This is a genomic window from Antrihabitans spumae (genome assembly GCF_043944905.1).
Classification (GTDB): domain Bacteria; phylum Actinomycetota; class Actinomycetes; order Mycobacteriales; family Mycobacteriaceae; genus Antrihabitans; species Antrihabitans spumae.
In genome coordinates this window covers 1-52,611 of the sequence record NZ_JBIMSN010000126.1, presented here as the reverse complement: position 1 = coordinate 52,611, position 52,611 = coordinate 1, and the positions used below count along the sequence as shown (strand labels likewise).

General features: G+C 63.4%; 76 protein-coding genes, 3 tRNA genes and 1 pseudogene (1 of these 80 only partly in view). 71 read left to right on the top strand and 9 right to left on the bottom strand.

Annotated features, from left to right (window positions below):
• The 5 genes from ACHIRB_RS25725 to ACHIRB_RS25705 all read left to right on the top strand — a co-directional run.
• A protein-coding gene (locus tag ACHIRB_RS25725) for an acetolactate synthase large subunit (RefSeq protein ID WP_199702886.1) crosses the window boundary here: on the top strand, positions 1-761 show its 3' end. It extends 1,168 nt beyond the left edge of the window; only the last 761 of its 1,929 coding nucleotides appear in the window; its start codon lies beyond the left edge, outside the window; the stop codon is at positions 759-761.
• Positions 758-1,261, top strand: coding sequence for an acetolactate synthase small subunit (gene ilvN, locus ACHIRB_RS25720; RefSeq protein WP_199702885.1), 504 nt, complete (start codon positions 758-760; stop codon positions 1,259-1,261). The genes ACHIRB_RS25725 and ilvN overlap by 4 nt, the downstream gene beginning before the upstream one ends.
• An 81-nt stretch (positions 1,262-1,342) precedes the next feature.
• The gene (ilvC, locus tag ACHIRB_RS25715) at positions 1,343-2,344 is read left to right on the top strand and encodes a ketol-acid reductoisomerase (protein WP_395115434.1); all 1,002 of its coding nucleotides are present in this window, start codon (positions 1,343-1,345) and stop codon (positions 2,342-2,344) included.
• 110 nt (positions 2,345-2,454) lie between these two features.
• Positions 2,455-4,050 (top strand): phosphoglycerate dehydrogenase, encoded by a 1,596-nt coding sequence (serA, locus tag ACHIRB_RS25710; protein ID WP_395124234.1) that lies wholly within the window; start codon positions 2,455-2,457, stop codon positions 4,048-4,050.
• A gap of 28 nt (positions 4,051-4,078) precedes the next feature.
• Positions 4,079-5,092 carry a 3-isopropylmalate dehydrogenase gene (locus tag ACHIRB_RS25705; protein ID WP_395124235.1) on the top strand — a complete coding sequence of 338 codons (1,014 nt, stop codon included), beginning with the start codon at positions 4,079-4,081 and terminating at the stop codon, positions 5,090-5,092.
• Here the strand turns inward: ACHIRB_RS25705 and ACHIRB_RS25700 are convergent.
• The gene (locus tag ACHIRB_RS25700) at positions 5,089-6,282 is read right to left on the bottom strand and encodes an MFS transporter (RefSeq protein WP_395124236.1); all 1,194 of its coding nucleotides are present in this window, start codon (positions 6,280-6,282) and stop codon (positions 5,089-5,091) included. The genes ACHIRB_RS25705 and ACHIRB_RS25700 overlap by 4 nt on opposite strands.
• A 144-nt stretch (positions 6,283-6,426) precedes the next feature.
• Here ACHIRB_RS25700 and ACHIRB_RS25695 point away from each other — a divergent pair, with 144 nt between their 5' ends.
• From ACHIRB_RS25695 to ACHIRB_RS25680, 4 genes are all read left to right on the top strand, one after another.
• Positions 6,427-7,206 (top strand): fumarylacetoacetate hydrolase family protein, encoded by a 780-nt coding sequence (locus ACHIRB_RS25695; RefSeq protein ID WP_395124237.1) that lies wholly within the window; start codon positions 6,427-6,429, stop codon positions 7,204-7,206.
• A complete protein-coding gene (gltX, locus tag ACHIRB_RS25690) occupies positions 7,206-8,687 on the top strand; it encodes a glutamate--tRNA ligase (protein WP_395115364.1) in 1,482 nt (493 codons plus the stop codon). Before ACHIRB_RS25695 ends, gltX begins: the two co-directional genes overlap by 1 nt.
• A gap of 117 nt (positions 8,688-8,804) precedes the next feature.
• Positions 8,805-8,876: transfer RNA gene (locus ACHIRB_RS25685), tRNA-Gln, on the top strand.
• A 98-nt stretch (positions 8,877-8,974) separates the two neighbouring features.
• Positions 8,975-9,047 (top strand) — tRNA-Glu (locus ACHIRB_RS25680).
• A gap of 38 nt (positions 9,048-9,085) precedes the next feature.
• Here ACHIRB_RS25680 and ACHIRB_RS25675 read toward each other — a convergent pair.
• Genes ACHIRB_RS25675 through ACHIRB_RS25650 form a run of 6 tightly spaced genes read right to left on the bottom strand, consistent with a single transcriptional unit; the run spans position 9,086 to position 11,904 of the window.
• On the bottom strand, positions 9,086-10,210 hold the full coding sequence (locus tag ACHIRB_RS25675; RefSeq protein WP_395124239.1) for a tyrosine-type recombinase/integrase: 1,125 nt from the start codon (positions 10,208-10,210) through the stop codon (positions 9,086-9,088).
• A complete protein-coding gene (locus ACHIRB_RS25670) occupies positions 10,210-10,437 on the bottom strand; it encodes a DUF3263 domain-containing protein (protein WP_395124240.1) in 228 nt (75 codons plus the stop codon). Before ACHIRB_RS25670 ends, ACHIRB_RS25675 begins: the two co-directional genes overlap by 1 nt.
• The gene (locus ACHIRB_RS25665; protein ID WP_395124241.1) at positions 10,434-10,607 is read right to left on the bottom strand and encodes a hypothetical protein; all 174 of its coding nucleotides are present in this window, start codon (positions 10,605-10,607) and stop codon (positions 10,434-10,436) included. Before ACHIRB_RS25665 ends, ACHIRB_RS25670 begins: the two co-directional genes overlap by 4 nt.
• A complete protein-coding gene (locus tag ACHIRB_RS25660) occupies positions 10,604-11,035 on the bottom strand; it encodes a hypothetical protein (protein WP_395124242.1) in 432 nt (143 codons plus the stop codon). The genes ACHIRB_RS25665 and ACHIRB_RS25660 overlap by 4 nt, the downstream gene beginning before the upstream one ends.
• A 45-nt stretch (positions 11,036-11,080) precedes the next feature.
• A complete protein-coding gene (locus tag ACHIRB_RS25655; protein ID WP_395124243.1) occupies positions 11,081-11,287 on the bottom strand; it encodes a hypothetical protein in 207 nt (68 codons plus the stop codon).
• A gap of 14 nt (positions 11,288-11,301) precedes the next feature.
• Positions 11,302-11,904 carry a hypothetical protein gene (locus ACHIRB_RS25650; protein WP_395124244.1) on the bottom strand — a complete coding sequence of 201 codons (603 nt, stop codon included), beginning with the start codon at positions 11,902-11,904 and terminating at the stop codon, positions 11,302-11,304.
• A 278-nt stretch (positions 11,905-12,182) separates the two neighbouring features.
• Between ACHIRB_RS25650 and ACHIRB_RS25645 the strand changes: the two genes are divergently transcribed.
• The 61 genes and pseudogenes from ACHIRB_RS25645 to ACHIRB_RS25350 all read left to right on the top strand — a co-directional run bounded on the left by ACHIRB_RS25645 (position 12,183) and on the right by ACHIRB_RS25350 (position 50,458).
• Positions 12,183-12,449 carry an XRE family transcriptional regulator gene (locus ACHIRB_RS25645; RefSeq protein WP_395124245.1) on the top strand — a complete coding sequence of 89 codons (267 nt, stop codon included), beginning with the start codon at positions 12,183-12,185 and terminating at the stop codon, positions 12,447-12,449.
• Positions 12,446-12,688 (top strand): helix-turn-helix domain-containing protein, encoded by a 243-nt coding sequence (locus ACHIRB_RS25640; RefSeq protein WP_395124246.1) that lies wholly within the window; start codon positions 12,446-12,448, stop codon positions 12,686-12,688. Before ACHIRB_RS25645 ends, ACHIRB_RS25640 begins: the two co-directional genes overlap by 4 nt.
• Before the next feature lie 157 nt (positions 12,689-12,845).
• Positions 12,846-13,001 (top strand): hypothetical protein, encoded by a 156-nt coding sequence (locus ACHIRB_RS25635; RefSeq protein ID WP_395114930.1) that lies wholly within the window; start codon positions 12,846-12,848, stop codon positions 12,999-13,001.
• A pseudogene (locus ACHIRB_RS31250) lies at positions 12,998-13,243 on the top strand (DUF6197 family protein); the annotation flags it as partial. The gene ACHIRB_RS25635 and the pseudogene ACHIRB_RS31250, both read left to right, overlap by 4 nt.
• Positions 13,244-13,382: 139 nt before the next feature.
• Positions 13,383-13,703, top strand: coding sequence for a hypothetical protein (locus ACHIRB_RS25630; protein ID WP_395124247.1), 321 nt, complete (start codon positions 13,383-13,385; stop codon positions 13,701-13,703).
• Between the two features lie 67 nt (positions 13,704-13,770).
• Positions 13,771-14,244: a hypothetical protein gene (locus ACHIRB_RS25625; RefSeq protein WP_395124248.1), complete on the top strand. Its 474-nt coding sequence runs from the start codon at positions 13,771-13,773 to the stop codon at positions 14,242-14,244.
• Between the two features lie 82 nt (positions 14,245-14,326).
• Positions 14,327-14,794, top strand: a complete 468-nt coding sequence (locus ACHIRB_RS25620; RefSeq protein ID WP_395124249.1) for a hypothetical protein — start codon at positions 14,327-14,329, stop codon at positions 14,792-14,794.
• On the top strand, positions 14,791-15,021 hold the full coding sequence (locus ACHIRB_RS25615) for a WhiB family transcriptional regulator (RefSeq protein WP_395124250.1): 231 nt from the start codon (positions 14,791-14,793) through the stop codon (positions 15,019-15,021). Before ACHIRB_RS25620 ends, ACHIRB_RS25615 begins: the two co-directional genes overlap by 4 nt.
• Positions 15,018-15,437: a sigma factor-like helix-turn-helix DNA-binding protein gene (locus tag ACHIRB_RS25610; protein WP_395124251.1), complete on the top strand. Its 420-nt coding sequence runs from the start codon at positions 15,018-15,020 to the stop codon at positions 15,435-15,437. Before ACHIRB_RS25615 ends, ACHIRB_RS25610 begins: the two co-directional genes overlap by 4 nt.
• On the top strand, positions 15,434-16,318 hold the full coding sequence (locus ACHIRB_RS25605) for a YqaJ viral recombinase family protein (RefSeq protein WP_395124252.1): 885 nt from the start codon (positions 15,434-15,436) through the stop codon (positions 16,316-16,318). Before ACHIRB_RS25610 ends, ACHIRB_RS25605 begins: the two co-directional genes overlap by 4 nt.
• The gene (locus ACHIRB_RS25600) at positions 16,315-17,211 is read left to right on the top strand and encodes a hypothetical protein (protein ID WP_395124253.1); all 897 of its coding nucleotides are present in this window, start codon (positions 16,315-16,317) and stop codon (positions 17,209-17,211) included. Before ACHIRB_RS25605 ends, ACHIRB_RS25600 begins: the two co-directional genes overlap by 4 nt.
• Complete coding sequence (locus ACHIRB_RS25595) at positions 17,208-17,711, top strand: NUMOD4 motif-containing HNH endonuclease (protein ID WP_395124254.1); 504 nt, start codon at positions 17,208-17,210, stop codon at positions 17,709-17,711. The genes ACHIRB_RS25600 and ACHIRB_RS25595 overlap by 4 nt, the downstream gene beginning before the upstream one ends.
• Before the next feature lie 26 nt (positions 17,712-17,737).
• Positions 17,738-18,070, top strand: a complete 333-nt coding sequence (locus ACHIRB_RS25590; RefSeq protein WP_395124255.1) for a hypothetical protein — start codon at positions 17,738-17,740, stop codon at positions 18,068-18,070.
• Positions 18,067-18,267: a hypothetical protein gene (locus tag ACHIRB_RS25585; protein ID WP_395124256.1), complete on the top strand. Its 201-nt coding sequence runs from the start codon at positions 18,067-18,069 to the stop codon at positions 18,265-18,267. Before ACHIRB_RS25590 ends, ACHIRB_RS25585 begins: the two co-directional genes overlap by 4 nt.
• Complete coding sequence (locus ACHIRB_RS25580; protein WP_395124257.1) at positions 18,260-18,409, top strand: hypothetical protein; 150 nt, start codon at positions 18,260-18,262, stop codon at positions 18,407-18,409. Before ACHIRB_RS25585 ends, ACHIRB_RS25580 begins: the two co-directional genes overlap by 8 nt.
• The gene (locus ACHIRB_RS25575) at positions 18,402-18,656 is read left to right on the top strand and encodes a hypothetical protein (RefSeq protein ID WP_395124258.1); all 255 of its coding nucleotides are present in this window, start codon (positions 18,402-18,404) and stop codon (positions 18,654-18,656) included. Before ACHIRB_RS25580 ends, ACHIRB_RS25575 begins: the two co-directional genes overlap by 8 nt.
• Positions 18,649-18,849: a hypothetical protein gene (locus ACHIRB_RS25570; protein WP_395114947.1), complete on the top strand. Its 201-nt coding sequence runs from the start codon at positions 18,649-18,651 to the stop codon at positions 18,847-18,849. Before ACHIRB_RS25575 ends, ACHIRB_RS25570 begins: the two co-directional genes overlap by 8 nt.
• Positions 18,842-19,012 carry a hypothetical protein gene (locus ACHIRB_RS25565; protein WP_395124260.1) on the top strand — a complete coding sequence of 57 codons (171 nt, stop codon included), beginning with the start codon at positions 18,842-18,844 and terminating at the stop codon, positions 19,010-19,012. Before ACHIRB_RS25570 ends, ACHIRB_RS25565 begins: the two co-directional genes overlap by 8 nt.
• Positions 19,005-19,589 (top strand): hypothetical protein, encoded by a 585-nt coding sequence (locus tag ACHIRB_RS25560; RefSeq protein WP_395124261.1) that lies wholly within the window; start codon positions 19,005-19,007, stop codon positions 19,587-19,589. Before ACHIRB_RS25565 ends, ACHIRB_RS25560 begins: the two co-directional genes overlap by 8 nt.
• Before the next feature lie 87 nt (positions 19,590-19,676).
• Positions 19,677-19,943 carry a glutaredoxin domain-containing protein gene (locus ACHIRB_RS25555; protein ID WP_395124262.1) on the top strand — a complete coding sequence of 89 codons (267 nt, stop codon included), beginning with the start codon at positions 19,677-19,679 and terminating at the stop codon, positions 19,941-19,943.
• Positions 19,940-20,410 (top strand): ASCH domain-containing protein, encoded by a 471-nt coding sequence (locus tag ACHIRB_RS25550; protein WP_395124263.1) that lies wholly within the window; start codon positions 19,940-19,942, stop codon positions 20,408-20,410. Before ACHIRB_RS25555 ends, ACHIRB_RS25550 begins: the two co-directional genes overlap by 4 nt.
• Positions 20,407-20,607 carry a hypothetical protein gene (locus tag ACHIRB_RS25545; protein WP_395124264.1) on the top strand — a complete coding sequence of 67 codons (201 nt, stop codon included), beginning with the start codon at positions 20,407-20,409 and terminating at the stop codon, positions 20,605-20,607. Before ACHIRB_RS25550 ends, ACHIRB_RS25545 begins: the two co-directional genes overlap by 4 nt.
• A gap of 52 nt (positions 20,608-20,659) precedes the next feature.
• Positions 20,660-21,370: a PE-PPE domain-containing protein gene (locus ACHIRB_RS25540; protein WP_395124265.1), complete on the top strand. Its 711-nt coding sequence runs from the start codon at positions 20,660-20,662 to the stop codon at positions 21,368-21,370.
• Positions 21,370-22,425 (top strand): DUF5131 family protein, encoded by a 1,056-nt coding sequence (locus tag ACHIRB_RS25535; protein WP_395124266.1) that lies wholly within the window; start codon positions 21,370-21,372, stop codon positions 22,423-22,425. Before ACHIRB_RS25540 ends, ACHIRB_RS25535 begins: the two co-directional genes overlap by 1 nt.
• Positions 22,425-23,015: an HNH endonuclease gene (locus ACHIRB_RS25530; protein WP_395124267.1), complete on the top strand. Its 591-nt coding sequence runs from the start codon at positions 22,425-22,427 to the stop codon at positions 23,013-23,015. The genes ACHIRB_RS25535 and ACHIRB_RS25530 overlap by 1 nt, the downstream gene beginning before the upstream one ends.
• Positions 22,951-23,949: a hypothetical protein gene (locus ACHIRB_RS25525; protein WP_395124268.1), complete on the top strand. Its 999-nt coding sequence runs from the start codon at positions 22,951-22,953 to the stop codon at positions 23,947-23,949. The genes ACHIRB_RS25530 and ACHIRB_RS25525 overlap by 65 nt, the downstream gene beginning before the upstream one ends.
• Complete coding sequence (locus ACHIRB_RS25520) at positions 23,942-24,148, top strand: zinc finger domain-containing protein (RefSeq protein ID WP_395124269.1); 207 nt, start codon at positions 23,942-23,944, stop codon at positions 24,146-24,148. The genes ACHIRB_RS25525 and ACHIRB_RS25520 overlap by 8 nt, the downstream gene beginning before the upstream one ends.
• The gene (locus tag ACHIRB_RS25515) at positions 24,145-24,708 is read left to right on the top strand and encodes a hypothetical protein (RefSeq protein ID WP_395124270.1); all 564 of its coding nucleotides are present in this window, start codon (positions 24,145-24,147) and stop codon (positions 24,706-24,708) included. Before ACHIRB_RS25520 ends, ACHIRB_RS25515 begins: the two co-directional genes overlap by 4 nt.
• An 82-nt stretch (positions 24,709-24,790) precedes the next feature.
• The gene (locus ACHIRB_RS25510) at positions 24,791-25,648 is read left to right on the top strand and encodes a hypothetical protein (RefSeq protein ID WP_395124271.1); all 858 of its coding nucleotides are present in this window, start codon (positions 24,791-24,793) and stop codon (positions 25,646-25,648) included.
• A gap of 106 nt (positions 25,649-25,754) precedes the next feature.
• On the top strand, positions 25,755-26,042 hold the full coding sequence (locus ACHIRB_RS25505; protein ID WP_395124272.1) for a DUF7427 family protein: 288 nt from the start codon (positions 25,755-25,757) through the stop codon (positions 26,040-26,042).
• Positions 26,043-26,131: 89 nt separating this feature from the next.
• Positions 26,132-26,446, top strand: coding sequence for a hypothetical protein (locus ACHIRB_RS25500; protein ID WP_395124273.1), 315 nt, complete (start codon positions 26,132-26,134; stop codon positions 26,444-26,446).
• Positions 26,443-26,754 (top strand): hypothetical protein, encoded by a 312-nt coding sequence (locus ACHIRB_RS25495; protein WP_395124274.1) that lies wholly within the window; start codon positions 26,443-26,445, stop codon positions 26,752-26,754. Before ACHIRB_RS25500 ends, ACHIRB_RS25495 begins: the two co-directional genes overlap by 4 nt.
• 123 nt (positions 26,755-26,877) lie before the next feature.
• A complete protein-coding gene (locus ACHIRB_RS25490) occupies positions 26,878-27,093 on the top strand; it encodes a hypothetical protein (protein WP_395124275.1) in 216 nt (71 codons plus the stop codon).
• Positions 27,094-27,232: 139 nt separating this feature from the next.
• Complete coding sequence (locus tag ACHIRB_RS25485; RefSeq protein WP_395124276.1) at positions 27,233-27,658, top strand: hypothetical protein; 426 nt, start codon at positions 27,233-27,235, stop codon at positions 27,656-27,658.
• A 13-nt stretch (positions 27,659-27,671) separates the two neighbouring features.
• A complete protein-coding gene (locus tag ACHIRB_RS25480) occupies positions 27,672-29,108 on the top strand; it encodes a hypothetical protein (RefSeq protein ID WP_395124277.1) in 1,437 nt (478 codons plus the stop codon).
• 10 nt (positions 29,109-29,118) lie between these two features.
• Positions 29,119-30,516: a phage portal protein family protein gene (locus tag ACHIRB_RS25475; RefSeq protein WP_395124278.1), complete on the top strand. Its 1,398-nt coding sequence runs from the start codon at positions 29,119-29,121 to the stop codon at positions 30,514-30,516.
• Positions 30,513-31,943, top strand: a complete 1,431-nt coding sequence (locus ACHIRB_RS25470) for a hypothetical protein (protein ID WP_395124279.1) — start codon at positions 30,513-30,515, stop codon at positions 31,941-31,943. The genes ACHIRB_RS25475 and ACHIRB_RS25470 overlap by 4 nt, the downstream gene beginning before the upstream one ends.
• Entirely contained in the window at positions 31,940-32,374 is a 435-nt protein-coding gene (locus ACHIRB_RS25465) for a hypothetical protein (protein ID WP_395124280.1), read from the top strand. The genes ACHIRB_RS25470 and ACHIRB_RS25465 overlap by 4 nt, the downstream gene beginning before the upstream one ends.
• A gap of 28 nt (positions 32,375-32,402) precedes the next feature.
• A complete protein-coding gene (locus tag ACHIRB_RS25460) occupies positions 32,403-33,332 on the top strand; it encodes a phage major capsid protein (protein ID WP_395124281.1) in 930 nt (309 codons plus the stop codon).
• A gap of 3 nt (positions 33,333-33,335) precedes the next feature.
• On the top strand, positions 33,336-33,713 hold the full coding sequence (locus ACHIRB_RS25455; protein ID WP_395124282.1) for a hypothetical protein: 378 nt from the start codon (positions 33,336-33,338) through the stop codon (positions 33,711-33,713).
• A gap of 15 nt (positions 33,714-33,728) precedes the next feature.
• Entirely contained in the window at positions 33,729-34,100 is a 372-nt protein-coding gene (locus ACHIRB_RS25450) for a hypothetical protein (RefSeq protein ID WP_395124283.1), read from the top strand.
• Positions 34,097-34,420, top strand: coding sequence for a hypothetical protein (locus ACHIRB_RS25445; RefSeq protein ID WP_395124284.1), 324 nt, complete (start codon positions 34,097-34,099; stop codon positions 34,418-34,420). The genes ACHIRB_RS25450 and ACHIRB_RS25445 overlap by 4 nt, the downstream gene beginning before the upstream one ends.
• On the top strand, positions 34,417-34,740 hold the full coding sequence (locus ACHIRB_RS25440) for a hypothetical protein (RefSeq protein ID WP_395124285.1): 324 nt from the start codon (positions 34,417-34,419) through the stop codon (positions 34,738-34,740). The genes ACHIRB_RS25445 and ACHIRB_RS25440 overlap by 4 nt, the downstream gene beginning before the upstream one ends.
• Positions 34,741-34,744: 4 nt before the next feature.
• Positions 34,745-35,200 carry a hypothetical protein gene (locus tag ACHIRB_RS25435; RefSeq protein ID WP_395124286.1) on the top strand — a complete coding sequence of 152 codons (456 nt, stop codon included), beginning with the start codon at positions 34,745-34,747 and terminating at the stop codon, positions 35,198-35,200.
• 1 nt (position 35,201) lies between these two features.
• Positions 35,202-35,933, top strand: coding sequence for a phage tail tube protein (locus tag ACHIRB_RS25430; protein WP_395124287.1), 732 nt, complete (start codon positions 35,202-35,204; stop codon positions 35,931-35,933).
• A complete protein-coding gene (locus ACHIRB_RS25425) occupies positions 35,934-36,299 on the top strand; it encodes a DUF7426 family protein (RefSeq protein ID WP_395124288.1) in 366 nt (121 codons plus the stop codon).
• Between the two features lie 321 nt (positions 36,300-36,620).
• Positions 36,621-37,058 (top strand): DUF7426 family protein, encoded by a 438-nt coding sequence (locus ACHIRB_RS25420; protein WP_395124289.1) that lies wholly within the window; start codon positions 36,621-36,623, stop codon positions 37,056-37,058.
• 4 nt (positions 37,059-37,062) lie between these two features.
• Positions 37,063-41,280, top strand: coding sequence for a phage tail tape measure protein (locus tag ACHIRB_RS25415; protein WP_395124290.1), 4,218 nt, complete (start codon positions 37,063-37,065; stop codon positions 41,278-41,280).
• The gene (locus ACHIRB_RS25410) at positions 41,281-42,129 is read left to right on the top strand and encodes a hypothetical protein (protein ID WP_395124291.1); all 849 of its coding nucleotides are present in this window, start codon (positions 41,281-41,283) and stop codon (positions 42,127-42,129) included. It abuts the gene before it with no gap.
• Complete coding sequence (locus tag ACHIRB_RS25405) at positions 42,129-43,703, top strand: Gp37-like protein (RefSeq protein WP_395124292.1); 1,575 nt, start codon at positions 42,129-42,131, stop codon at positions 43,701-43,703. The genes ACHIRB_RS25410 and ACHIRB_RS25405 overlap by 1 nt, the downstream gene beginning before the upstream one ends.
• A 14-nt stretch (positions 43,704-43,717) precedes the next feature.
• Positions 43,718-44,716, top strand: coding sequence for a hypothetical protein (locus tag ACHIRB_RS25400; RefSeq protein WP_395124293.1), 999 nt, complete (start codon positions 43,718-43,720; stop codon positions 44,714-44,716).
• Positions 44,716-45,009 carry a hypothetical protein gene (locus ACHIRB_RS25395; protein ID WP_395124294.1) on the top strand — a complete coding sequence of 98 codons (294 nt, stop codon included), beginning with the start codon at positions 44,716-44,718 and terminating at the stop codon, positions 45,007-45,009. Before ACHIRB_RS25400 ends, ACHIRB_RS25395 begins: the two co-directional genes overlap by 1 nt.
• A gap of 18 nt (positions 45,010-45,027) precedes the next feature.
• Positions 45,028-46,395, top strand: coding sequence for a peptidoglycan DD-metalloendopeptidase family protein (locus tag ACHIRB_RS25390; RefSeq protein WP_395124295.1), 1,368 nt, complete (start codon positions 45,028-45,030; stop codon positions 46,393-46,395).
• Positions 46,392-46,808, top strand: a complete 417-nt coding sequence (locus tag ACHIRB_RS25385; RefSeq protein ID WP_395124296.1) for a hypothetical protein — start codon at positions 46,392-46,394, stop codon at positions 46,806-46,808. Before ACHIRB_RS25390 ends, ACHIRB_RS25385 begins: the two co-directional genes overlap by 4 nt.
• A 37-nt stretch (positions 46,809-46,845) precedes the next feature.
• Positions 46,846-47,088, top strand: a complete 243-nt coding sequence (locus tag ACHIRB_RS25380; RefSeq protein ID WP_395124297.1) for a hypothetical protein — start codon at positions 46,846-46,848, stop codon at positions 47,086-47,088.
• Positions 47,078-47,578, top strand: a complete 501-nt coding sequence (locus tag ACHIRB_RS25375; RefSeq protein ID WP_395124298.1) for a hypothetical protein — start codon at positions 47,078-47,080, stop codon at positions 47,576-47,578. The genes ACHIRB_RS25380 and ACHIRB_RS25375 overlap by 11 nt, the downstream gene beginning before the upstream one ends.
• A 1-nt stretch (position 47,579) precedes the next feature.
• A complete protein-coding gene (locus ACHIRB_RS25370; protein ID WP_395124299.1) occupies positions 47,580-47,948 on the top strand; it encodes an LtfC-like domain-containing protein in 369 nt (122 codons plus the stop codon).
• Positions 47,945-48,256, top strand: a complete 312-nt coding sequence (locus tag ACHIRB_RS25365; RefSeq protein WP_395124300.1) for a hypothetical protein — start codon at positions 47,945-47,947, stop codon at positions 48,254-48,256. The genes ACHIRB_RS25370 and ACHIRB_RS25365 overlap by 4 nt, the downstream gene beginning before the upstream one ends.
• Before the next feature lie 2 nt (positions 48,257-48,258).
• A complete protein-coding gene (locus ACHIRB_RS25360; protein ID WP_395124301.1) occupies positions 48,259-48,843 on the top strand; it encodes a collagen-like domain-containing protein in 585 nt (194 codons plus the stop codon).
• A gap of 2 nt (positions 48,844-48,845) precedes the next feature.
• Positions 48,846-50,075 (top strand): SGNH/GDSL hydrolase family protein, encoded by a 1,230-nt coding sequence (locus ACHIRB_RS25355; RefSeq protein WP_395124302.1) that lies wholly within the window; start codon positions 48,846-48,848, stop codon positions 50,073-50,075.
• A gap of 95 nt (positions 50,076-50,170) precedes the next feature.
• Positions 50,171-50,458 carry a hypothetical protein gene (locus tag ACHIRB_RS25350; protein ID WP_395124303.1) on the top strand — a complete coding sequence of 96 codons (288 nt, stop codon included), beginning with the start codon at positions 50,171-50,173 and terminating at the stop codon, positions 50,456-50,458.
• 56 nt (positions 50,459-50,514) lie between these two features.
• On the opposite strand, the gene ACHIRB_RS25345 is transcribed toward ACHIRB_RS25350, so the two are convergent.
• Both ACHIRB_RS25345 and ACHIRB_RS25340 read right to left on the bottom strand, forming a co-directional pair.
• Complete coding sequence (locus tag ACHIRB_RS25345) at positions 50,515-51,303, bottom strand: hypothetical protein (protein WP_395124304.1); 789 nt, start codon at positions 51,301-51,303, stop codon at positions 50,515-50,517.
• A complete protein-coding gene (locus tag ACHIRB_RS25340) occupies positions 51,300-51,902 on the bottom strand; it encodes a hypothetical protein (protein ID WP_395124305.1) in 603 nt (200 codons plus the stop codon). The genes ACHIRB_RS25345 and ACHIRB_RS25340 overlap by 4 nt, the downstream gene beginning before the upstream one ends.
• Before the next feature lie 97 nt (positions 51,903-51,999).
• Between ACHIRB_RS25340 and ACHIRB_RS25335 the strand changes: the two genes are divergently transcribed.
• Positions 52,000-52,095, top strand: a tRNA-OTHER gene (locus ACHIRB_RS25335).
• Positions 52,096-52,611: the final 516 nt, after the last annotated feature.

The following is a 52,611-nucleotide window of genomic DNA, read 5'->3' as shown; positions in this document are numbered from 1 at the left end:
TCGACGGTGTTCGCAAGAGCTACCCGCTCGGCTGGGATCGCCCGGCCGACGGTTCGCTTTCACCCGAATTCGTGATCTCCGAGATCGGACGCCTCGCCGGACCGGACGCGGTCTACTGCGCGGGCGTCGGCCAGCACCAGATGTGGGCCGCACAGTTCATCCGCTACGAGAAGCCGCGTACCTGGCTCAACTCGGGTGGTCTCGGCACGATGGGCTACGCCGTTCCCGCTGCCATGGGCGCCAAGATGGGCACACCCGAAAAAGAGGTGTGGGCGATCGACGGCGACGGCTGCTTCCAGATGACCAATCAGGAACTGGCCACCTGCACCGTCGAAGGCATCCCGATCAAGGTCGCCGTTATCAACAACGGCAACCTCGGCATGGTCCGGCAGTGGCAGACCCTCTTCTACGAGGAGCGCTACTCCCAGACCGACCTCGGCACCCACTCGCTGCGGATCCCCGACTTCGTGAAGCTCGCGGATGCCTACGGCTGCCACGGCATTCGCGTCGAGCGTGAAGAAGACGTCGAAGCCGCAATCCGCGAGGCACAGTCGATCAACGACAAGCCTGTCGTCATCGACTTCATCGTCGGCGCCGACGCCCAGGTGTGGCCGATGGTCGCCGCAGGCACGAGCAACGACGAGATCATGGCGGCCAGGGGCATCCGGCCGTTGTTCGACGACGACGAACTTGTTGCGGAGCCGTCGGTCATCCACGCCGCGATGGACCGACCCCAAGCAGTGCAGGAGGATACGAAGTGAGGACGAGCCACACGCTCAGCGTGCTCGTCGAGGACAAGCCCGGAGTGTTGGCCAGGGTGGCCGCTCTGTTCTCGCGCCGCGGATTCAATATCGAATCACTTGCGGTGGGGGGCACGGAGATTCCGGATATCTCGCGCATGACGATCGTCGTGACCGTCGAGGATTCGCCGCTCGAACAGGTGACGAAGCAGCTCAACAAGCTGATCAACGTGATCAAGATCGTCGAGCAGGACACCGACACCTCGGTTGCTCGCGAACTGATTCTCGTCAAGGTCCGCGCCGATGCCAGCGTGCGGACCGCCGTCATCGAGGCAGTTACGCTCTTTCGCGCGAAGGTCATCGACGTGTCACCCGACGCGTTGACCATCGAGGCGACCGGCACCCGGTCGAAGCTCGATGCGTTGCTGCGAATGCTCGAACCGTTCGGAATTCGAGAGATCGTGCAGTCCGGAGTTGTCGCAGTCGGGCGTGGACACAAGTCCATCACCGCAGCGCGCTAAAAGCTTTTTCTGAAAACGTCAGCACAGCACACGTTCACAGTTGTAAATGGAGAAGGGAAACCAACCAAAGTGGCAGTCGAGATGTTCTACGACGACGATGCCGATCTGTCGATCATCCAGGGCCGCAAGGTCGCGGTGATCGGCTACGGAAGCCAAGGGCACGCGCATTCGCTGAGCCTGCGTGATTCCGGTGTCGAGGTCCGCGTCGGCCTGAAGGAAGGCTCGAACTCGCGGGCGAAGGCCGAAGAGCAGGGCCTCACCGTCGGCACGCCTGCCGAGGTTTCCGAGTGGGCAGACGTCATCATGGTGCTCGCACCGGACACCGCTCAGGCTGCCATCTTCAAGGAAGACATCGAGCCGAACCTGAAGGACGGCGACGCCCTCTTCTTCGGACACGGTCTGAACATCCACTTCAAGCTGATCGAGGCTCCGGCCAACGTCACCGTCGGCATGGTCGCGCCGAAGGGCCCCGGCCATCTCGTGCGTCGTCAGTTCGTCGACGGCAAGGGCGTTCCGGCACTCATCGCCATCGACCAGGACCCCAAGGGCGAGGGCCAGGCGCTTGCTCTTTCGTGGGCCAAGGGCATCGGCGGCACCCGCGCGGGCGTCATCAAGACCACGTTCAAGGAAGAGACCGAGACCGACCTCTTCGGTGAGCAGGCCGTGCTCTGCGGTGGCACCGAAGAACTGGTCAAGACGGGCTTCGAGGTGATGGTCGAGGCCGGCTACGCGCCCGAGATGGCGTACTTCGAGGTGCTGCACGAGCTCAAGCTCATCGTCGACCTCATGTACGAGGGTGGCATCGCCCGCATGAACTACTCGGTGTCCGACACCGCGGAGTTCGGCGGCTACCTCTCGGGTCCGCGCGTCATCGACGCAGGCACCAAGGAGCGGATGAAGGCGATTCTGGCCGACATCCAGTCCGGCGAGTTCACCCGTCGCCTCGTCGCGAACGTCGAGAACGGCAACACCGAACTCGAAGGTCTGCGCAAGGCGAATGCCGAGCACCCCATCGAGGTCACCGGCAAGCAGCTGCGTGGACTCATGAGCTGGGTCGATCGTCCGATCACCGAGACCGCATAGGGCGCACACGCCCTGTGCGCGGTTGACGGGTCCATGGACCCGTCAACCGCGCACAACCTCGAAGCTAAGCTGTTCAACGAATTCGCCACGCCTACTCGGGAGTCCATCACGTGAGCCAGCCAGGCCGCCCCATTGTCCTGATCGCCGACAAGCTTGCCCAGTCGACCGTGGAGGCGCTTGGAGACGGCGTCGAGGTTCGCTGGGTCGACGGTCCTGATCGCCCCGCCCTCATCGCGGCCGTTCCTGAGGCCGACGCGTTGCTGGTTCGTTCGGCGACGACCGTCGATGCCGAAGTTCTCGCCGCCGGAACCAATTTGAAGATCGTCGCTCGCGCCGGTGTCGGACTCGACAACGTCGACGTGCCCGCGGCGACCGAGCGTGGTGTGCTCGTCGTCAACGCACCGACCTCCAACATCCACACCGCCGCTGAGCATGCGGTGACCCTGCTGCTCGCCGCAGCGCGCCAGATCCCCGCCGCCGACGCCACGCTGCGTGAACACACCTGGCAGCGCAGCAAGTTCAACGGTGTCGAGATCTTCGGTAAGACCGTCGGCGTCGTCGGCCTCGGCCGGATCGGGCAGCTCTTCGCTGCGCGACTCGCCGCGTTCGAAACCCACGTCATCGCGTACGACCCCTACGTTTCGCCTGCCCGCGCGGCTCAGATCGGCATCGAGCTGGTCAGCCTCGACGAGCTGCTTTCCCGCGCCGACCTCATTTCCGTCCACCTGCCGAAGACCCCCGAGACGAAGGGGATCATCGGCAAGGAGAACCTCGCCAAGACGAAGCCCGGCGTCGTGATCGTCAATGCCGCTCGCGGCGGACTCGTCGACGAGGCCGCACTCGCGGAGGCCATCAAGTCCGGTCACGTGCGCGCCGCTGGTCTCGACGTGTTCGAAACCGAGCCCTGCACGGACAGCCCGCTTTTCGAGTTGCCGCAGGTCGTCGTGACGCCGCACCTCGGTGCGTCGACGAGCGAGGCGCAGGACCGTGCGGGTACCGACGTTGCGAAGTCCGTATTGCTTGCTCTTGCAGGCGAATTCGTTCCCGACGCCGTCAACGTCTCCGGTGGCGCGGTCGGCGAGGAAGTCGCGCCGTGGCTCGAGATCGTCCGCAAGCAGGGCGTTCTGCTCGGTGCGCTGTCGAAGGAACTTCCGGTCAGTATCTCCGTAGATGTGCTGGGGGAGTTGGCGTCCGAGGACGTCGAGATCCTGAAGCTGTCGGCACTCCGCGGACTGTTCTCTGCTGTCATCGAAGATGCCGTCACGTTCGTCAACGCGCCGTCGCTCGCCGCCGAGCGTGGTGTCACTGCCGAGCTCACCAAGGCATCGGAGAGCCCCAACCATCGCAGCGTCGCCGACCTGCGCGCTGTCTACGGCGACGGTTCGGTCATCAACGTGTCGGGCACGCTCACCGGACCCAAGCAGGTCCAGAAGATCGTGAACATCAACGGCCGCAACTTCGATCTGCGCGCCGAAGGCCTCAACCTCGTTGTCCACTACAACGACGAGCCCGGCGCGCTCGGCAAGATCGGCACCCTGCTCGGCGAAGCCGGCATCGACATCCAGGCCGCACAGCTGAGTCAGGACGCCGAAGGTCCGGGCGCGATCATTCTGCTCCGCATCGACCGCACGGTGCCCGGTGAGGTCGAAGCTGCGATCACAGCAGCCGTCGGCGCTTCGATGATCGAGCTCGTCGACCTGTCCTGAGCTGGAACAATCAAGTGAGGCAACAGCTATGAAGCTTGCCGTTATTTCCGGCGACGGCATCGGTCCCGAGGTCGTCACCGAGGCACTGAAGTCGCTGCGCGTTGTGGTGCCCGACGTCGATACGACGGAGTACGACCTCGGCGCTCGGCGTTACAACGCGACGGGCGAACTGCTACCCGATTCGGTGTTGGCCGAACTGCGTCAGCACGAGGCGATTCTGCTCGGCGCCATCGGCGATCCGTCGGTGCAGAGCGGTGTACTCGAACGAGGTCTGTTGCTGCGGGCCAGGTTTGCTCTCGATCATCATGTGAACCTGCGCCCGTCGAAGTTGTTCCCCGGTGTCGTCGGACCGTTGAACGGCAATCCGGCGATCGACTTCCTCGTGGTCCGCGAGGGCACCGAAGGTCCGTACACCGGTACCGGTGGCGCAATTCGGGTCGGCACGCCGCACGAGGTTGCCACCGAGGTCAGCACCAACACCCGCTTCGGCGTGGAACGTGTTGTGCGGTATGCGTTTGCGAAGGCTCAGGCTCGCCGCAAGCACGTCACACTCGTGCACAAGACGAACGTCCTCACGTTCGCAGGCTCGCTGTGGCAGCGGACGGTCGACGAAGTTGCAGCCGAGTTCGCTGACGTCGAGGTTGCCTACCAGCACATCGATGCAGCGACGATCCACATGGTGACCGATCCCGGCCGCTTCGACGTGATCGTCACCGACAACCTTTTCGGCGACATCATCACCGACCTCGCCGCCGCGGTTACGGGCGGAATCGGTTTGGCCGCAAGCGGAAACATCGACGCGACCGGTACGAACCCGAGCATGTTCGAACCGGTACACGGCAGCGCGCCCGACATTGCCGGGCAGTCCAAGGCCGATCCGACGGCAGCCATTCTGTCCGTGTCGTTGTTGCTCGATCACCTCGGTCGCACAGCGGAGGCCGCCAGGGTCGCCGATGCGGTCGCCGCGGACCTCGCCTCGCGGGAACCCGGTGCGGCGATCAACACGGTCGAGGTCGGCGACCGCATCGCAGCGTCGCTCTAGGTTGTCGCGGCCGCTGGATCTTTCGGAACCAGCGGCACCGCGATTGCGGCGATCAGTGCCGTGACGAGCCACATCGTCGGATAGTTCGTGGCGACGATCAGCGTGCCGAACAACGGTGGTACGGCTGACGAGGCCAAATTCTGCCCGGTGTTCTGGATACCGAGACCTCTTCCGCTCCAATAGGGTCCGGCTATTTCGGCGACAGCTGTGAACGCGAGACCGTTGTCGGCGACAGTGACGACCGACGCGATCACCAGAATCGGGATCGCGACCGTCCAGTCGATCCAGTCGGTCAAGGCAAGCGCGGCCATCGTCGTGGCTGCCGCGATTGCGACGTAGCGCAGTGGTCGCATCCTGCTGCCCAACAGATCCGACCATGCGCCTGCGCCGATTCGACCCGCCGCTCCGAGCAACTGGGTACCCGTGACCAAGGCGCCCGCGGCGGTCAGCGACCAACCGCGGTCCTGTGTGAGCCAGACGAGAGCGAACGTCCACACCGCGGCCTGGGGAACGACGAGCAACACCGAGACGGAGTGGATTCGCAGGAGCGTCGAATCGCCGCGGTAGGGGTTGTTCAGCAGGCCCGACTTTGCGGCGTCGACCTTGGACGGTCGGGGTGGGTCGATGATTCCGATGCCGCAGCCGATTGCGGCGATCGCGGCCATCACGGCAGGAACGGCGAGTGCGGCGGGCACACCGTGTGCCGCGGCGACCGTGGGAATCGCGAGCGCGCCGATCGCGACGCCGAGTGGTTGGGACATCTGTCTGATGCCCATGGCGAACCCGCGTCGATTGACGGGGAACCAGCCGACGACGACGCGTCCACTTGCGGAATTGGTACTTGCGGCGGCGATTCCACCCAGCAACAGGAAGGCGCCGAGCGCAATGTAGGAGGACGTGAAGACGGCTGCTGTCGCGGCAAGGCACATCGATCCCAACCCGATGACGAGGACGCGTCGCTCGCCGATTCTGTCGACGACGACGCCCCACGCGATCAGGGCGAGCACGATTCCGACGGTCGGCATGGCCACGAGCAGACCTGCCATCGGAAGGCTGAGTCCGTCGGCGTGCAACGCAGGTATCAGAAAGGCGGAGCCGTGCACGAACAGCGAACTCGTGGATTGGCCGAAGACGCCGAGCGCGAGCATGGACCATTTGCGAGTGCTACCGACTTCTCCGGTGTGGTCCATGCTGCCTCGTTTCGGTGCTGCTTCTGCGTCTCACTATATGGGACACAAGTCCTACAATATGGATATGGTGTCGACACTACACCCGAAGTCGACGGACCTCGACGCCGATAACGGGTGCGCTACCTCGGTCGATAGACTTCACCCATGCGCCTTGGTCGAATTGCCAGTCCGGACGGTGTCGCCTTCGTGAGTATCGAGGGTGACGGCGACGAACGGATTGCAAAGGAAATCGCCGAACATCCCTTCGGTACTCCCACGTTCACGGGACGGTCCTGGCCGCTCGCCGATGTTCGCCTGCTCGCTCCGATCCTCGCAAGCAAGGTGATCTGCATCGGAAAGAACTATGCGGCCCATGCTGCGGAGATGGGCGGCGAGGCGCCGAAGGATCCGGTGATCTTCCTCAAGCCGAACACTGCGATCGTCGGCCCGAATGCGCCTATTCTGTTGCCTGCCAACTCGAATCAGGTCGACTACGAGGGTGAGCTTGCCGTCGTCATCGGACGGCCGTGCAAAGACGTCGCCGCGGCGAAAGCTCTCGACGTGATACTCGGCTACACGGTTGCAAACGACGTGACCGCGCGCGATCACCAGCGTCACGACGGTCAGTGGACGCGCGGCAAGAGCTACGACACGTTTTGCCCGCTCGGTCCCTGGATCGAAACGAACATCGATGCTTCCGATCTCCAGATCACGACCGAGCTCGACGGCGTCGTGAAGCAGAACAGCCGCACATCCCTTTTCCTGCACGACATTCCGAAGATCATCGAATGGATCAGCAGTGTGATGACACTGCTACCCGGTGACGTGATTCTCACCGGCACGCCCGAGGGTGTCGGTCCTATCGAAGCTGGACAGACCGTGTCGGTCACGATCGAGGGCATCGGAACCCTCAGCAATCCGGCTGCTGCCAAGAAGGGCAAGTAATGACCACACCTGCTGTCCGCGTTCGCTTTTGCCCGTCACCGACGGGGACGCCCCACGTCGGACTTGTGCGCACCGCACTGTTCAACTGGGCCTTCGCGCGTCATCACGGCGGTACGTTCGTCTTCCGCGTCGAGGACACCGACGCAGCACGCAACACCGAAGAGTCCTACCAGGCGATTCTCGACGCGTTGCGCTGGCTCGGACTCGATTGGGACGAGGGCCCCGAAATCGGTGGACCCTTCGAGCCGTACCTGCAATCGCAGCGCCGCGGACTCCATCTCGACGTCGTCGCGAAGTTGCTGGAGGCGGGGGAGGCGTACGAATCCTTCTCCACGCCAGAGGAAGTCGAAGCGCGCCACAAGGCTGCCGGACGCGATCCGAAACTCGGCTACGACAACTTCGACCGCGAGCTCACCGCAGAGCAGCGCCAGCAGTTCCTCGACGAAGGGCGCGGTGCCGTCGTCCGACTGCGGATGCCCGATCACGACCTCTCCTGGACCGACCTCGTGCGCGGCGAAACGACGTTCCGCGCCGGGACGGTTCCGGACTTCGCATTGACCCGTGGCAACGGCGAACCGCTGTACACACTCGTCAACCCTGTCGACGACGCAATGATGAAGATCACACACGTGCTGCGGGGCGAGGACATCTTGTCCTCTACGCCAAGGCAATTGGCGCTGTACGAGGCGCTGCAACGGATCGGTGTCGCCGACTTCACACCCGAGTTCGGGCACCTACCGTTCGTCATGGGTCAGGGCAACAAGAAACTGTCGAAGCGTGATCCCGAGTCCAGCCTTTTCGTTCACCGCGACCGCGGCTACATTCCGGAAGGTCTGCTCAACTACCTCGCGCTGCTCGGCTGGAGCATCGCCGAGGATCGTGACGTGTTCTCACTCGGCGAGATGGTCGTAGCGTTCGACGTGTCGAAGGTCAATTCCAATCCGGCCAGATTCGACATCAAGAAGGCCGACTCCATCAACGCCGAGCACATTCGGTTGGTGGATCCGGCCGATTTCACCGCCAGGTTGCGCGCGTTCCTGGTCGAGCACGGCCACATTTCGGACGACGTCGACGCCGAAGTGTTCGCCACCGCAGCGGAGTTGGTGCAAACCCGCATCGTCGTCCTCTCCGATGCGTGGGATCTGTTGAAGTTTCTTTATGTCGACGACTCGGACTTCGCGATCGATCCAGCGGCGGCAGCCAAGAATCTCGGCGCCGATTCGGCGCCGGTGCTCGACGCGACCATCACAACGTTGGACGGTGTCACCGAGTGGACGACGCCGCTGCTGGAAACCGCCCTCAAAGAGACGCTGATCGACGAAATGGGTCTCAAGCCGCGCAAGGCATTCGCCCCGGTGCGCGTCGCCGTCACGGGCAGCCACATCAGCCCGCCGCTGTACGAGTCGATGGAATTGCTCGGCAGAGCCAAGACGCTGGCGCGGCTGCGCTCGGCACGGGCGGGCGTTACCGTCGAGCAGTAGTCGAAAAACCTTTGCCGACCTGCTGGTTTGTGGATATCGGGGACCCCTTTGGTACCCTCTTGATCGGCCACAAAGCAGCCTCGCGAGAACCACGGCGAAGCAGGCGGCGAAGGCCATTGGGGTATGGTGTAATTGGCAACACAGCGGTTTCTGGTACCGCCATTCTAGGTTCGAGTCCTGGTACCCCAGCGGTAAGTTGCAGGCGAGAGATCGCCGCAATCGGAGCGATTTTGTCGCCGAGCAATAGCCAGTTAAGCTGGCTGAGCTTTCCACAAGCAGAAGTTCCTGGCCCCGTCGTCTAGCGGCCTAGGACGCCGCCCTCTCAAGGCGGTAGCGCGGGTTCGAATCCCGTCGGGGCTACAACGAGTAAAGGCCCCGTGACCAGCAGAAATGCACGGTCACGGGGTCTTTCTCATTTCCACCACATCACCGTCTGCCCACATTTTGCCCACACTCGACCTGATGACGTCGAGTGCAATGCCCACCGATTCGAGATCGTCGTCGAACAGATCGGCGTACACATCGAGCGTCATCGAGGCTTTCGCGTGGCCCAGCATCCGCTGCACCGCCTTCACCGAAGCGCCGGCGGAGACGGCCAACGACGCCGCGGTGTGCCGCAGCTCGTGTGGCGTGAAGGCCTCCGGACACCGAGCGTCGATCACCGCCTGGTCGAACCACGCCTCGCGAGCAACCTTCGTTCGCAACGGCTTTCCCGCACGCTCGCCCGCGAACAGCAACGACGTTGGCGACCTGCCCGCGAGGATCGGCGAAAGGACGTCGGCGAGAAAACGGGGGAGCGGGACCCACCGATGCTGATAGTCCTTCGGCTCACCCCACGAATGTTTGCCCTCGACGAGCGTCACCGACTTCGTGACGTGCACGCGGCGCCGCAGGAGGTCGACGTCTGCGACGGTGAGCGCCGCCATCTCGCCCCATCGCAGGCCTGTGTACGCGAGCAGCAGCACAAGCGGTCCCCACTCGTCGGACTTCTCGGCGAGCGTCTCTACCTGTGCGGCCGTGAGGTATCGCCGCTTCTTGTGCGCCACCCGGGGAAGGCTCGCCTTGTGTGCCGGGTTGTTCGGAATTCGCTTGTCGCGCACCGCGAGATCGAACACCTGTGAGAGCACTCGGTGGATCTTCGTCACCGATGCCGCAGACTGGGTTTCGATGAGTTCGGTCAGCCAGCCTTGAACATCGACGTAGTCCACGCGGCCGACTGGCGTTGCCTCCCAACGTCCAAGGATGTGTTTGTCGACGATCCCTTGGTATCGCGATCGAGTCGACGGCGTCAGATTCGATTTGCTGTCGAGCCACAACTGCGCCCATTCACCGACGGTGACCTTCGACCGGCTCGGTTCGATGTAGCTGCCGTCGTCCTTACTGACCTCGACGCGGTTAGCGAAACCTTCGGCGGCCTTCTTAGTCAGGAAGCCGCGCTTATCGGTCTGCCGGCCATCGGGCATTCGGTAGCGGACGCGGTACCGCTTACCCTTCGCCGTCTCGTACGCGGAGACGGTCGCCATCAGCTCGCCCGTCGTACTCGAGCGCGGCTGTCACGCAGGCGCCGTAAACGATTGACGAGCACGGGATTTGCGGCGAGCGCCTCCGGCTCGTCGAGCAGCTCGTTCAAATGCGAGTAGTAGCGGACGGCGGACATATCGAATGTCTCGCGGATCGCTTCCTCTTTCGCGCTCGCCTGGTTCCAGTACTTCGCCTCGAACGTGAGGATCATGCTTTGCAGCGGGCTCATGGCTGCCGCCTTTCTGCGCGTCGTTCTATCTCCACGAGTAGTGCCGACAGTTGGATCCGGTCGGCGAGGGCTTCGTCCACGCTGTCGCCGATCAGGTGCGCCCGTTCGCTCTCGGTGAGGTTGGCGACAGCTTCGATCAACTCGTCGTCGGTCATGCCCTCGGGCGTCATGGCTGCCGCCTCTCGATCTCAGCGTCGATGTACCTGCGCTCATCATCGGTAAGGTTCTGCACGCGCGTCCGCAGTGTGGGCAGATCCACCCAGAGTTCGACCGCAGTCTCCGCGTCGACGCGGTGACGGTTCCACGCGAGCGCGTCGATTAAGGCGTCGAGTTCAATGAGTCGCCGCGCGGTGATCCGCTCGACTATCCGCTCCTCTTTCGGTCCGAGATACGGATCGTCAGGCACGGGGCCGCGCTCTGCGTGCACGATCTCGTGGGTGAGCGTGCAGCGTCGCTCGGCCTGGTTCGACGTGCAGTCGATGTCGATTCCGTCGACGGTCCAGCCGCCGAGGCATCCGAGGTCAACGCGATCGGGGTACGCCACCGCTACGTGCGGGTAACGATCTCGAAGGTGTCGCCACGGGTGCCACTTGGTCATGCTCGACAGCGTGGATCAAGGGTCCGACAAAGTACATCGTTGTGATTACCCGGAAGACTCAGCCTGCGTCGGCGGTGTGGGCTCGCTAGCTGGCGGTTGTGGGTTCGACTGGGTAACCGTACGGATCATCTCCTTGCCGACCTGCATTGCTGGGATGATGATCGCCGCAAGCGCCAGCCATTGGCCGAGGATCATGCCGGTTATGGCTATACCAAGGGCGACGACACTCAGCGACCAGGAGGAATTTGTCACAAGGGCGGACAGCATCAGGACGGTTCGTCCGAACCGGGATCTTGGCTCTCGTCCTCGGGAGCGGTCGTCAATCGACGTCGCTTGCGCTCCTCCGTCTCACCCTTGCGGGCCGCGCCGGCTAAGTCCGCGAGATCGCCATCCCATCCGTTCTCGACGGCAACCCGGTCGCGATGCGAGGGAAGTGGCCGAAGGTTGGTTAGACCCGCATCTGCCGGGGTCGACGGTTCGTCAATGGGCTCGCCTTGATTCGACCGAGTCAGGGCGTCGGCCTTGTCGTTCGCGATTGCACGGACGACTGCGACTACAGCGTCGCGTTGTTGTGCGGTCAACAAGTCGGAGTTAACCGGGAGCATCGTCGCGAGTTCCGACCGTTGCTGGCGCACGTCTAGCCCAATCGACCTCGCGGCCGCGAGAACTACAGCGGCAATGTCGACCTCGATTGCGTCAGCGATCGCCTGCAGCGTCGCTGGTTCGGGGAACTCCGCGATCCGCACGCCGGACCCGAGCTGCTGCCAGCGTTGGGCGGTCAGGACATCATCGGCACGCGCCGCAAGGTTGCGGTAGGACCACCCGCGGCCGTCCTTCTGTCTGGTTATCAACTCGGCAAGTGTGGGCACAGATGAAGGTTGCGATGGCACGCCCGAATCTGGCAACACAAGCTCCTGATCATCTGCCTACGCGAAAAACGTGGCGCCACGCGTTTTAGCGCCTACCAATTGACACCCCAAAGTGTGCCCTATACCCGCAGGCTGCGGAACTACACCGCTGTCATTTCTTGACACCTGCCTACCAGTAGGCGCTATATTCCTGCTTAGTACTTGACGGATAGGCGCCTACTAAGCAGAATGAGAGGCACGAGATGGCCCCGTATCGCCGATGGCCGAAGGGAACCTGGATGAAGCTCAAGAGCCCCGAACTGCTGAGGGCATTCGTCGGTCCCGAGCACAGCAAGAAGATGTCCGGGCGAAAGCTCGCTCGAATCATCGAGAAGCACCCCAGCTTTATTGACCACCTACTCGCCGGTCGTCGCCGTAGCTGCGAACCGAAGACGGCGAATCGCATTGCGGAGGCGCTCGGTCTCCCGGTCGAGATTCTTTTCGATGTCCAGCTGACAAGTGCTGAGCGTGAAGTTGACCAGCGCAGGGCGGTATCGTTCGCATGATCGCCGAGACGGGTGCGGTGCAGTCGCCGTGGATGACCGTTCCAGAGGCCGCGCAGTACGCGCGGTGCGGTCACGGGCTCGTCTATGAGGCATGCCGCACGGGGGAGTTGAAGGCAAACCAAGCCGGTCAGCATGCAGGCCGTCGCGGCAAGTGGCGCATTCACCGCGACGCCATTGACGAGTGGCTCGGCAGCCCCGCGACAACCAAACGACCGCGCCACTTACAGCGGTCGGCATGACCCCGAACGTCCCTGCGCCGGTCGCGGGGATCGCATCGCCGGACGCGACGGCCTTCCACTCTGCCGCGTCCGGCAGTGCGCCAACCAAGCCCTGAAAAACAAAAACGGGCCGCGGCTTCCCTCCGCGACCCGTCGATCCCACCGAGAGGACATCACAGTGAGACAACGTAAGAATACCGCTCGCCATCGCCCCGCAGAAGGTCGCCGAACGCTCGCGCAGATCGTCGCCGACCAGATGCTCACAGAGGCGCAGGTACAGACCATCGTCGACGAGCGCGCAATCTGGGGCCGTCCGAGCGGGGTGACGGCATGAGCGCCACCTCTCTCGACCCTCTGTACAAACTGCCCAAGAGCGCCGCCCTGTACATCGCCGAGCATGGGTGGACGCAAGGCACTGAGGTCGAAGCAGACGGAAGGGTGTGCCTGACGGGCGCTCTGCGGTTGTGCTCCCCGGTTCCCGGTGACGGCTACCTAGCTCGTGCGGTGCTGCGTCGCCGTGGCCGCGCCGAGGGATGGAACGACAAGGGCGGTCGCACGGCGGGCGAGGTGATCGGCTATCTCGCGGAGACTGAGATATCCGACGATGATTTGGCGCTGACGTTCGGCCCGCAGTGGCGGGAGATTGTCGATCAGGTCCGCGCAATCGCGGGCGCAACACCTGCGCAGATAGAGAGGTTGGGCTCTGCTCGAGACGATGCTGCCTGGGGCTCTGCTCGAGCAGCTGCTCTGGGCGCTGCTTGGGGCTCTGCTCGAGACGATGCTGCCTGGGGCTCTGCTCGAGACGCTGCTCGAGACGCTGCTCGGGGCTCTGCTCGAGACGATGCTGCCTGGGGCTCTGCTCGAGCAGCTGCTCTGGGCGCTGCTTGGGGCACTGACGCTGCTCTGGGCGCTGCTTGGGGCACTGACGCTGCTCTGGGCGCTGCTCGGGACGCTGCTCGGGACGCTGCTCGGGCACTATCTGTCCGCGATCTCATCAGCAAAAACGGTTTCACCCAGGAGCACTACGACATCCTGACCGGGCCGTGGCGGAAAGCGATCGGCCCGCTGCACGCTGACGACGCGCCACTGAGCGGGGTGACGGCATGAGCTTCCTATCGCTGGTGTCGCAGTTCGGTCAAGTCCACGTAGACGTCGATCGTGAGGATTGGCGCGACGACGACGAGCCGATCAACGTCTACCTCAAAGATCCCGTCTCGGGCCGATCGTCAAAGCTCTACCTGTCGATCGAGCACGCGACAGTGTTGCATTCCAAACTCGGCGAGGTTCTCGCCCAACTCGTCCCCGCGCATGACGTGGGGATCGCATCGCCGGACGCGACTGCCTTCCACTCGGCCGCGTCCGGCAGTGCGCCAAGCTCCGGGGGTGACGGGAATCCCCCTAGTGGTGCCATCACCAGCCGTCACCCCCGGTCCCAAGCTCAGATAAATGCTGCGTTCTTCAAGCTCGACGAGATTCGCCTACTGCTGCAGCCGGTACTCGACATCAAGACAAGGGCTTTCACACCCGATTCGTTCCAGATGGCTCGCGACATCATGGCGATTGTCGAGGGCAAGTGATGGTCATCCTCGGGCACCTAATTCAACTCGCCGCAGTCGGCGCGCTTCTGTACGGCATCATGCCGTCGAAATGGGGTCAGCGATGAATCTCTACCGGCGTATCGGCTCGGATCGAGTCGACATCGACGGGTTATCCGTCGAGGTATCCACCGTTTTCCTCCCGTTCAACCACCAGTTCATTCCAGGTCTTCCACCGCTGATCTTCGAGACGATGCTGTTCGTCGATGCACCCGATCACGAGTTCGATATGTGGCTCGATCGGTACTCGACGCAAGAGCAAGCCGAAGCTGGACACGCCGCGATCGTCGAGGGCTTGCGCGCCTCGACGACGTTCTCGACTGGGCACAAAAACGCTTGCCGCTGCATGGCATTCGTTGCCGAGCATGTCCGGCCCGTCGACTCCTGTGACAACTGCTTCGCGACTCTCACGGCCGAAGTCGAGGCAGACGCGAAACTCTGCGCCGAGTGTCTGGCGGATGAACTCGCCCTCGACTTCGCGCAGGAGCAAGCCGAGGAACGGTCACGCGAACGAGCGAGGGGCGACCGATGAAAACCGAATGGCTCGAACGCGCGTTGTGCAAAGACCACGATCCCGAACTGTTCTATCCGCTACCAGGCGAGAAGAACAAGGCGCGCGAAGCTGTCGCAGTCTGCAAGCGGAACGCGCTCGATCGCGGTGAGAACGACGGTATTTCAGCAGGACTCGCGCTGCGGCAGTTGACCGCTGCCGCTCGCCGCACCCACCTCGCCGCCATCGCATCGGGCGTGAAGCCGTGAGCCGGTCGTACATGCCCGACGACACGTTCCTCACCGAGTTCCGCCATTTCCGCGCATGCGGATACACCCTGGACGAGATCGCCACAGTCCTCGGGATTCAAGTGAAATCAGTCGAACGTCGACTGCAACGAATGCGCAAGCGCGGCCTGCAGATTGATCACCTCGTCAGCGACGCCTGCACTGTGCTCGACGACGCCGATGCAGTCGGCGAAGCGGCGAATGCGGTAACCGTCGCAGTGCGCGAAATGGACCCGTCCGAGTTGCATCGTTGGATCACCACACAGTGCGAGCTGAGGCCCGCGCGGATGGCGCAGGTAATGATGGCGCTCGGCGCATGGGTCAACATCGAGGACGAGACGACCGTCGCGCGCGGTGATCGCATCGAGTCGCTGAGTATGCCGAGGCGGTCGGCATGATCGAGCCAGGTTCGCCCGAGTGGCTACAGATCATCACGCCGTCGAAGGTCGCCGCGATCCTCGGCGTGAGCCGATGGGAATCGCCCTACCGCCTCTGGCATCGGATGAAGGGACTCGTCCCGCCGGAGCCGCCCGCCGATCGGTTCGACGTCGGACACGCCGCCGAGCAGATGCTCGCAGAGTTGTGGCGGATCCAGAATCCGACGTGGCAACTCTCGCGTGGCGAGGTGCAGATCCGGAACGACTCGTTCGGATTCCCCACTCTCGCAACGATCGACGGTCGGGCTCGTCGCGGTGCGCTGCGCCGAGTCGTCGAGTTCAAGTCGGCCCGAACGCTCGATGACATGGAGATGTGGGGAGACGACTTCACAGGCGATGTCCCCGCCGACTACTTCGCACAGTTGCAGTGGCAGATGCACGTCACCGAGTACACCGACTACGCCGCGCACCTGCTCGCGATGGGGCCGTACTTCAAGCACCGCACGTACGTCGTCGGCTACGAGCCTGATCTCGCCATGCTGATCGAAGAGAAGTGCCGGACGTTTCACGCCTCGCTACTTGCCGACGAGCCGCCCGACCTTGACGACTCGGTGCCGACGTACGAATGCGTTCGGCAGTTGAACCCCAACCTCGAGGACCGCGACGCCGAGATCGACCCGCAGCTCGCCGCCGACTTTCTCGATGCCGACCGTGAGTACCGCGCCCTCGAAGCCGAATACCGCGGACTGAAGACCCGCATCCTCGACGCGATGGGCAACGCCCGCAACGGATTGACCGGCGATCTCAAGGTCGCCCGCCGACAGAACAACGGCAAGGGATCGATCTCTCTCTACGCCAACAAGAAGACACCCACCGATCAACTCAGGGAGCTAATCGCATGACTACCGAACTCGCCGTACAGGATTCGACCAACATCGCACTACCTGAGCCGTCCGACGACGCGATCGGCAGGCTCATGCGCCAAGCCGATGCGATGGGCGCGGCCCGCAAGATCGGCAACGCTCTCGCCGGCACCGCGATGGTGCCCGAGATTTACCAGCAGTATCCCGAGAACAAGAAGGAGAACCCGCAAGCGGCCGACAATGCCGCCGCCGCAATCCTTTACGGCGCAGAACTCGGACTGTCGGCGGTGCAATCGCTACAAAACATCTTCATCGTTCGCGGCAAGCCCGCGGTCTACAGCCGCACGATGGTGGCGCAGGTGCTCGTCGCTGGGCATCGTGTCGAAGAGGTCGAGGCAACACCCACCTCGGTCACCTGGCGCGGCGTGCGTCGCGATACGGGCGCCGAGTTCGTCTCGACGTGGACGATCGAACGGGCGAAGGTGGCCGGATTCCTGAGTAACAAGCTGTACGCCTCGATTCCAACCGAAATGCTGCGGGCGAAGTGCCAGTCCGAAGTGTGCCGAACGATGGCACCCGACGTCCTGCTCGGCATGGCCTTCAGTCGCGAAGACCTCGAACTCGAAGCGCCACCCGTGAAGGTTCGCAGCGAGCGGGTGCGGACGGGTGCAGCGGGACTGCGCGATGCACTCGGCGTCAAAGATGACGAGTCCGTCGCCGAAGCCGCCGCAGCGGACGCCGGGCCGACGCTCATCTCACCCGCGCAGCTGACCAAGTTGCACGCGATGTTCTCCAATGTCGGCCTGACGAATCGTGACGAGGCGCTCGCGTGGTTGTCGAACATCCTCGAACGAGAAGTGGCGACGTCCAAAGACATTCACGCCGACGAGGTCGACCGCCTGTTCGCCGAACTCGAAACTGAACAGCCATGAGTGCCGAGGAGTGGCGGCCCGTCATTGGGTGGGATGGCTACTACGAGGTATCGAATCACGGTCGCGTGCGCAGCGTCTCGCGAGTAGTCCCGCACGCGGCGAAGGTGGCCGTTAGCGTCCGACCCCGACCGTTGAAGCAGACCCCCAACGCGAGGGGTTACATGCAAGTTGGATTGGCGCGTAATAGAACTCACCGCACATCGAAGGTGCACGCGCTCGTCCTATCGGCATTCGTCGGGCCTTGCCCCGTGGGCATGGAGGGGTGCCACGAAGACGGCAACCCGGCGAACAATCAGCTCGACAATCTGCGCTGGGGTACGCATTCGAGCAACGTCAAGGATCAGGTGCGTCACGGAACGCACCACACAGCGCGGCGCACGCACTGCCCGAGTGGGCATGAGTACACACCCGACAACACGATTCGAAAGTCCGGCCGCCGCCACTGTCGCGAGTGCACGCGGATCTATCGACGTAACTACTGGCTCACCAAATCGGCTTAGCGCCAACAAAACTAAGGAGAATTGCTATGGATCGACCATTGATAGATACAGCCCGCGTTCGCTTCTCGGGACTCTCGGCAGAGGACTTCGAGATTCCCGACATCGGCGAGCAAGTGACTTACACGATCAAGGCCACCTGCACGACGCACACCGAACAGGATATGGCGAACGAGGGGACGCGAAGAACCTGCACGATGAAGATCGACCGCGTCGTCGAGGGCATCAGCAAGGCCGTCAATGACGCCGCGAACGGGCAGCTGGCCCTCGTGCCAGATGACGAGTCGGGCGACGAGCAGCCCGGCGACGACAGCGGACTCGGCGCATTCAAGGACGGCCCATCATTCTCGGCGGGTGAGTGATGGTCACCGTCGCCCGACCCCAGAACGCTCGAATCATCCGCGACGGCAAACCGATTCCACTCGAACTCGCCTACGCCGGAGTCGAAGACGACATCCACGTCTGGCGAACCATCACGCCATTGCAACGCGGCGACTCGGTCCACATCGACTGCCTCCCCGCGCGCGCATCGATTCAGTTCGGTGGCTCCGATGGATAACTGGATGAACGGCTACGCGCACAACGACCGTGAGGAATCCCGCTCGGCGTCGGCGTATTTCACCGGCCCGTATCCCGAGGATCAGCGGCCGTCGAAGTTCGAGATTGCCCGCGAAGAGCGAGAGGACGGGCGTCGTGGCTGACTCGTACATCAACCCCGATGGGTCACTGATCGAAACATCTATCACCTACAAAGCCATCGTTGGTGACAACCTGAACGTCACAGCCGACGGCAGGCGGGCGCAGATCCTCGCAGCGGAAAACTTTGCCTGGCTGGACATTCCGCTCGACCTAGGCAAGCTCGGCGTGCTGTATCTGACCTTTCCGCTCGACGACCTACTCGCATGGGCTGCTGCTGTCACCGCACACCGTGAGGCCACCAATGGCTGACTACCTGACGCGCGCAATGGAACTTCACCCTGATGCGCGGACCGCGCTCGTCGCGTCCGAAACGTATCTGACCGCCGAGTGCACATGGAGGGTCTACGCGGACCTCCGCACTCGTCGACTGGTCACACCAGACGGGCAGATCACCCCGAAGGGACACAAATTCGTCGACGCACTGGAGGGACGCAATGCCTGACCGACTCACCGATGAGCAGATCGCAGAGTGGGGTACTGACATAGCGGTAGTCGAGGACATCTGGCCCACCATCCGCACGTACGTCTACGGCGTCTTCGACAAGGGATTCGCTCGCGGTCGCGCCGTCGAAGTCGAGCAACGAAAGGCAGAGCACCATGGCTGACATCGTGAACCGCGTTCGCCGTATGCGCCGACAGAACCGTCGCTGGTACGAATGGGGTCATCGTGTGATGACGCTCGTTGGGCGCGAGGACGGCGGGGCGTACGGCGGAGTTCCCCGACCCCGCGACATGTGGTTCCGGCACGAGAACGGGCGCATCCGCACCACCTACAACTACGACGACGTGCGCGCCAAGAACGACGGCGAGTGGAAGATCTTCGACTCGCAAAGCGACGGCTTTGAGGTAGTCATCGGATACTGGCCGCACCCGAACGATAACGGTTCAATCAGCCGGTCGGGACTCGATGGCCGGGCTGAGCAGCGCCTCTTCCTGCGGTGGTTCGTGTGGGACGGCCTCGTTAAGGCGGAATGGCTAGGGCTCCGGCGCTGGCTGTACTACAAAGCTCTCACTTCCGTTGTCGAGCAGAAGGTTCCGTTCACATGCCAGGCCACGCCGACGAGTGGGTATTCGCACTGGCATTGCAGTCTGCGCCGCAAGCATGTTGGCGAGCACCGATTCCATAACTACACGTGGGCAAATTCTGGTCGCGTGAAGTTCAAGCCGGTGCGCAATGCCTGACTTCCTACGCACCGCACTACCGATCGCCGCTCTGTTCACCGTCGCCGCAGCGCTCGCGGTCGGCGTCCAGCATTGGCAGGTGGCGCGATGAGCGACATCGCGATCGACGTCTACTCACGGCCGAACTGCATGCCCTGCAAGATGACGAAACGTGCACTCGACGACGCAGGCGCGACGTACACCGAGCACGACGTCAGCGCCGACCCGGCTGCTGCGCAACGGGTTAGGGATCTCGGCTATGCCGCCGTCCCTGTCGTCACCGTCACCCTGCCCGACGGCCTGGACCACTGGCACGGATACCGCGCAGAGAAGCTCGCCGCCGCTGTCTACCTTGAACGTGAGGGGCAGCTGTGAAAGCCCTTACCGTTCAACAGCCGTGGGCATGGGCAATCATGCACGGCGGCAAAACGATCGAGAACCGCACGCAGCTCTGGAAGTATCGCGGGCCCCTCGCGATCCACGCGGGGATGCGCTACTCAGACCGCGGCATGGACTCACCGCTCGTACAGAAGGCAGCGACCGGACGGACCGGCTTCGGATGCTGGGACAGCGGCATCGTCACCCCGCCCGCATGGACGACCTGCGCCGCAATCCTAGGCACCGTCGAGCTCGTCGACGTGCACCCTGACGCCGGATGCTGCCGACCATGGGGCGAGTCAGCGTACGTCGAGCACGGCGGACATGAGCGGCGACAGATCGTGCACCTCGTCCTGGAGAACGCGCGCCCCCTCGCCGAGCCGATCCCATGCACAGGCGCCCTCGGTTTGTGGACGCCGCCGGCGGACATCATCGCGCAGCTTGAACGAGAGGGACGGCCATGAGCTTGCAAGGCTTCTCACAGGTGGCGCTCGACCGCGCCAACGAGTACCGATCGAAAGCGGCAGCCGACGCGAACACCGCGCGTGCGCAATCGATCCTCGGATCCGAATCGGCTCACGACACCCTGTCCGCTCAGGATCTGCGAGTCCTCCGCGCCCGAGTCGTTGCTCCGGACGCTTCCTTCGGCGCGCGCTACTGAAGGGCGAAGGTCGACCGACACGCCGAGCAGCTCGAAATCGAAGGAGCACAACGTGATCGACATCATCACCGTTCGCGGCGCTGGCGAACTCGGCAACCACCCGAACAACATGCTCGCCAACGTCGTTCGCCGCCTCGACAAGCCACGGTTCCGGCACATCGCAGACCTTTCGTACCCAGCAGCAGTCGGCCCGGTCAACCCCGAGCGCAACCCGTTCGGCCCGTCACTGTCACAGTCGCTGGTCGAAGGTAAACGCAACCTCGCCGAGGCGATCCGCCGCAGCCCGAACCGCGTCGGCATTCTCGGATTCAGCCTCGGCGCGTACGTCGTGTCCGACTTCCTCGAGGACTGCCACGTCGGCTCGGACTACACGCAAGACACCGACACACTCTTCGTGGGACTCGTCGCCAACCCAAGACGAGCACCCGGCGGCAACCTCCCCGGCTACGGCATCGCGGGCGCGCACTTCACCTGGCCGTCGATCCGCACCTTCGACGTGGCACACGCCGGCGACGGCATCCCCTGCTGCCCCGACAAGAGCCCGCTACGCCGCGTGGCTGACTTCCTCATCGGCGGGCAACGTCCACCACAGGTCGCTCCGTCGTGGCGGGACTGGCTACGCGATCCGATCGGCACACACGCTCAGTACGACGCAGCGGGCCGCTACATCGCCGGGTACCTATCGGGTGAGCACACGACCCGGTATATCGCAGGTGGGCATCTAGACCGCCTCGCCGACGCGATCAATGCGGGGGTGCGGTGATGGGCAAGACATCAATCGAGTGGACCGACGTCACGTGGAATCCAACCACGGGGTGCACGAAAGTCTCACCAGGCTGCGATCACTGCTACGCCGAAACGCTCGCCGAACGATTCCGGGGCACGCCAGGTCACTACTACGAGAACGGTTTCGACGTCCAGCTCCGGCCGGACAAACTCGAAGAGCCGTTGCGGTGGAAGAAGCCGCGCCGGGTGTTCGTCAACTCGATGTCAGACCTGTTCCACAAAGACATCCCCGACGAGTACATCGCCCAGGTGTTCGCAGTAATGGCGGTGGCGTCGCAGCACACATTCCAGGTCCTCACGAAACGGCACGCACGGATGCGCTCGCTACTTTCGTCGGACACGTTTATCGACGAGGTGTTTGCAGCATCCGTTGAGTTCGGCGGCGAAAGCGACTGGGCCACTTCGGACTGGCCGCTTCCGAACGTCTGGCTAGGCGTTTCGGCTGAGAATCAGCAGTGGGCTGACGCTCGCATTCCGGTGCTGCTCGATACGCCCGCTGCGGTTCGATTCGTCAGTGCCGAACCCTTGCTCGGCCCGATCAATCTGTGCAACTGCTACCCAGGTGGAGTTTCGCCCTCGACCTACGAAGGGCCGCAGGAGCATTGCAACGTGCACGGGCGAGCACCGCTCGCCTGGCTAATCGTCGGCGGCGAATCAGGCCGCGGCGCAAGGCCGATGCATCCCGACTGGGCACGCAGCATCCGTGACCAATGCGAAAGCGCCGGCGTCGCGTTCCTGTTCAAGCAGTGGGGCGAATGGGAGCAGGACGTAACCCGCTACATCACAGGCAATCCCGTCACGATGGGACAGGAGTACACCGTCCTCAATGTCCCGCGGAAGCCGAACAGTCGGCAGACGGCACTACACGCCACGGGGACGACCGCGCTCAATCCTGACAACCCGTTCGATCCGTTTGCAGCTGGTCATCAAGGTTGGACGGTCATGCGCCGGGTCGGCAAGAAGGCGGCAGGCCGCGAACTCGACGGCCGCACATGGGACGAGTTCCCGCACAACGGAAATGAGGTCGTCTAATGGCCGTCAGCAAGAGGTTGCGCTACGAGATCCTTCGACGCGACAACCACACGTGCCGCTACTGCGGCGCAACCGCTCCCGAAGTGAAGCTGACCGTTGATCATGTTGTGCCCGTCGCGCTAGGTGGATCGGACGACCCGAGCAACCTTGTCACGGCGTGCCAACCATGCAACGCGGGCAAATCAGCCAGCGCCCCCGATGCACCGATAGTTGCGGACATCGAAACCAAAACGCTCTTGTGGGCGCAAGCAATGAAGCAGGCTGCGGCCGAGCGGGTTCGGAATCAAGCGCAAAGAGCTCAGGACAACACATGGTTCTTGGCTAAGTGGAACAGCTGGACATGGACCGACAAACTCGGAGGCGTCCATAAGATCCCGCTGCCCGACACCTTCGGCGTTTCGATACACCAGTTCCTCGAAGCCGGGCTCGAATACGGCGACTTAGTCGAACTGGTCGAGGTCGCTATGAATGCCCGCACAGCGGACGAATGGCGCTATTTCTGCGGCTGCTGCTGGCGACGCATTCGTGCCGCACAAGACCGTGCCGCGCAAATCGTCACAGAATGGGAGGCGGCCAAAAATGGCGACTAACAAAATCGGCGTGATTCAAGAATCGATATGGCGAGATAAGGATTTCCGCGCACTCTCACGCGACGCGCAATGCACCTATCTCGAACTGATCTCACAGAGCGTGATCGATCGCGCTGGCGTTCAGCCACTCCAGGTGACGAAGTGGGCGAAGGGATGCAACTCGATCACCGTCGAAGACATCTGGAGGGATCTGAAAGAGCTTCAGGCGGCGCGGTTCGTGTTCTTCGACGATGACACCGAGGAGCTGTTCGTTCGCTCGTACATGCGCACCTGTGAGGTCTGGAAAGTGCCGAATACGTTGAAGTCCGCGCTCCGGGCGGCGACGGTCGTCGCGTCGGAGATGCTTCGCCATGAAGTGGCTGTGGAATTGCGGAAGCTACGTCGGGCGGACGCTACCGCGACGGCGAACGAGATCGATCCGGGTGATGGGTTTGCGTACCCTTCCGCAACCCATAGCGAACCCATCCCGAACCCTTCGGTAACCCATCCCGAAGGGTTCAACCCATCGGGAACCCTTAGCGAACCCACAGGTACTGGTACAGGTATGGGTACATCTCTTGTTCCTGAGATTGAAAGTTTAGGGAGGGGCGCGAGCGCGTCCGAGGCGAAGGTTGCCGACAAAGCCCCCGCCCCCCGCTGCTCCAAGCATCTCGAAAACCCGACGACCGAACCGTGCAGAGCGTGCGGCAACTCTCGGCGCCTGCTCGACGAATGGAATGCGGCCACCTTGCAGGCCAAGCGCCAGGAGCTCGGTAGCCGCCGAGCAGCCATCGACGCCTGCGAACTGTGCGACGAGAACGCCATCCGGCACGAGCCGACCTCACTCAAAGAGTTCGACCTACCTGCGGTCCGCTGCGATCACACGCCGATGAGTCTCGAAGCGTGGCAAGCGTTCCTGCCTCAAGTTGCCGAAGCGGTGACCGCCGATGCGTAGCCAGAACTCGCACGCCGTCCGCAACGACGCGAACACGATCATGTGCCCGCAGTGCCACGCGGCCCCCGGCGACGTGTGCTTCCGTCGCGGATCGGCCGGCGAACGAATCGAGCTCGTCGGACCACCGGCGCATCACGGTCGCCTGGAGGCTGCCCTCAAATTGCGTGAGCTGCCATTCGAGGAGGTCGAGAAGCCGTGACGACGGTGGTCGGTATCGATCCCAGCTTGACCGCTGCCGGTGTCTCGACAATCAAGCATCCACGCATAGCTGGGAACCCGAACAAGCCGATCTGCGCCACGATGGGGCGGCAAGGATCGAACGCTGACACGATCACGCAGACCGCCATCCGCATCGGCGACCAGACGCGGCGGATATGGGGATCGCTGCCCTCGTCGGTGCAGCTCGTCGTCATCGAGTCACCCGGGCGCCCGAATCCGAATGCGCCAGGACGATTCGCAGAGCGCGCAACGGTCTACTACCGAATCGTCGAGCAACTGGCATTGCGCCGAATACCCGTCGTGACGGTCGCTTCGAAGACAGTCAAGAAATGGGCGACAGGTAGCGGTGACGCCTCGAAGGCCGAGATGGTCGCAGCAATGCGCGAGCTTTGGCCTGCCGCACTAATCCGAAACGACAACGAGGCTGACGCGCTCGCCCTCGCCACGATGGGCGCGATGCAACTCGGTTGGCTCGAGCCTGAATTGCCGTGCCACATATCACCGAACGTCAGTTGGCCGAAGGGGGTTGTACGTGTCTAACGCTCACGCCGTCCTGTGCAGCGAATGCGACCGCCCGGTCGCCGACTCGGTGCCACTGTGCGACGTCTGCGTAGGAGAGTTTGTGAGCGAACTCAAAACCGTTCCCGGCATCGTCGCCGACATTACGATTACCGCGGCGCGACTGGCGCGAATGAGCAACGGCCGCAACGGCGGCAAGTCTGCCGAGACGCCGCTACCGATCAACATCGACAAGAACGGGCAACTACCGCACCGACGCCCGTACGACGCACTCGTCAACTCGCTTACCACCTGGGGCCGACATATCGAAGATCACTACCGCCTGACGATCCCGATCGAAGCCGCGGGGCTGCGCGGGCTCGTGATGGCGAACCGCTGCAACACGGGCCGACGCGATAAGGCGGCATTCGCGCTCTCGTCATGCACCGAAGCCGAGTGCGTCGCAATATGGCTCGCGTGCAACCCGCAGTCGATCCGACTCATGCCCGCGTCGCACGAGATGATCGCCGACATATCGAACGCGATCGACCGCGCACGCATGGCCGTCGATCGAGCGCCCGAGTTGCGCTACCTCGGACCCTGCCCCGGCGTTCTGCAATCGGGCAAGCCGTGCGAGTTCGAGCTGCGCGCCGAGTCGGGCGAGCAGTGGGTGCGGTGCGGACGATGCCGCGAGCAGCACAACGTCGACAAGATCATGGCCGACGCCCAACGCCGCATCGAGGACCGCTTGTGCACGATGAAGCAGATTGCCGGCTACCTCGGCGCGATGGGCTACAAGATCCCTACATCCACACTGCACAACTGGAACAACAGACCGCCGCGCTGGCTCATCAAACGCGGATGGCTACACGGCAACACCATCACGACGGCATGGATACACCGCGACGATCCACCCGTCTACCGCTTCGGTGACGTACTGCGAGCAGTCAGGCGCGAGCTGACGGTGGCCGTCGATGCTTGATCTTGACCTGCGTTTATGTATTCTGGGGACAACCTCAGAACCATTCGGCGACCCCGAAAAGTGTTTCTGGGGTCTTTTTGTGCCCGTGAGAAAAGGGGGCCGAGCATTGGCGCTCACAGGTCCGCAGGCTATCGGTGCTGTGTTCGGCGTCGTTCTCGCCCACGAAGTCACAGCCGAAGACGGGCAGATGATCTCTCACGTGTGGGACCGATTGATGCAGCGCGCACCGATAACCACGATCGCAGGCACCATCGGATTCGCAACCGTCACGGTCGCACACCTACTCAACGCACTCGACCGACACCCACGACTCGACCCATACGCAGGCTTCGGCTTCGCAGTCATACGACGCGCAGACCACATGCCACGCACACAGGAGGCCTCGCAATGCTGAGCACCATCATCACCATTGGAACACTCGTCATCACGATCGCCTCCGCCGCAGCGAAACTCATCCCGTTGGTCATCGAACTGTTCTGACCCATGACCTACAACACCGACCGCACCGGGCAAGGCCGCTGGACCCCAGCAGCCCGCGGCTCCATCGGCATCCTCTGGACCAACGACACCGACAGCATCGGCTTCCTGCCCATCCCACGCGTCGACGCCGCACCAGTCCAAGCACTCATCGACAACGCCTATGCGGCCGGCAAGACCGCAGCCCAAGCCTTCGACGAGACAGCACCATTCGTCGCACCACTCGTCAACGGCACGCCTATCGTCAAGACCGGCGACATCGACAACTGGCGCGAAGACCGACGAGGACTCAGCCGACCCATCAGGCAGGCCACGCCATGACCGTCAAAGACACACCCAAGAACCAAGGACTCGGCCGCATTCTCGCCTGCGTCTACACAATCGCAGCCGCACGCGAAGACGCCACACCCGAGCAGCTCGACCGCCTCCGCACCGACGTCGTGCCCACCGTCAAGGCCAACCTGAAGAAGGGTGGCAACCTCACCCTCGTCTACCGCGCCATCCGCGACGTCATGCCCGCAGGCTGGACACCGACCGGACAGTGGGCAACGGCGATCGCCAACCCACTCCAACCCATCGCAGGCGCAGCACAGGTCCGCGGACTCGACGTCGGCACGCTACTCAGCTAGCAGTCCGACGCGATGCCTCGCACCACCACCCAACGCGGACTCGGCTGGCAACACCAGAAGCAAGTACTCCGCCTCAAGCAACAGCACCGAGACACAACACCGTGCTGGTGGTGTGCCAAACCCATGTACAACGACAACAACGCCCACCTCAACTGGGACGGTCACAAACTCCACGGCGACCACAGCACCAGCCGCGACCACGGCGGCACCATCACCGACCGACTACTGCACCAAACCTGCAACATCCAACGCGGCAACGGCGACCACGACGACCAACGCCCCGCACTGCTCCACCAGCACGGCGGCCACCCCGGCAACACACTCCAATGGGCGAAATGAAACATCCGAAAATTATCGAAGGGGCCCCCGTCCGGCTACCTGACCAAGGTCAGGAATTCCCCCCCCGGGCGGGGGGCTTTCGTGGCGCGGGGGGCTTTCATCCCGCCAGGGTCGGTTTCGTCGACGCCTGGCGGATGCTGTGACTCGGTTGCCGGCGGCTATGCGGCCGTCGGGGTTGGGTCCGCGGGGGTCGGTTGTGTGGCGTGCGCTTGCGCCGGCCAACTCGGCTGACATCGGTCGGGCGTTGTTGGCGTCGGAGGCGGCGCGGTTGGCGGATCGCCTCGACCAACTGCATGCGGTGATCTCCGGTGATTCTGCGACCTGGGCGCTGGTTGAGGTGCCGAAGGCGAAGGTCGATGGGGAGCTGGCGCTCCGCGTGGACATCACATCTGCGGTTTCGGAGGCGCGGCAGACGGCGAATGTGCTGCGGCAGATCGTCGCTCAGCTGAACGCGGCTGGTGCTGGCGGTGGGGCGGGTTCGCCAGTCGAGGCGGGAAGGGCGTTCGTTGCCGCAATTGTCTCTGAGTTCGCCGATGGTGGGGTCGCAAACTCCGACGCTTCGTAGCGTTCCTCCGCGTGTGCGGTCGTTTGGTGGCCGTGCGATTGCGTTGACTGCGGCGGCTGGCCGGGAGTTGTTCCCGTGGCAGCAGTCGTCGTTGATCGACATCCAGGGTGTCCGTGCTGATGGCAAGTGGGCGGCGTACGAGGCGGCGCTTCTGACGGCGCGGCAGAACGGTAAGACGGGCGATGTCGAGTCGCTCGAGTTGGATTGGATGTGCTCGGAGCCCGGCATTCCGATTCTGCACACGGCGCATGAGGCTCGGACCGCGACGAAGTCGCTGAAGAAACTGCTCGCGCTGATCCAGGGATTGCCGGGCGCGGCAGGTCCTCCGGGTCCGAAGAACTCGATGCTGGCGTCGGTGCGCACTGGCAAGGGCGACGAAGCGATCGTGATGCACAACGGTTCGTTCGTCGACTTCGCGACGCGGACTGCATCGGGTGGTCGCGGTACTTCGTATGAGCGGTTGGTTGTCGACGAGGCGATGATCTACACGCCGGAGTCGCAGGCGGCGTTGCTGCCGTTGATCAACACGGCGTCGAACGGGCAGATCGTTTACGCCGGCACTGCGCCTGATGAGTCGATGCAGTACTCGCAGATCTGGGCGGACCTGTATTGGCGGGCTCTGGCCGGTAACGACCCGGTGCTCTGCTATCTCGGTTGGCTGTGCGAGCAGGGTGCTGATCCTGATGACCCGGTGGAGTGGGCGAAGGCGAATCCGTCTATGGGCCATCTGTTTCCGGTGGAGACGATCGCCAATGCGCGCCGGTCGATGCGGTCGAACGTCAGCAAGTTCTTGGTCGAGTACATGTCGATCGGCGTGTGGCCGAAGCCGGGTGGCGCTCGCAAGCACGTCATCGACATGGGGCTGTGGGGCGATATGACGGAGCACCGCCCGCCAGTGTCCGGGCCGATCGCGTTGGCGTTGGAGATGGATTCGGCGCAGCGGTGGGTGACGATCGCGGCGGCGACTCGAACTATCGACGGCCGGATTCGTTTGGAGATTGGGTACCTCGAGGCACCGTCGCCGAAGGTGCTCGACAAGGTCCTCGACCTGGTGCTCGCGTGGGATCCGTGCTGCTTGGTGATGCGGCACAACTCGCCCGCCAAGTCGATGCTTCCGGACCTGCGAGCGAAAGGTATTGAGCCCGAGATCATGTCGTCTTCGCAGGATGCGGAGGCTTGCGGCGGGTTTTATACCGACGCTGTGAACCAAGCGCTGTCGCATGCGAACGATCCGCGCCTGACCGAACCGCTCGAAGGCGCCGGCAAGAAGACCATGACCGGTGGCACGTGGGTGTGGGACGAGCAGACCGGTGCGCCATTGCAGGCTGCGACCGCCGCACGGTGGGGGCTCATCACCTTCGGTGCGCAGGTCGCGGCACCACCTCCTTCGCCCTCGTTTGACGCCGTGCCCGAAAACGCTGAGTTCGACATCATGTCCGCTGCTTTCTAAGGAGGTGTTCGTGGCCGATTCTGTAGCTCCAACGTCGTTCGAGCTCGGTTACGTCAACGGGCAGCCGGGCGGATTCCAGCAGTGGGACCAGGACGAGAAGGTCCCCGATCTGCAGTGGCCGAATTCGGTGCACGTGTACAAGCGGATGGACTCCGAAGACGGTCGAGTGTCGTCGGTTCTGCAGGCGATCACGCTTCCTGTGCGCCGGACGAAGTGGTGGATCGACCCGAATGGCGCGCCGGATGAGGTGGTTTCGTTCGTCGCGGCGAACCTGAATCTGCCCATCAAAGGCACCGACGAGCTCGTGAAGACGCGTCTGAAAGGACGATTCTCGTTCGGTCAGCACCTGCAGTACGCGCTTCTGATGCTGCGGTACGGGCATCAGTTCTTCGAACAGGTCTACCGGCCGGGCGATGACGGGCTCATGTATCTGCGGAAGTTGGCGCCGAGGCCGGCGTCGACTATCTCCAAGATCAACGTCGCCCTCGATGGTGGGCTGGAATCGATCGAGCAACACCCTCCGTCGAGCACCGGACGCGTGCTGTACGGGCTGGGGAAGTCCGCTCCGATCCCAGTTAGCTCGCTGGTCGCGTACGTGCGTGACCCCGATCCTGGTGTGTGGACGGGTCGTTCGCTGCTGCGCCCCGCCTACAAACATTGGATTATGAAGGACGAGCTGATGCGCATCCAGGCCGGTGCGGCCAAGCGCAACGGTATGGGCGTGCCCGTCGCCACGGCACCGGAGCATGAGACCGACATCGGGAAGTACAAGAAGCTGGCATCGCAGTACCGCGGCGGCGCCTACTCAGGCGTTGGTCTGACGTACGGCGCGAAGATGGAGCTGCTCGGTGTGCAGGGAAACCTGCCCGATATTCAGCAGGCGATCGATTACCAGGACAGGCAGATTGCCCTTACTGGGCTCGCTCATTTCCTGAACCTCGACCGGGGCGGTTCGCACGCGCTCGCGTCGGTGCTGGAGGACACGTTCGTCCAGTCGGTTCAGACGTTCGGGGAGTCGATTGCTGACACTACGAACGCGCACGTCGTCGAGGATCTGGTCGACATCAACTTCGGCGAGGACGTCCCAGCTCCGCGAATCGTGTTCGACGAGATCGGATCTCGCCAGGACCTCACGGCGCAGTCGTTCAAAACGCTCATCGATGCGGGCCTGATCCGCATCGACGGAAACCTTGAGCGGTACACACGGCAGCAGTACGGACTTCCTCAGGCTGCCCCGGACGCATTCGATGAACTGCCGGAGTACGACGCCGAAGAGTTGGCGCAGCGTATCGGCGCGGCCGGCACTCTGATCCGGTCGGGCTTCGAACCGGCAGATGCCCTCCGTGCGGTCGGGCTCGATCCGATCAAGCACCTCGGCTTGCTGCCTGTGACATTGGTCGGCGAATGACGGACGTAATCGTCCCCAATCGTCCTGTGCTGGTGACGATCCCGAATGTCGATCTGATCCAAGCAGGACGTTGGGACATCTCGACCGGCCAGTTCAACGTGACGAGTGCGGACCTCTATGCGGCGGTGGCCGCGTTGGATTGCCCAGCGGTGCGCAACCCGGTCTTGAAACTGGGCCACACAGACCCACGATTCGACGGCGAACCGGCAGTCGGATGGGTCGGCAGCATGGCCGTAACCGACGACGGCACAACCCTGGTCGGCGATTACTGCGGTCTTCCCGCGTGGCTCGGCGAAGTCATGGCGTCCGCGTACCCGGACCGATCGATGGAGGGTTGGCACGGCTATCGCTGCCAGATCGGACACGAGCACCCGTTCGTGATGACTGCGGTCGCACTGCTCGGTGTGACCCCCCCGGGCATCGGAACGTTGGAGTCACTGCAGGATGTCGCCGCCTTATATGGGGTCGCGGCATCTATCGAAACCAGCACGGACGCAGAGCCGTTCGCGCTCACCCTGAAAGGATCTGCCGTGCCCAACTCTGCACGAGTGGCCGCCTCGGCCACGGTCGAAGATGTTCGCCGCGCGTTCTACGAAGGCCCGGCCGCCAACAACTGGTGGTGGATCGAGGATCTGTTCATCGATCCCACCGAGGTCATCGCGATCGACGAGGACTACGGCTCACTGTGGCGTGTCCCATTCGCGGTGTCTGCCGATGGCGAGGTGACCTTCGCTGATCCGCAGGAAGTCAAGCGTGAGTATGTCGCAGCGTCCGTGTCCATTCGGAAACCGTTGGCGTCCTACGCCTCGGCCGCCGAGTCACGGCCCGGCCGTCCTGGCCGCAAGAACAGGGCAGCCAACCAGTCCGCCTCTGCCGAGCCGGTAGAGGTTCACCCCGAAAGAGAGGACGCCATCATGGCGAACTTGAAAGAGGGACTTCTCCAGCGGCTCGGCATCACCGACGCCGAGATCAGTGAAGAAGCCCTGTTGTCCGCAGTCGACGAGGCGCTCAGCGAGCGGGCCGACGACAGCCCGGCACCGGCGGAAACTCCGGCGGCGCCCGCACCGGTTGTGCCTGCGCCGGCAGCGACCAACGTCGAAACCTTCACCGTCGACAAGGACGTGTGGGAGTCGACACTCATCGCCGCGAAGCGCGGTGAAGAGGCACGCATCGAGCAGCTCCGCCAGGCCGACGAAGCACTCGTTGCTGCATCGATCAGCAAGGGCAAGATCCCGCCAGCCCGCAAGCAGCATTGGATGGCCGCACTGGCCTCCGACCGCGAGGGTGTCACCAAGACGCTCAACGAGCTCGCGCCCGGGCTGATCCCCACGACGGAGAGCGGCCACAGCCAGGACCGCGACGAGGCACCCGCTGTCGCCGCCTCCGTCCGTGAAACCCCCGTCTACAAGAACTGGAGCCTGCGATGAGCGCCGTCCCGATCGTCACGAAGTCAGGACCGAAAACCTTCATTCCCGACGAGGCGATCGTCGGCGGTCAACTTGTCGAAGCCCGGTCGGGCGGCAAGATCGGCGTCGCTGGTGCGGCGAGCGTGAAGGTGCTCGGCGCTGCCCTCACCGATGCCCAGGACCCTGCCGACGTCGTCACCACCCCGGTCAACGGTGTGCTGCTGGCAGCCGTCACGCCGACCGTCGTGGGTGTCGCGTACGGCGGAATGGAAGTCCCGGTCACGTACTCCGCCGATGCGGCGTTCGGCGATCCGCTGGTCGCCACTTCGCTCGGCAGGGTCGCACCGGCTGGCGCTACGCCGGACGCGCGAACCATCGTCGGCAAGTGCACCGCGCCTGCCGGCGTCGTTGTGGCGACCAACCCGGTCGGCCTCGCTCGAATCACCGTCTGATCGCTCAGAACCACCGAAAGGAAATGCAATGCCTGTCAACGTGCTGAGCGTCAGTGATGGCCCGCGCACTACCGTCGCCGATCTTGTCGGCGCCCCCCTGGCGGTTCCCGCCAGGATTCTCTCGATCTTGGAGAACGGTTTCATCTCCGAAACTCTGCTGCGCAATGCCGGTGGAAACACCAACGGCCTGGTGCAGTACGCCGAGTCGACGCCGCTGTATCTCGGCACCGATGTCGATGACGTCGCCGAGTTCACCGAGATCCCGGTCGGTGCAGGGCAACTCGGCACTCCTCGGATCGCGTACGCGACGAAGAAGGGTCTCGGTGTCCGAGTCTCACGCGAGATGATCGACGAGAACAAACTCGATCGCGTGAACACTCAGATCACGCAGCTGACGAATACGTTCATCCGTGCCGATGATCGTGCTCTGCGGACGCTGCTGCTGAGCGGAGCTGTACCGACGATCGCCGCTGCGGCAACGTGGGCGACAGCGGTCACCGGCAAGCCCCGCAAGAACATCGCCGACGCGATGGAGAAGGTGGCCTCGGCAACGCCGGGTGCGGTTGCGGCGGACGACTTCCTCGGATTCCAGGCCGACACGATCGTTCTGCATCCGAGCATCGCGCCGATTCTGCAGGACAACGAGGACTTCCTCCGGGTGTACAAGGACTCGCTCTCGACGGAGGCGATCAACTACACCGGCCGTCTGCCGAAGGACGTGCTCGGACTCACGATCCTCACGTCGCGGTCGTTCCCCACCGACCGGGCGTTGGTGCTCGAGCGTGGCACGGTCGGTTTCTACAGCGACACCCGGCCACTGGAGTCGACCGGTCTGTACCCGGAAGGCAACGGCCCGAACGGTGGCCCGAACGAGTCGTTCCGTTCCGACACCACCATCAAGCGCGCCATGGGGCTCGACCAGCCCAAGGCCGCTGTGTGGATCACAGGGATCGCGTAGGTCATGGCGGAGTACATCCTGACCGCCGACCAGTTCGATCAGATCGTGTCCGAACCAGGCGCGCCGCTTGCGTACAAGCGGTACGGCCGGGGCGACGTCGTGACGATTGACGACGCCGAGGATGCGGCCCGGCTGCTGAAGGCGGGCGCAATCCGTTCGGCAGATCAGCCGGAAGTCGTCGCACCCGAACCGGTCTCGTCGCCGCCTGCGCCGGCCGATCCGAACGACATCTCCACCGGACCGAAGGGGCCTGTCCCCCCGAAGACGGGGCTCAAGGAGTTGTGGGTCGAGTACGCCGTGGATAACGGTATGACCGAATCCGACGCCGAAGCGCTGAGCAAGCAGGAGCTCATCGCGAAATTCGGCACAGGCTCGGACTAGCGGGGAGGGGGCGTCGTGCCGTTTGCAGAACCTGATGACATCGCAGAGCAGTGGCGCCCCCTCACCTCAGCCGAAGAGGCGCGTGCCGAGGGGCTGCTCGTGATCGCGGAGCGGCTCATCCGGCGACACGTCACTATCACTGCCGATGATCTGCTTGTCGCCAAGCAGGTGTCGATCGAGATGGTGACCGATGCGCTCGACAATGGCCCACGCTCGATGGGCCCCAAGATCACACAGGCGACGCTCGACGGTGCTTCCTATACGGCAACAGTTCCCGATGCCGACGGTCACACTTGGGTGCTGACGTTCACCAGCGACATGCGCGAATTGTTCGGTCTCGCCGCTACTCCCGGTCCGGAGTACTACTTCGGGGATTGCCCACAGTGAGCGATCCGCTGGCGGTGTTCTTCACGATCCCGGTGACGGTGTTCCGCAAGATCGGGGACACCGCATCGGGTGCGGCGTACGCAGCTGCAGACGCGTCGCTCAAGGGCCGCGTCCGAAACGAGCGCAAGCTCGTCGTCACCGCCGACGGCAAGGAGGTGGTGAGCGAATCCGGCGTGTCGTTCCCACTCGGTACTCCGCTCATCCCGCTCGACTCGAAAGTGACTCTGCCGGATGGGCGTACAGCGTTCGTCCTGGTGGAAGGTCTGCACGACAGTGGGTTGTCGTTCATGCCGAACTACTACTCGATCGACCTGACATGACGCTCGAATGGAAAGGCGTCGCCGGTCTCGACAAGGCGATCGCCAACGGTTTGCAGATGGCGGCCGACGCGTTGAAAGACGATGCGGTGCATCGATCCCCGGACGACTCTGGAGAACTCGATGCGAGCGCCACGGCGGAAGTCGATGGCCGGGAAGCAACTGTCGGTTTCAGCTCCGACTACGCGGTCATTCAGCACGAGCGCACCGACTACCGCCACGACGACGGTGAGGCGAAGTTCCTCGAGAATGCGGCCGAGGCATTCCCGTCGCAGTTCGAACAGATCCTCGGCGAGCAGATCAAGCGGACGATCGGAGGCTGAGTCGGTGGCAACCTCCAATACCGCACGACGGTTGTTGCTCAGCCTCGCAACACGTCTCGCGGATCTGAACCTTGTGCAGTACTCCGGACCTGATGCCGTCTACACCGAGGATCCGGATCGGCCGGCGGTGATGTTCGAGAAGCTCGCACCGAATCCTGACACCGCGGTGTCGCTCGTTGTCTACAACGAGCTGGGCGATCGCGACCCATGGAATCGCGACTACTACGTCCGGATGCGTTTCCGCGCAGCTGGATTGGACCCGCTGAAGGTGAGCGACTTCGCCGATGCGGTGTTCGACGAGTTGGAAACCTCAGAGCCCACCGGGCCGCGCCAGTCGTGGCCGGGTGGGGTGAATGTTCTCACCTGCTTTCGGGTGGTGAGGGCGCAATCCGCAGCGGACGCAAACGGCCGCTTCATGCGGGCTGATTCGTATCGCATCACCCTCAACCCAGGAGAATGAAATGCCTGTATTACGTCCCCCGAACTCGTCGTCTCTGTTCACGTTCCGTGCAGGGGAGTGGGCGTTCCAGATCTACAACGACGCCGATGTGCCGCTCTTCGTGCGCGGCTTGTCGAAGTTCGAGCCTGTCACCGACCCGACGATGCAGGATGACTCCGACATCGACTCGGAGGGCTGGAAGTCTGAACTCGTCACGGCCCAGAAGTTGAACATCAACTTCGAAGGCCTGATGAAGGGCGAGAAGTCCGGCGGCGTCGTCACTCCCGACCCGGGCGCCGCCTTGCTGCGCGCCAAGGGCAAAGATAAGGGCTACGACAACATCGTGAAGGCACGGTACTGGCGTACCGACGACCTCAACGAAGCCTTCGAGCACTACTTCGCGGTGAAGTGGACTGACGTCGGTGGCTCGAACGAGGACCTGCAGAAGTTCACAGGCACGCTGTCGGGTCGCGGCAAGCCCACAGCGATCGCGAAGCCGCAGGCGCCGGAGACTGCGACGTCGATCCTGGTGAATCCGACGGCAATCAGCCTCGACGACAGCGAGGTGTTCCAGCTGCAGGTCGAGGACAACAACGGCATCAACCGCACCGCGGAGGCGTCCTTCGTGTCGGGCACTCCTGCAACGGCGACCGTCTCGTCGTCCGGTCTGGTCACGGCGGTTGCGGCCGGTACGTCGACTGTCACGGCAACCCTCGGTGCGCTCACGGATACGTGCGCCGTGACGGTCGTGTAGGTGTCCTACAAGGACCTCGAGGAGTTCTTCGACCCGGACCTCTACCTCCCAATCGGGGGCACGAGGTACCGGGTCGAATCTCCTACCGCGTTCGACGGGTTGCGGTTGCGGAAGCGGCTGCTCACAGGTGGTCGGCTCGTCGACAAGGAAGAGGTCGACGAGATCCGGAAGCTGCTCGGTGACACGTTGTCGCAGATGCAGGCAGACGGCGTGAAGTGGCCGGAGATCGTCCACGCCGGCCGAACAGCATTGCTGCACTACGCAGTATCGGCCGAAGCCGCTCAAATCCACTGGGACCATGAGAACAGCGGAGGGGAAGACCCGGGAAACCCGTTGCCCCCGGAGCCAGTGGCGACGGGGGCGTAGACCTCTCACTTCCTGGAACGTACGGGCCGAACGACCCGGGTGGCGGAGATTGGATTCCCGACCTCGGCATCCGCGAATGGTTCAACGATCTCTCGAAGGCACCGGCGGCGAAGAAGGAAATCCGCGCCGCGTGGTCGGACATCTTCCAGGCTTGGGCGGCAGTCGAACTCGACTTGCATGACAGAGGCATCGACGTGGAGTCGGGCATCTTGCATGAGCGCACCTGGCGCTGGTTCAGCAACCACCTTCTCAGCTTGATCTCGACGCCGTCGTCTCGGCTGTATCGAGTTCTGTTGAACGCACCCAAAAAGGAGACGCCGCATGGGGTTTCGTGACCTCCGGGATGTGTTCGATCCGGATCTGTATCTGCCGATCGGTGGGAAGACGTATCGAATTCCTGCACCGACGATGGAGCAGGCGGCGCGGTTGAAGTCGCTCGTCCTCGTTGAGATGACCGACGAGCAAGAGCACGCCGAGATAGACGAGCTGCTCGGCGCTGTGCGCGACGAACTGTTCGCTGACGGGGTGAAGTGGCCGGAGTTCACACATCTCGGCCGGACGGCGTTGCTGTGGGCGGGCGCGGGCGATGTGATCGCCGAAGCTCATTGGCACATGGCGCAGGCACCAAGGTACGTCGACCTCGACAAGCTGAAGGAATCGACTACCAATCGCGAGGCTCGTCGGGCTGCGCGGAAGTCCGCAGTGAAGGCCCCCGCGAAGCGTGCTCCGCGCAAGGCTGCTGCGAAGAAGGCCGGCTAAGTCCGTGGCACTCGATGTCGCCCGGCTGATCGCTCGGCTGGAGGTCGACGACTCCAATCTGAATCGCGGTCTTGACACTGCGGAACAGCGGCTTCGTCAACTCGACGCGGCGGCGCAACGGGCGAATCAGGCGACTCGTGGTATCGAGTTGCAGGGCAACATTGCTGGCGATGCGCGCCAAGCGGAACAGGCGATCGGCCGCGTTGGTGACACCGCCGAACAGGCAAGCCGCGATGTGCAGCGCATCGCGACGAACGCCGACGAAGCCAGTACCGCAGCGCGCAGGATCGAAATTCCATCCGGGCTGGCGGCGGCCGCGCAGCGTGCATCGGATGCCATCGGAAGGATTGGCAGCAACGCGGCGAGTGCCTCATCTTCGGGTTCGAAGCTGGGCGACAACTTCGTCTCAGGCTTCAGTGACAAGCTCGGTGATCTGGCGAGCAAGTCCGGCCCGGTCGCTGGTTCGTTGATCGGCATCGCCGTGCTCGGTGTCGCAGCAGGGGCAGCTCTCGCAGGCGCCATTCAGCAGGGGATGCAGCAGGAACTCGACCGTGACTTGTTCCAGGCGCGCACAGGCACCACCGAAGCGCAGGCGCGGAAGTTCGCGCTCGCAGCCGGTGAGGCGTACTCGGATGCGTTCGGTGAATCGGTTGCGCAAAATCTGTCAACGCTGAAGCTCGCGCTGCAGAACAACATCATCGATCCAGCAGCGACACAGCGCGACGCCGAAGCTGTGATTGCCAGTCTCGACACGATCTCTGTCGCGCTCGAAGGTGAAGTGACTGAGTCTGTGAACGCTGTCAGTGCGCTGATGTCGTCCGGCTTGGCGACGAGTGCCGAAGAAGCCTCGGACATGATCGCCAATGCCGTCGGCGGTTCCGCGAACAAGGGCCAGGACCTTCTCGAGGTCATCAACGAGTACTCGGCAGGTTGGAAGAACGCGGGCTTCTCGGCGGAGGCGTCACTCGCCCTGATCGAGCAGGCGACCGACAACGGTGCATGGAACGCTGACGCACCAGGCGATGCCCTCCGTGAGTTCGGTCGCCGAATCTCCGAAGAGGGCGACACGATCGTTGAGACTCTCGACGGTATCGGCCTCAATGGCGCGGAGATGTTCGAGCGTTTCAAGCAGGGCGGACCTGGCGCCTTCGATGCCTTCGATGAGGCGTTCGACAAGATCCGCGCTCTCGAAGATCCGACCGCCCGCGCCAACGCCGTCATGGGTCTGCTCGGTGACACCGCAGGTGACTTCTCCGATGTGTTCGAGCAGTGGGACCCATCGGCCGCTCTGTCCAGCTTCGGCGAATTCGAAGGTGCCGCTGGGCGTCTCGCCGGAATCATGGGCGACAATTCGGCGACCTCGGTATCCGGCGCGATGCGGAGCATCAGCACCATCGCCGACGGGCTGAAAGGCGCTCTCGCAGAAGCGTTCGGCCCCAAGATTCAAGAGTTCGCGAACATGATCTCGAACAACCGGGCGGGGGTCATCGAGTTCTTCATCACTCTGGGCAACGGTGCGTTCGAAGCAGGAAAGTCGATCCTCGGATTTGTCGCCAGTGGCCTCGATGCCTTCGCCAGCCTGACCGACGCCGGGACGAACATGGTTGTCGGCATCCTCAAGGGACTTGCTGCCATGGCTAGCGGGTTCGATGCGTCGAGCGCGATTCTCGGCGTCTTCGGTGTCGAGGTTCCAAGCGTGTCCGAGAAGATCGGGAATCTCGCCAGGAACCTCGAGGAGTTCGGCGGATCAGCCGCCAACGGGATGCGTGCGGGGGCGGACGGAATCCGCAACACGGTCGTGCCTGCGCTCGGTGAGGCGCAGGAGCGGTTCAATCAGTTCGCGGGCGAAATGAAACTGTCGGCCGCCTTCAACGATCAAGCCGCAAAGGTCAATAGCGCGATCGGCGAAATTGGGATGGGCATCGACGGCGCATCCATCAAGATCGAGAACTGGACGGGCGCGATCGATCGGTCGAATGTTCAGCAGGTCGCGATGGAAGACGGCCTGCGTGGCATGGTCGATCAGTTCCGCGAGCAAACCCGCACAGGCCTCGAAGCGGGCAACACCGTCGAGATTCTCACTGCTCAGTACGCAGCTAACCGCGATGCGCTGATTCAGCAGTTGATGGCTACCGGCATGGGCAATCAGGCAGCGGTCGACTATCTGAATTCGCTTGGGCTGATACCGAATTTAGTTGAAACGCAGATCTCGCAGCCGGGTATGCCTGAGTCGCACTACGCACTCGATGTCCTGAAGGACAAGGTCGTCGCGATTCCCGACGGTAAGACAATCGAGACGACTGCACTCACCGAGGACGCGCTCGACGAACTCGTCCGCCTCGGACTCACGGTGACGCAACTGCCGAACGGCAACATCAAGGTCACTGCCGGAACTGCCGACGCCGAAGCGGCGATGGTCGAGTGGATCAACCGGAGGCGTTCGGTCACTGTCGATCTCGCGTTGCGTCGAAGCTACTGGCAGGACCAAGGTGTATCTCCGGACCTTGCCGATCAGATTCAAGGCCCGGTGCCGATGGTCGGCCAGCCGCGCGCAGACGGCGGCATCACTGCTAGCTATGCCGACGGGAAGCTGCCCGACCAGGCGATCGTTCAGCCGGCACGCGGATCGCGTGGCCTGATCCAGTGGGCCGAACGCGAGACCGACGGTGAAGCGTTCATTCCGTTCGCGGCTTCGAAACGTCCTCGTTCGCTGAAGATCTGGGCCGAGGCAGGCAAACGGCTCGGCGCGCTCGCGATGGCCGAGGGCGGCATCACGAGCGAAGACTCGGCGCGGATGGGCGGCGGCACGATCAACGCGTCGCTGTGGCAGGCGCTCAAGTCGAACGTGCCCGGTGCGATCCTCACCTCGGCGAAGACGGACCATGACGACGACGGCGGGTATCACCCTCGCGGCCAAGCGATCGACGTCGACCCATCGCAGGCGAACGCCGACTATCTGTGGTCGATCCGCAGTCAGCTCGGCCAGATCATCACGACGATCCCTGACCGGATTTGGTACAACGTGAACGGCGAAGGGCAGACCGGCCAGGCGGCGATCAACACCTACACGCCCAGTGTGGTTGCGCAGCACGACAATCACATTCACGCGATGGCGAACGCGATCGTCAACGCCGGTGCTGGCACTCCGAACGGTGGCCCCGATAACCGCACCACGAAGCAGCGCAATATCGACACCGTCATCGCCGAAGGCAAACGGCGCGGCATGTCGGACAAGCAAATCAAGACCGCCGTCATGGCTCTGCTTGCCGAGGCGGGTGGCGAAGACCCCGGCGACGCACCCGGCAGTGAGTACGACTCCGAGGGTGGGTTCCAGCAGCGGCCGTCGATGGGTTGGGGTCCCGCCGGTGAGGATCTTGCGACCGACGCGGGCCAGTTCTACGAGCGTCTCGCGGCGGTGCCGGGCGCGGAGGGTATGACGGAGGCGCAGCTCGCGCAGGCGGTGCAGGGGTCCGCGCACGCGGATGGGTCGAACTATGCCGCGCAAGAGGCGGCGGCGACGGAGGCAATTGCCGAGTCGTCAGGTCGCGGCACGACGTCCGGTCCGCCGTCGAGCGCGACCACAACGCAGTCGGCTGGTGTCGGGGACGGTTCGCGGGTGTTTGTGACGAACTGGCCGACGGCGCTCGGCGGCGGTGAGAAGACCCCGATCGCGACGTTCTCCGCAAAGATGTTCGGCTCCGGCGGGATCGAGGATCACTCCGCGCAGATCTCGTCCGGTATGCGGATCTGGGCGGAACCGGAGACTCAGGGCGAGGCATACATCCCACTCGCTCAGTCGAAGCGGCAACGCTCCCTTGCGATCTGGGCAGAGACAGGAAAACGGCTCGGCGTCGCAGGCTACGCCGACGGCGGCGGATTCGGCGGCTACTCCGGGCCCGACACCGAAGACTCGATGAAGCCGAAGAACTGGTACGACGCTCTCGCGCTCGGCACCGGACTCGCCTTCACCGCGGCGTCCGGTTTGGCTGGCGTCGCGTCGATGGCGCAGTCCGGAACAGTCGACCTCGGCAATATCATTCCCAGCTTCGACACCGGCAGCAACGACATCCCCGGCGCATCCGAAGCGTTCCAGCAAGCCACGAAGGTCCTCGAGGAAATCCTCGCGACCTTGCAGAAGGGTGGAACCATCGACGCCAACGTCACCGTCGACACGAACACCGGCGGAGTCAACGCCGCTCTGTTGCGTTCGGGGATCGCGTAGATGTCCGGGTCGATCAGCTACTCCCTGATCGGCACGGACGGCAGCACGTGGCCGTTCGTCAGTTTGGCGGAGTGCAGTCTGTCGACGCCGCTGCGCTTGCACTCGACGCCGACCGGGCTCGGTGGCGCGGAGTTCAAAACCGACGATGATCAGAACGTCGACCAGGCTGGCGTGACCTGGCGCGCAACGATGTTCGAGCCGAACTACATCGGCCTGCACATCCTGTTCGGACCGATCCCACCCGGCCCTGCCGCGCTGGCGAAGTACCTCGCGTTTCGTGACGCGCTCGGCGACAGCCGCCAGCTCGGTGAGTTTCACGTCGAGGGGCCGCGCCGTACGACCGTGCAGAGGTGGCGTCTCGCACCGCCGAACCTGTCCGAGCCTGATGTCGATGCCGTGCAGTACCTCGGATTCTCTGAAGACAAGGGCGTGCGGTTGCGGTCCGACGAATCGTGGTGGCGGACAGCCCCGATCGAGCTCACCTTCTCCGCTGCACAGTTCGCGACAGCGGAGATCGACAACGACTCCGACGACGACACCTGGCCGTACTACGAACTCACGGGGCCGATCACCACACCGAAGCTCGGCCTCGGCACCGAAGAAATCACGCTGCCGAACATCGCTGCCGGCCAAACCTGGAAGATCGACACCGATCCGAACTTCTTCCATATCACCGACCACCTCGGCGTCGATCGATCCTTCTACGGCGGCGTCTCTCTGCCTGGTCGCTGGTACGTGAAAGCACCTGCGCACACCCCGAATATCCCGGTGAAGATCAGCGGCACTGGAACAACTGGCGCTACCAGCCTCAAGGTTGTCCTGCCGCAACTGTTCCGAGCGGCGGTCTGATGCCGACCCTGCCCGGTTATGCGCGGCCGAACGCCACTCAGGTCGAAGGGTTCCCGATCGAACTCGGGCAGCGCAACGGCTCTGTCATCGAGTGGACACCGCTCGGTGCGTACAAGTCGTGCGAGGTCGACTGGCACTGGTTCCAGCCGGGCAATATTCAGCTCGAACTCAAACCCGATCATCGGCTGATTCCGTATATGCGGCCGCGCCGCAAAGCAATTCACGTCCGCATCGGTCGCGGCGCTGACGGTTTGATCGGATACAACGGCATCCCATGGACCGGTCGGCTGATGACCCGCAACATCGCGGGACGCCCAGGCCGAGAGAACTGCACATTCGGTGGCGTCGATTACAAGTTCTGGCTGCAGCGCTGGCTCGCGTGGGTGAATCCGCAGTTCCCGCCTGAGGTCCAGGTCGGTTTGACCGGCAAGCAGGACGTCATGGCCGGCGAACCGGACTTCGTGCTGAAGTACTTCCTCGCGAAGAACTTCATCCGACTGAACAAGCCGGTGTTCGCGAAGCTGCCGTTGCATCAGGTCGGCGACGATCTGCCGGACCTCGACGACATCGACACCCTCGACGACCTGCTGAACCTGATCAACACCGCGATCGAGAACATGACGATCATCTCTGCGCGGTTCACCCAGGGCGACGAGCTGTACAAGCTCACCCGCGATCGACTCGACTTCGGCTACTCGATGGACCTGTGGGATGGGACCGGCACACCACCGCACGTATTCAACACATCCAGCCTCGCGCAACTGCAGTCAGTGCTCGACGTCACCAGCGACAACTTCCTCAACTTCCTCAACCCCGACAACTACCTCGGCCTCGCCGACCCCGCGTCGTGGGGCGTGATGCCCCGCGCCGGATACGTCTTCGACACCCGCAAGAAGCGGGACAGGCGAAAGATCCAGTGGCGCACCGACGGCGGCCAGATCGAGCACTACGTCGCCGACGAATCCCACGCCGATGCAACAAGAGTCATCGTCGGCGGCAAGGCACCGGAGATCTTGAACCAGGTCATCGAATGGGCGGCGAACTTCGCGATTCAACTCCTGCTCGCCGCGATCGCTCCCGGACTCGGGCTCGGGTTCGTCGTCGGGGATCTGTTCGACAACATCTTCTTTGCCTACCAACAGTTCTGGGACGACGACCTCGAAGACGAGATCGGCTACGACGATGCTTTCGCAGAGGTGTTCGGCGATAACACCGCGGCGTGGTCACTCGACTCGTATCAAGTCGGGCAAGGGAAGTTGAAGGAACACTCCGGCTCGGAAGAGTTGGAGCTGACCACCGTAGCGGGCGGGCCGGACGGACGCGGCTATCGCTTCGGTGCAGATGACGGGTCGGGCAAGCGCTACGACGTTGGCGACATCCACACGTTCTACGACCGCGGCAACGTGCAAGAGCAGTACGTATCGGGAGTCCGGGTGTCCGATCATCGTGACGGCCGAATGGTCGAGACACCGAAGTTCGGTGAGGACAAGCGGTTACGCGGCGCATTCGATCGGCTCGTCGGCAACATCAGCGGACTCGCGGCGACGACGCGCGGCATCGCGAACACGACATGACGGGAGTGCTGTAAATGGAGCGGCTACCGCGGCGCACGCCGAGCGCGCAGTTCGACATCGTGGATCTCGTTCTCGACGCTCTCAGCGAGCTCCCCGTCATCGGCGACATCCTCGACTTCTTGGATGGGGTACTCGACGCGGACGGTGTGATCGGAATGATCGCCGACGCGATCGGTGACTTCATCGCAGCCCTTATCGGCCTGCTCAACTTCATCCCCGGCGCTGGAAGTACGTTGTCGGACTTGGCTGCCGGGTTGAACTCCACCCACGAAACCGCCGAGGAAGCAGCCGAAGCGACCGGCAACCTCGATGCCCGCGTGACAGCCCTCGAAAACGGCGGCACCCGGACGGTGTACACGTCGAATGCGTCGTGGTCGAACCCCGGCGCGGGGCGTGTCGGGGTCGCGGTGATCAACGGCGGACAGGGTGGGCAGTCGAACAATCAGGGTTCGGGGAACCGGCTAGGCGGCGCGCACGGCGGGTACGTCTTCAGGGAATTCAACTGTGCTGATCTGACATCGACGGTGGCGATAACTGTCGGTGCAGGTGGGGCGACGTCATTCGGCACCGGCGGCGTGTCGTCGTTCGGCGCCTATCTGGTCGGCATTTCCGGTTCGCCGGGTTCCATCTTGACGTCGCAGGGCGCGGTCGCCTCGGCGTCGACTCCGGGTGTCGGAGGGCAAGGGGCGACCGGCAACGCGGACACAGCAACCAATGGCGGATCGTCGGCCTTGGCAACAGGTGGCGCGCACGGCACGAAAAGCGTCACCGGTAGTGCGGGGCAGTCGGTGTCTACGGGATCGGTCGTTCCGTGCGGTGGCGGTGGCGGCGGCGGTGGCGGTGGTAACGCCGATGCATTTGGCCAACCTGGCGACGGTGGCGCTGGCGGTGCACCGGGCGGCGGTGGTGGCGGTGCAGGCGCGAACGGCGGGTTGAACCCGGCCGCGTTCGCATCGGGCGGTATCGGCGGCAACGGTCGCGTCATATTGATCTTCACCCCTGGGGCGGCCTGATGATCGCCACCCGCGTATTGAGTGACTCACCGAACTTCATGGGCAACTGGGGACTCGAGCTGGAACCTCGCCTGTACCAACTCGATCCGCCGCTCGACGGGTACCACTACGTCGCGGTGTTGGTGTGCGACATCCCCAGCATCGGACTGGATCGCACCGACGTGTTCGCGGCCTATCCGAACGGCGCCGCGGCGCCGCATCCCGATGGCGGGCTTGCACCGCAACGCAGCTACCCGCTTTGTTCCCACGCCAATGCGTTATCCGAAATGGGTTACGTGATCAGCGATTCGTAACGGCCGATCGGAGTTGTCATGCCTCGTTTCTACCCACTCGCGCGCGGTTTCACAGTGACGAGCGGATTCGGCTACCGCACCGACCCCTACCCCGGCACGCACTGGGGCACCGACTTCGGCCGCGACGGCGGATCGGGTGGACTGCCCGTCTTCGCGTGCCAGGGCGGCACGGTTGTGATGGTCGGTCCCGCATCGGGCTTCGGGCAGTGGGTCGTCGTCGATCATCCGACCGCTGACGGCAGCGGCACGACGGTGTACGGCCACGTCATCCCGGAAGTGCGGCAAGGGCAGCGCGTCGAAGCAGGCCAACGGATCGCCCGGATCAACCCCGACAGCAACACCAACGGCGGAGTCGCACCGCACCTACACCTAGAGCTGCACCGCTCAGTGTGGTCGCAGCCCGGTCCTGATCGGCTCGACCCGCTGCCATGGCTATCAGGTGCGACCTATCCCGGCGAGACACCGACTACCGAACCGACGCAAGGGGAATCCGTGACGCAGTTCGGCATCGACGTCTCCAACCATCAACGCAACTTCGACTTCGCCCGCGCCCGCGCTGAGGGCTTCACCTTCGCGACGCACAAGATCACCGAAGGCACCTGGCGCGACCCGTACTGGCCGCGCGCTCGCGAGCAGATGGCTCAGCACTTCCGCGACCGGTGGGGTGGCTACGTGTTCTGCAAGGTCGGCACCAATCCCGACGCGGAAGCTGACGCGACGCTCGCGCACGCTGGCGGCACCGACTTCCCGTTGCAGATCGACTACGAAGACCTCGACCGCAACGGCAACATCGGCGACCTACTCGCTCGCGTGAATGCGTTGCAGGCGCGGGGCTTCCGACTGTTGCCGATCTATCTGCCGCGCTGGTACTGGCAGGGACGCATGGGTGCACCGGACCTGTCCGGTCTGCCGGTGCCGATCTGGAACAGCGACTACGTCAACGGTGGCGGATTCGCATCGCAGCTCTACCCCGGCGACAACTACAAGGGCTGGGCCCCGATCGGCGGCAAAGACGTTGCCATCCTCCAGTTCTCCGAATCGGCGAGCGTGGCCGGCCAACAGATCGACGTCAACGCATACCGCGGCACCGAGCTCCACCTCGCCGCGCTGTTCGCAGGAATCCCCAATCTCGAGGAGGCACTCATGTCCAAGGCAGACGAAGAGCTCGGCAAGAAGTTCCCGTCGCGTTCGAAGTACCGCAAGGACAACGAGCCGGTCGACACTCTCGCCGGGTTCGTGCTCAACATCGACGCCCGCATCCACGAGGAACACGTCGAACGCGAAGCGGTGAAGGGTGTCGGCTGGGCGGTGGACCTCGTCAAGCGAGAAGCGGCCAAGGGCGACGCGGGCGCGAAGGCGACTCTCGCGCAGATCGGTTCGAAGTGACCGCGCCGTTGACCAATCCGCTCGACATCATCGCGCGCGAGGTCACCGAAAGCGTGACCGCTCGAGTACTCGGTGAAGTCGAAGCGCGGGTTGCTGATGCGGTGCAGGCAGCACAAGCGGAAGCGCTGCAGCGGATCGACGAGCTGCTCGCCCCTGTCGAACTCGAACCGGTCATCGAAGCGGTGCCGCCAGCGAAGGATGCGAAGTCACGCGCGCTGCGGACGATCGTGCAAGGCGGCATCGCGACGGTACTCGTCGCGATCTTCACAGCGCTGGCAACGGCATTCAATGGTGGCGGTGTCGACCTCACATCGGGCGAGGATTGGAAAGTCATCGCGGGCACCGTATCCGGCGCGGCGATCATGGCCGGCGCGGCGTACGTGCAACGAATCGTCAACCCGCCCAAGGGCTGAGCAATGACAACTTTGAGCGTGGGGAAAGGGGTGGTTCATGGACGAGCGGTTTATGGCCCGACTGTTCGCGGTGCTTGCCGTCACCGTCACAGCGGTGTGGCTGATCGGCTACCTCGCACCGATCTGGCGTGCCGGCTACCAGCCGCCGCCTGAACTCAACCTCGTGATGATGGCCATCATCGGCATCTTCGTCAGCCTCTACAACAAGGCGAAGCACCCCAAGGACGACTCCGGTGACGACAACGCCACCCCGAAAGACGGTGATAGCGATGGCAAGTAGCTTCCCCGAAGTCCTCATCGCAGCATTGACCGGGTTTGTTCTCGGCGTTGTTGTGGGGCAACTCATTTCGTTTCGGCGCGTGCATGGGCCTGGTGACGATGAAAGGCTGAAAGTGGAGCTGGAACGTCACCCGTTCGGCGGGCCGCTGTCCGGCCGCGTTTTCCGGATCGTCCTTGCCGGACTCTTCATCCTCGCAACAGCTTTCGTGGTGCAGTTCTCCGTCACTCAGCGTGGTTGCAACGCGGAGTTCCGGCGCACCATCGCCGAACGCGCCGAGGTGACAGTCGACAACGACCTCGCTCGCAAGGAAAACGATCAGGCGGTCTACGACCTCGTGAACGGATTCCTTGGTATTCAGCCAGGTTCGCCGGATGCGCCTGAACGGTCCCGTGCGCTGCTGGAGTCGTTCGCCGAAACGACGTCGAGCAACAACGCACGCCAGGACAAGAACGCACGACTGCGTGCCGCCAACCCATACCCGAGGTGCTGACGTGACGACACCGCTGTTCGACCCGCCCGACAATCATCCGCTGCCGGTGAGCTGGCACGGCGATCTCGTCGTCGACTTCGAAAGCTATGACCCCGACGACGCCGCGCAAGATCCTCCGGTGTGGACGCCACTCGACTACGAACCGGGGGTGCGCGGATACCTCGACGTGAAAACCGAACCACTACCGCAACGGTTCGAAGCAGTCATCACCGACCACCATGCGGTGGTGAAAGTCGAATCCGAAGTCGCGGACGAGTTCAAGAACCGAACGCTGTGGGTGTTCCTGCTGTCCTACCCGAGCGCGCCGACAACCGAGATCCCGGTCGTCAACGGTGTGATCGATCGCTACGACGGCAAGCCGCGCACATGATCGTCATCAAGGTCAACGCCAAACGCGCGGCGGTGACACCCGGTGGTGGCCGCGGCAACTCGGTGATCATCGTGCCGACACCGGGCACACCGGGCCCGCCTGGACTCGACGGGCACATCGGCATCGACGGCGACCCTGGTCCACCCGGTCCACAAGGACCCATCGGACCTGCCGGTCCCGCCGGTCCCGCATTCGACGGAACCGCATGGTGGTCCGGCGAAGGGGCACCCACGACAGTCGTCGGGTCCAAACCCGGCGACTACTACATCGACACACTCACCGGCACCGTCTATCGACTAGGAGACTGACAATGGCATGGACAACAGCGGGCAGCATCAAAGGCCCCAAAGGCGATACCGGAGATGCAGGTCCCGCAGGATCAGCAGGAGCGACCGGCGCAACGGGTGCAACCGGACCGGCAGGACCACAGGGCGAACAGGGCGACACCGGCCCCGCAGGTCCGCAAGGCGTCGCGGGTGAGGACGGCGCGGGAATCGAGATCGCCGGATCGGTCGCCAACTACGCGGCATTGCCGTCCGGTCTCGGGCCGAGCGACGCCGGTGACGGCTACATCGTCACCTCACCGGACGGGAAGCTATACATCTGGGACGGAACAGCGTTCCCCGCGGACGGCAACGGCGTCGCATTCCGGGGCCCGCAAGGACCGGCCGGAGCGCAAGGGCCGCAAGGCGTGCAAGGCACCCAGGGCGTCAAAGGTGACACCGGCGATGCCGGCGCAACCGGCGCGGACGGAGCGACCGGAGCGACTGGTGCAACCGGACCGCGCGGCTCGAAATGGTTCACCGGCGGCGGCGTACCGAACGGCGTGTCCGGCTCGGTGCCAGGCGACCTCTACCTCGACACGACTACCGGCACCGTCTACGAGCTGAGCTAGTCGTGGGGTGGAACGACACCGGGCTTGACCTCGCTACGCGGGACTTCGTCAACCTCGAGCTGAACCTGCTGCGTGGTGTGCACACCGAGCGCGTCATCTTCGGCCCGAACGGGCAATGGCCGGCCGTGAACGGTTCGTCGGCCGCGCTGACGAACTGCGGTCTGCGGATGGTTATCGACGTACCGGAGCCGACGACGCGCTGGCGGATGGGTTTCCAGAATTTCAACCAGGGCAACCTCGTCGCGGCCAATGCTCTCACCGGCAAAGGCATCAAGGTCGGTCGGCACGTCCGGACGGGCGGCAACCGGACCGGCAACTTCGTCGCGTCCAGTGCTGTGTCGCTGGTGTCGAGCGACTTCACCATTCCCGGCGACGGCAGCTACTACCTCACGTCATGGTTCACGGACCCGACCGAGCAGCTCGACGGCGAACACATTCTCGCGGTCGGCTACACGCAGGAGTCATCGACCGCGGTCATCAACTCGGTCGGTGAGTGCTGGCAATGGGCAACATCGACCAGTGCGCTCGACGACACCGTCACCACAAGCGGCACTCTGCGCGCCAATACGCCGCTGGGCTGGTACATCGAGTACGAAACCTTCACCGCCAGAAATCAATACCTGTTCCTCGGTGACTCGATCATGGAAGGCATCACCGGACTGGTCGGGACGTCGACATCGACGATCCGCGGCATTCCAATGGGGCGTACGTGGCCTCGACGCTGGGCTGATCAAATGGGTTGCCTCGCATCGGTCTCGGCAATGGCAGGCTTCCAGGCTTCGGTATGGAACAACGCTCTGCTCGACCCGTACCTATGGGACCGATACAACCTCGCCACCACCGACTACAAAGCGCTGATCGTCCATCACGGCACCAACGACATAAACACAGGTGACAGCCTGGCCACACTCAAAGCCAGCTATGTGAACATGATCGAGAAAGCGTTCACGAAGATGGGTAAGCGGGTGCCGCTGATCCTGGTGACGTTGTTGCCGCGTACCGGGTTCGACGCCACCAAGAACGGTATCCGGCGCAACTTCAATGCATGGCTGCACGAGCTGCCGCTCGGCGCGGTCGCCTGCATGGACCCGACTCTCGACTTCCAGCTCGGTACGTCACTGGCAAACCAGGACTCGAACGCAGTGTCGATGTACACCGACGGAATCCACCCGTCCTACCAAGGTCTCGAATCGCTGCGGAAGCTGGCGGCGACGACTATCCCGCTCGCGTAGCCACCAGCGCATCGGTCGCCGACTCTCGGCCTATGGCCATTCTGGGTCCACACACACGCTCCCGGCCACGAGTCGGGAGGGGAAAGGGGAACGCCATGTGGCGACTCCTCGACACCGTGCTGACCGGCGCGGTGCTCGTCATGCTTTACCGAACGAGAGGAATGTTCATGTCCAACCAGGACAAGCTCAACGCAGTTGCCGACCAGCTCGACAAGGCGAAGGGTGAGATCGTCGGCGCGATCGCCGATCTGAAGGCTCAGGTCGAGGCCGGTGAAGCGCTCGACTTCAGCCGTCTCGACGCCTCGGCACAGGCACTCGATGACGTCGTGGCCGACGCCGATCCGGAGCCCGAACCGCTGCCGGAGCCGACGCCCGAGTCGTAGAACCAAGCACGCACAGAACCGCCCCGTCCTCGTCGTGAGGGCGGGGTGGTTTCGCGTTAGCCGTCGACGAGACTGTCAAGGACAGTCTGATACTGCGGGATCAGCGCTGGGTCGGTCGCGTTCTTGCCGTCTCGCTGGAACCGAATGAAGATGAGCCCCCGCTGATATCCCAGCGGGAATGATGATGCCAGCTTGGTCGCCGAGTCAAGGTCGGCGAACTGGTAGACAGAGAACTGCTTCGTCGTGATTACCTGGACGCAGTTGGCATTTGCACAAACCTGGCCCGTGGTATCTCTGCGTTCGATCACCGGCAAACCCTGAGCTGCAATCGCATCGACGACACTGGCGGCTGTCAACGCCGACGGTGCACTAGGCAAATTCGGTGGGCATGGATCACGGGCGGGCAGCGCTTCAAATTTGTGTCCGCCTACCGGAAGATCGGTCAGAGCGGCGCCGCGTTGATCGAGGGCAAACGTTCCGTTTGCTTGACGGGATCCACCGGTGGCGTCCTTGCCGTTGCCGCAGTCAATCGAGACATGCCAACCGCCCGCTTCGGTGGACTTGAACATCCGCTTAAGTTCGAGGAAGGCTGCCTCAAGTTGGCCGTCCGTGTACGTCTGGAATACGTTCATCGTCGCCCATCCCTCGCGATCAATGCGCAACCAAAACTCAGCGGATTCCGCGGCGGTCGGCGTCGTTAACGTGGGCGAGGGCGTCGTTGTGGACGGGAGCGTCGCCGTCGTCGGCATGGTCGTCGCCAATGAAGTTGCGGAGCCATCTGTTGATTGCCCGCAACCGGCAATCAGCATTACGGCCGCGACGACGGCCAGAACTGCAACTCTCATGATTCCCCCCTCTTCTGCCAGGCGTCCTCATCCCACGCCGCCTCGAACGGCAATGGCGATTCTTTCGAATGGACGTGGCCGTCAAGGAGATGCGGGATTGGTAACTCGCAAGATGCCCACAGATCGCGCACGCTGCTGATGAAATCGATGTCCTTGTTTGGGCGAAACATCATCCGAGGCTGCCCCGTCTCGACACTCACCCTGACTCCAGGTAGTTCGGCAAACACGGCCGGTTTACCAGCAACCGTGTACTCCTTCTTCGCGTAAGCGGTAACCGACGACATGCCTTGCTCGGTCAACCGCAGATCGGCAACGCTGTCGCCGAACATGTCCGCCGCCCACGGGATAGCAAGGTGGGCATCGGTGACGCTGACCTTAACGGTCGCGGGATTGGTGATGGTGATCAAGGCCAACTCGACCTCGTTGCCGGACTCGTCGGTGATGCACGGCCGAACTTGGCCGCGCCGCAACGCGATCTGGATTCGATTGCGCACTCGCTTCTCTGCGTCGGCAAGGATTTCCTTCGCAGCGACTATCGACGCAAGCTCCCTTGCATCTTCCTCGAGAGTCAACGCATCTTCCCCCTTCGATCTATCCACCCGACCGACCGCAAGTATGCGACAGCGCGACTGACTCTGCCCACATTCTTGCCCACACTCGAACGACAAACCCAGGTAAACACGAACAAGCTTCGGTAGCCCTGGCGCAGATCAGACGACAAATAGCCCGTCTGCCTGCACCTTTGGCCGCCCTCTCAAGGCGGTAGCGCGGGTTCGAATCCCGTCGGGGCTACAACAAAGACCCTCCCGCCGACAGGCAGGAGGGTCTTTTCGCGTTTTGGAGTTGTTCGCCGTGCAGCGAATCGGGTCGGTGTGCGTCCGGCCTCATACATCCCGACCTGAATGCAAGCAACCTGACGTGTCGATGCGCAGGGTCGATCGACGACGTGCACGATATTCGATCCTCGTGAACCCCATTCGGGGCAGAAGATGTCGGAGTGGCCGATGGCCGCTGTCGCACTTGCCTTTTTGGCGGCCTACGCATTTTCGGTGCTACAACAGCCAACTGGTTAGGCGAAGACCGCTGTCGATGTGATCCTCGTCGTGACCTGGTGCATCTTCGCTATCGACTACCTGGTCCGGCTAGCGATAGCTGAGCAGCGATTGCGATGGTTCGTGGTCCACTTCTACGAATTGGCGATTGTTGCACTCACCGAACAGGTGCCGCGCTGCGCGCCGAGCTGCAGAGCATGTCATTTGCCAGGGTGATGGGACCACCTGCTTGCCACTAGCATGGGACCACCTTGGA

Excerpts from the sequence above, each read along its gene's own strand:
- ACHIRB_RS25470 (WP_395124279.1), top strand. The coding sequence starts at position 30,513 with ATGACGGACGTAATCGTCCCCAATCGTCCTGTGCTGGTGACGATCCCG.
- ACHIRB_RS25365 (WP_395124300.1), top strand. The coding sequence starts at position 47,945 with ATGATCGTCATCAAGGTCAACGCCAAACGCGCGGCGGTGACACCCGGT.
- ACHIRB_RS25695 (WP_395124237.1), top strand. The coding sequence starts at position 6,427 with ATGCGCCTTGGTCGAATTGCCAGTCCGGACGGTGTCGCCTTCGTGAGT.
- ACHIRB_RS25495 (WP_395124274.1), top strand. The coding sequence starts at position 26,443 with ATGACCGTCAAAGACACACCCAAGAACCAAGGACTCGGCCGCATTCTC.
- ACHIRB_RS25615 (WP_395124250.1), top strand. The coding sequence starts at position 14,791 with ATGAAAACCGAATGGCTCGAACGCGCGTTGTGCAAAGACCACGATCCC.
- ACHIRB_RS25600 (WP_395124253.1), top strand. The coding sequence starts at position 16,315 with ATGACTACCGAACTCGCCGTACAGGATTCGACCAACATCGCACTACCT.
- ACHIRB_RS25625 (WP_395124248.1), top strand. The coding sequence starts at position 13,771 with ATGAGCTTCCTATCGCTGGTGTCGCAGTTCGGTCAAGTCCACGTAGAC.
- ACHIRB_RS25595 (WP_395124254.1), top strand. The coding sequence starts at position 17,208 with ATGAGTGCCGAGGAGTGGCGGCCCGTCATTGGGTGGGATGGCTACTAC.
- ilvC (WP_395115434.1), top strand. The coding sequence starts at position 1,343 with ATGTTCTACGACGACGATGCCGATCTGTCGATCATCCAGGGCCGCAAG.
- ACHIRB_RS25640 (WP_395124246.1), top strand. The coding sequence starts at position 12,446 with ATGATCGCCGAGACGGGTGCGGTGCAGTCGCCGTGGATGACCGTTCCA.
- ACHIRB_RS25645 (WP_395124245.1), top strand. The coding sequence starts at position 12,183 with ATGAAGCTCAAGAGCCCCGAACTGCTGAGGGCATTCGTCGGTCCCGAG.
- ACHIRB_RS25490 (WP_395124275.1), top strand. The coding sequence starts at position 26,878 with ATGTACAACGACAACAACGCCCACCTCAACTGGGACGGTCACAAACTC.
- ACHIRB_RS25420 (WP_395124289.1), top strand. The coding sequence starts at position 36,621 with ATGGGGTTTCGTGACCTCCGGGATGTGTTCGATCCGGATCTGTATCTG.
- ACHIRB_RS25590 (WP_395124255.1), top strand. The coding sequence starts at position 17,738 with ATGGATCGACCATTGATAGATACAGCCCGCGTTCGCTTCTCGGGACTC.
- ACHIRB_RS25350 (WP_395124303.1), top strand. The coding sequence starts at position 50,171 with ATGTGGCGACTCCTCGACACCGTGCTGACCGGCGCGGTGCTCGTCATG.
- ACHIRB_RS25545 (WP_395124264.1), top strand. The coding sequence starts at position 20,407 with ATGAGCTTGCAAGGCTTCTCACAGGTGGCGCTCGACCGCGCCAACGAG.
- ACHIRB_RS25345 (WP_395124304.1), bottom strand. The coding sequence starts at position 51,303 with ATGAGAGTTGCAGTTCTGGCCGTCGTCGCGGCCGTAATGCTGATTGCC.
- gltX (WP_395115364.1), top strand. The coding sequence starts at position 7,206 with ATGACCACACCTGCTGTCCGCGTTCGCTTTTGCCCGTCACCGACGGGG.
- ACHIRB_RS25455 (WP_395124282.1), top strand. The coding sequence starts at position 33,336 with ATGGCGGAGTACATCCTGACCGCCGACCAGTTCGATCAGATCGTGTCC.
- ACHIRB_RS25430 (WP_395124287.1), top strand. The coding sequence starts at position 35,202 with ATGCCTGTATTACGTCCCCCGAACTCGTCGTCTCTGTTCACGTTCCGT.
- ACHIRB_RS25400 (WP_395124293.1), top strand. The coding sequence starts at position 43,718 with ATGGAGCGGCTACCGCGGCGCACGCCGAGCGCGCAGTTCGACATCGTG.
- ACHIRB_RS25705 (WP_395124235.1), top strand. The coding sequence starts at position 4,079 with ATGAAGCTTGCCGTTATTTCCGGCGACGGCATCGGTCCCGAGGTCGTC.
- ACHIRB_RS25665 (WP_395124241.1), bottom strand. The coding sequence starts at position 10,607 with ATGACGCCCGAGGGCATGACCGACGACGAGTTGATCGAAGCTGTCGCC.
- ACHIRB_RS25660 (WP_395124242.1), bottom strand. The coding sequence starts at position 11,035 with ATGACCAAGTGGCACCCGTGGCGACACCTTCGAGATCGTTACCCGCAC.
- ACHIRB_RS25360 (WP_395124301.1), top strand. The coding sequence starts at position 48,259 with ATGGCATGGACAACAGCGGGCAGCATCAAAGGCCCCAAAGGCGATACC.
- ACHIRB_RS25560 (WP_395124261.1), top strand. The coding sequence starts at position 19,005 with ATGGCTGACATCGTGAACCGCGTTCGCCGTATGCGCCGACAGAACCGT.
- ACHIRB_RS25700 (WP_395124236.1), bottom strand. The coding sequence starts at position 6,282 with ATGGACCACACCGGAGAAGTCGGTAGCACTCGCAAATGGTCCATGCTC.
- ACHIRB_RS25380 (WP_395124297.1), top strand. The coding sequence starts at position 46,846 with ATGGACGAGCGGTTTATGGCCCGACTGTTCGCGGTGCTTGCCGTCACC.
- ACHIRB_RS25530 (WP_395124267.1), top strand. The coding sequence starts at position 22,425 with ATGGCCGTCAGCAAGAGGTTGCGCTACGAGATCCTTCGACGCGACAAC.
- ACHIRB_RS25675 (WP_395124239.1), bottom strand. The coding sequence starts at position 10,210 with ATGGCGACCGTCTCCGCGTACGAGACGGCGAAGGGTAAGCGGTACCGC.
- ACHIRB_RS25555 (WP_395124262.1), top strand. The coding sequence starts at position 19,677 with ATGAGCGACATCGCGATCGACGTCTACTCACGGCCGAACTGCATGCCC.
- ACHIRB_RS25410 (WP_395124291.1), top strand. The coding sequence starts at position 41,281 with ATGTCCGGGTCGATCAGCTACTCCCTGATCGGCACGGACGGCAGCACG.
- ACHIRB_RS25535 (WP_395124266.1), top strand. The coding sequence starts at position 21,370 with ATGGGCAAGACATCAATCGAGTGGACCGACGTCACGTGGAATCCAACC.
- ACHIRB_RS25570 (WP_395114947.1), top strand. The coding sequence starts at position 18,649 with ATGGCTGACTACCTGACGCGCGCAATGGAACTTCACCCTGATGCGCGG.
- ACHIRB_RS25375 (WP_395124298.1), top strand. The coding sequence starts at position 47,078 with ATGGCAAGTAGCTTCCCCGAAGTCCTCATCGCAGCATTGACCGGGTTT.
- ACHIRB_RS25620 (WP_395124249.1), top strand. The coding sequence starts at position 14,327 with ATGAATCTCTACCGGCGTATCGGCTCGGATCGAGTCGACATCGACGGG.
- ACHIRB_RS25500 (WP_395124273.1), top strand. The coding sequence starts at position 26,132 with ATGACCTACAACACCGACCGCACCGGGCAAGGCCGCTGGACCCCAGCA.
- ACHIRB_RS25395 (WP_395124294.1), top strand. The coding sequence starts at position 44,716 with ATGATCGCCACCCGCGTATTGAGTGACTCACCGAACTTCATGGGCAAC.
- ACHIRB_RS25630 (WP_395124247.1), top strand. The coding sequence starts at position 13,383 with ATGCTGCCTGGGGCTCTGCTCGAGCAGCTGCTCTGGGCGCTGCTTGGG.
- ACHIRB_RS25670 (WP_395124240.1), bottom strand. The coding sequence starts at position 10,437 with ATGAGCCCGCTGCAAAGCATGATCCTCACGTTCGAGGCGAAGTACTGG.
- ACHIRB_RS25605 (WP_395124252.1), top strand. The coding sequence starts at position 15,434 with ATGATCGAGCCAGGTTCGCCCGAGTGGCTACAGATCATCACGCCGTCG.
- ACHIRB_RS25465 (WP_395124280.1), top strand. The coding sequence starts at position 31,940 with ATGAGCGCCGTCCCGATCGTCACGAAGTCAGGACCGAAAACCTTCATT.
- ACHIRB_RS25405 (WP_395124292.1), top strand. The coding sequence starts at position 42,129 with ATGCCGACCCTGCCCGGTTATGCGCGGCCGAACGCCACTCAGGTCGAA.
- ACHIRB_RS25390 (WP_395124295.1), top strand. The coding sequence starts at position 45,028 with ATGCCTCGTTTCTACCCACTCGCGCGCGGTTTCACAGTGACGAGCGGA.
- ACHIRB_RS25565 (WP_395124260.1), top strand. The coding sequence starts at position 18,842 with ATGCCTGACCGACTCACCGATGAGCAGATCGCAGAGTGGGGTACTGAC.
- ACHIRB_RS25460 (WP_395124281.1), top strand. The coding sequence starts at position 32,403 with ATGCCTGTCAACGTGCTGAGCGTCAGTGATGGCCCGCGCACTACCGTC.
- ACHIRB_RS25580 (WP_395124257.1), top strand. The coding sequence starts at position 18,260 with ATGGATAACTGGATGAACGGCTACGCGCACAACGACCGTGAGGAATCC.
- ACHIRB_RS25440 (WP_395124285.1), top strand. The coding sequence starts at position 34,417 with ATGACGCTCGAATGGAAAGGCGTCGCCGGTCTCGACAAGGCGATCGCC.
- ACHIRB_RS25520 (WP_395124269.1), top strand. The coding sequence starts at position 23,942 with ATGCGTAGCCAGAACTCGCACGCCGTCCGCAACGACGCGAACACGATC.